This window comes from Ruminococcus sp. AM31-15AC, assembly GCF_003462045.1.
GTDB classification, from domain to species: Bacteria; Bacillota; Clostridia; order Oscillospirales; family Ruminococcaceae; genus Hominimerdicola; species Hominimerdicola aceti.
Window position 1 is genome coordinate 1 of sequence record NZ_QTYG01000002.1, and the last position, 57,671, is coordinate 57,671.

Consider the following 57,671-nt stretch of genomic DNA (forward strand, 5'->3'; position numbering starts at 1 on the left):
TATTACCTACCTCCAGTTACTTATTTTTATATGATTATATCTGTTTATCAAATGATTTTGATAACTTCTTAACTACAACGCCCATATCTAAATCATGCAGTACATTGTACCTTTTACATATAAATTCTGGTGTTATGATTTTTACTATTTTTGAACTTGGTATATTTGTATAGTACTGGTATCTTGCATAAAGTTCACCAAGCCACTCAGCCATTGTTTTACCGTAGTTCATAGTAGCCTTGTCTACAGAGTTCATACTAAGCTTATCAATCATTATATCTGGTGTCATTGTCATCCAGTATGCAGAACCATTGTCCATATGGTTCCTTGCATCTGATAGCATAAACATATTTGCAAATGAACACAGGTCAAAACCTTGCTCAACTGCAATTGAAAATGCTACCCCTTGGCTTTCTGCCAGTTCGTCAATATATAATTTCTGTTTTTTCATTCATAATGATACCTCACCTAATTAGTGTACTAAAAGTATTAGTCAGGATCACCCCCGCATATGCGGGGAAAAGTGATAGTATTTTTTATTTTCATAGTCCACCCAGGGATCACCCCCGCGTATGCGGGGAAAAGAAGGTCTTATTACAACGCACAGAGAGCCATTGTAGGATCACCCCCGCGTATGCAGGGAAAAGCGATAGCCTTTTCAGCTTTATAAAACCGCTCGGGATCACCCCCGCGTATGCGGGGAAAAGAGTGCCGGGTCCCAACAGCAGCACTGTTATGGCTGCCGCAGGGATATACACTGTTCCGTCAAGATCTGTGGCGGTGACTGCACCGTTTTCACGGCTTACCTTGCAATGTTCAAGATAAATAAACGTCATTCTGTCGCTTATTGTGGGCAGTGCATGGGGATCTGGCTTCTCTATCCCATTTTGTTGTGCCATTATCTTACTCCGACGATCGTCAGCATTCCAAGGCCATAAGCCTTTTCACGGCCGATACCATTAGTAAGTGCAACTTTAAGAAGTTTCTCGTCTGTTACTGTAAGCTCGCCCTCATATGTTACAGAAAGTATTCTCACATGGTTTCTACGCTCGCCCTTTTTAAAATCATACCACTTAAACTCTGTTACCAGCCACATTCCGTCCTCTAGAGAAAAGCCGTTTTTCAAAGCCTGCTTTTTCAGCCATTCTTCCTGCTGTTTATTTCCTATAAGTCCGACAGGGCGACCTCTGTGGGAATTAGTATCTTTCTTATGTATAACAGGGTTTGCTTTCAAACGAAACTGCCATTTACCGCCATTTTTAACTCTGTCAAGTAATGTATCATAACATTTGGTTTGAGGTCTTTCTGCTCCGAATTGATCTGAAACATTTGAAAAATCAAGTTCTTTTTCTGATAATATGAGCAAATACTTCTCTCCGCCAAGCTCGTCTATTCTCCAAAGCTTCCTTGTTCTGCCGTCAGACTCAGCACTTTCGATAGCTCCATGAAATCTGCTTGGGCATACCAATGCCTTCATTGTATTTGTTTTTGTCATATCTAATTTTATTCTTGTTAAATACATACTGCACCTCACAATTCAGAAAAGGCGTCATGCTCTGGGTTGCTATCCACAGCAATAAGTTCTTCACGTTTCATTCGCCAGCCGTGCTTTCTGTGGAGCTGTGAGAATGACAGCGGAATATCCTGCACCATTGCGCCGCCTGATGTGACTTCATAGGAAATGCGCACGCTTTTTCGGTGAGCGTTCTTATAAAGATATGGCTCAGTCTTTAGTGCCGTAAGAATATCCTCGTCCTTAACGCCAAGAACGATAGGCAAAGTTGGCGGACAGGACTTTCGTCCAAGATACAGCGGATAAACAGGCTTTTGCAGTGCAGAAGCTATACTCTCCAGCAATGATTTATCATCACTTTCAAGTGCGACAAGAAACGCTGCGTCTGACAGATAATAACGATATGATACTTCAGGATGTTTTTCTCCTGGTACTTGCACAGTATGAAAATCTTTAAGCAAAACGCCCTCCTTATCGGCACGAACGCCAAAACGGAGCGTTGTAAGCGGCACAAGCTTCTGCGGATCGTCATTACGCTGGATACCAAGAGCCGCCGCTATCATGCCAATAACGCCGCTTTTGGTAGGCTCACGTTCTGTTGAACGCACAATGAATTTTGAACTGCTGCCCCACGCTTGTAATGGGGCAGCAAGTCTTAGCAATAATACTGCCATTGCCTTTACGCCTCTGCTGTCTGCTCACGAAGATATGCTTCCAGACGCTCAAGAAGCTCAGGAAATGTCATCTTTTCGGCAATATCTGCCAACTTGTCACCAACGCAGAAAGCAGCCAATGGCTTAGCAGCAAAATCATCATATACCTTTCCAGCATATTCCACAAGTTTATTCTCAGACTCGGCAACATAGCCATCTTCAGAAGCTCTGACAGGTTTCTCAAAAGCTCCACAAAGGTTAACAGGCTGGTCATTACGAACGGTCACATAAATAGCGTCAGGGAAAGTACGGTTTGCAAAAGTGTTCTCCTTACCTGTAGGCATTGAGCGTACGAACGCTTCAACATACTTCTTGACAACATCAACTGCATCATACAAATTGTCAAGTGCCTTTGAAAGCTCTGTCACATTCACGTTGGCATAGCGATAAAGAGTTGAGGAATTGAACTCTACTGTTCCAAGGTGTCCTGCACCAGCGTTGTCATTGTCCTGAAGGTCATCAACTGCAGTGAAATAATCATACTCGTTCTGTATAGTATGTGTAGAAATAGCATGAGCCACCTGTGCAGCGGCATCATAGTTGAGCGTAGGGTCACTTGCTGCCATTCTTCCGAACAATGCGATATCTACTGACGGATTATCTTTCAGAGCTTTTTTATAAGCATTTTTATCTTCTTCGCCGTCGCACACAAGTTTTGCTATCTCTTTTGCCTGCTTGTTGCTCATAAAGAACAATGCGTCCGTCTTTTCTAAATCATCATCTTTGGTGGATTTAGTACCTATTCCTGCAGCTTTAAGAGCTTCAGCTGCCTTCTTGTTTCTTGACTTTTCGCTCATAGTGCTGTCTATTGCGGCTATCTCATCAGCAACAAGTGCTGCCACTTTAAGGGAGCGAACGCCAAGTTCTTCTGTAGCAAATATTTTTCTGAAGTCGCCTCTCATAGCATGCTTCCAAGCCTGTGATGAAACTCTTGCTCTCCTTGTTCCGCCATAAACGGCTGTCTTAGGGCTACCCGTATCATCACGGTTTACACAGCTTGGCGGTACGGTCTGCAAAACGTGTATGTCAACATAAATACTCATGATAAATCTTCTCCTTTTTCACGATAAAAATCCTCGCCCCATTTAAGCTGGACGTTTTTCCTCTTGTTAGTGTCTTGAAACCAATACAGATCCTCTGCAAGTCTGACGTAATCGAGCTTTACGCTCTTTGCCTTAAAAAGCTGTACAAGACCTCTTATATGATGTGAAAGTTCAGGCATATCTTTGGCCGTGACAACAGGTCCAAATCTGCGCATGATACGTTCTCTGTTTTCATCAGTTTTCTCTTCCATAAGATCAGCGGCTGCACTTCCAAGGGATCTTCCCTCACAATGAACTGTTTCCGAACTTCCCTGCTGATGAAGTGCAAACATAGTCAGCGAAATATATATTGCCCACTCCGATCTGCTTGGCTCTCCTGTTCTGCTGAAAAGTTCAGGCGACATTTTATTTAGAAACACCCCCCATAATTCAGGCATTTCACCCGGCTTTTTGCCTATTCCACGGCGGAGATTTGCTAATGCAGCTCTTCCACCGCTAGTGCCTTTTTGTCTGATAAGCTCCTGCACTCTTTTGTACATTTCTTCTCTTACGAGCTTTACTTCTTCCATATTTTCACCTCGCTTTAAAAACCATTAAATTTCCTTGTATATCTTTGAAACATCACGCAGAAAACTGTTGTAAACCTTTGGGGCAGAATAGATAGTCTTATCTATCTTATGTCCCACCATTGCGGTGTCACCTGCTGCCGCAACAAGCTCACTGCCAAGATCAAGGGTTATCCTCTTCGCGATATCCTGCCACTGTTCAAACTTTTCCTGCTTATCATCATTTTCCGGGTCAAGGGAAGAAAGCCAACTGCGGAAAGGAATATCAAGGCGGTAGTATAGCTGTGACTTGGCGTTTGTTTTTGTGCTTCGATATGTTTTATCAGGAGCTGTCTTACTTCCGCTCGTTCCTCCTGAGACAAGATAAAGATTTCCTGCAAGCCTGCTTATTTTATCCGCAAGTTCTTCACATCTGCTTATCTCAAACTTTATTTCTTCACGATAACCCCTGCCTACTTCTGATAGTATTTGTGCGTTCATTTCTAGGGAATCACCGAAAACGTTCTGAACAAAGAAGTCTTTGTCGCCATACTGCACAGACACTATAGCTGTATTCATGATAGGCAACTTGACTTTTGAAGATATAAACTTAAACCATTTGATTATGCCTGCAACATGGTTATTATCTGCATTATCATACAAAACAGAAAACTCACGCCACATTTGCTTTGCTGAATCGTGCCTTTTAGGATTATAAGGATCACTAGCCTTGCTAGGTGTTCTCCAAACTGTCATAGGCTCGACAAAGGCATTTTCCTTTGCGAAAAAATCGCCGCCGATAAGATAATAGCCGATAACATAATTTTCCTCACGCTTCAACAGCATACGCCTTGATTGCAAAGTATAAAGCTCGGCAAGATTTGTAGGATAAGGTATCTCTCTACGCTCAGATGTAGGCGGAACATCACGTTCCCACAGAGGGTGTTCTTCACTTTCAACGTTATCATTATTGATGAGCACAAGATTTAACATAAGCGTTTCAAAAAGATTTTTACCATTGAGATACACTATTCCCAGTTTTCCGAGCCAACCTGCGCCTGGTGACGGCAGTTTGCCGCCTGCTCTTGCCTTACCCTCTTTGGTAGGCTTTGCTGATGTGTCATCAAAAGAGTTGACGTACAAAAGCCACCTAGCCGCCTGAGCATATGTAAGGTGGCTTTTCTGTTCGCCTGAATATGCAGAAAATATCCTAGTTTTGTTGCCACTTTCTGATATCTCGCCATTAAGCTTTGACGCACCATATTCTGTGCCATAAGTCAGCCCGGCCATTTGCCCAAATGGTCTTTCAGGATGAAAGAGCCAAAAGCGTTCATGCCACTTTTCAAAATACTCTCTCACGGGCTTTTCGGGAATCTTTCTGTTGTTCCATAGGCTTTCCCACCTATCCACCGCATCGTCCTCTTCCTCTAGCTCTGCTTCATTGCCGTCGGCATCTACCCTTGAAAAGACAGTATGCACTATGGCAAGCATAAGACGAAGTATAACTATATCCTGCGTAGGCATTTCGCCTTTCAGAGCCTTATACTTATGCGCATTCAAAAGTGCATCTGTTAGTGACACCTCTTTTATTTGACAATTGTCGTCCATTACTCTTATCCACGGCTCATCAAGCAGATTAAACTCTGTTTCGTTCATTCACATTCCTCCTTCTTAGTAAATTCCAGACCTTTTTCAAAGCTGTAATGAAGGTCATATCCGTTCAGCTCACCTTTAAGGTCCTCATCAAGAAACAATACAAGCTGGTTTTTAAGCCACGGGGAATTTTGCCAACCTGCAATATACTTCATACAGTTGTTTTTAAGTTCTCTTATATTTTTATCTATATTCCATGACTGACAAAACATTGTCGGAAGTCGAAGCTTCTGTTCAGCTATTCGGCGACATTCTTCATCATCAGGGCACTCTGATACCTCTGCACCGCCATATTGGTCAGGCAGAAAATGAATTTTCTCATCAGCACTTAGCTGCATCAACAGCACATCAAATGACGAGATTCCGTCACGCACAGCCGCCTGTGCAAGCTGTTCATCACCAGTTTCAACAGGCTTTGAAAGCAGTCCATGGATACTTTTTCCTTTTGGCTTACTTATCCTAAAGCAGTCAGCCCTGCTCTTGCTTTTCTTTTGCTCATTTATATACTTATCATAACACTCATCACTCGTAGCACTATAAACCTCTTGAACAAGTGATGAGATATCGTCAGGAAGAGTGATGCTGTCGGGCAAAGTGTCAGCCGTTTTATTGATAAGCCAATGGCTGTATATTTTTCTTGACGCTGATTCCATATTTGTATACTCATCTGTAATAACATAGCAGACAGGCGTTTTTGCTGTATCAGGCCGCACTCCACGTTCATGTCTGTGAAGTCTGCCCATTCGCTGCAACAATAAGTCCATAGGACACATATCTGTAATGAGCATATCAAAATCAATATCAAGTGATTGTTCAAGCACCTGCGTTCCAACTACCACAAGACTGCTCCTGCTTTCAGGCGTACTGTTTTTGCCGACAAGGTCAACAAGCTGTTTCTCCTTTTTAGCACGGTCAGGAAGCACGAACTGAGCATGATACAAAAGCACTTTTGCATTATCCTGCAAAAGCTCGGCGAACATCTGGCACGTCTTACGGTATTTACTATAACACCTACACAGCCACCATTCTCTGTTACATTTTTCACAAGCTGCACAACATCATCACTAACGCAGGTCTTGACTGACACAGTTTTGTGCGCTCCGTCATAGCTTAATCTTTGCTGGCGGATATCTTTGCCGTCTGTCCATGTGAGCAGAGGGTAGCCCTGCTCTTTTTCAAATCTATCATCAGACTTTTTTATTCCAAGATAGGCACGGACAAGTGACATTCGTCTTGCTGAGGGCAGCGTTGCCGACAGCAGGATAACAGGGGGTGTTGTAGCTTCCAAGCCATTGCAAAGCCATTTCAAGATACTCGCTCATGTATGCGTCATAAGCATGGACCTCATCGATGACAACGACCTTTTCTGACAATCCAAGGTGAAGGAGCATAACGTGTTTTCGTTTCAATGCAAGCATGAGCATTTGGTCTACTGTCGCCGTCACAAAATCTGCAAGGCACGCTTTTTTGCTGTCACAAAACCAGTTGTGGATAATTAATCCGCTGTCGCTTTCCTCCTGCGGTATGCCCCTTTGTATGTTCTGAAACAGCGAATTGAGTGCTGCGCTTCCGTGGTTGAGCTGAACAGAATGATAAAGTTCTGTAGATTGTTTTTCAGCCCAACTGAGTATTCTTGGGAAAATGCCGTTTGCAGTTGCCTGAGTTGGAAGTCCAAAAAACACGCCGTTTTTGCCGCACTTCGATGCCAATATCTCGCTTGCCGCAAGTGATGTTTCTGTTTTGCCACAGCCCATTGGCGCTTCAAATATGTATATTCCCGGATTTTCCGAATTCTCAACTATTTTAAGGACCTCTGACTGCACCGAACGTGGTTCAAAACCAAAAGTTTCTTTAAAGTCCTCATTAGATATTACCGATCTCTCAGTATTCCACATCTGCGGAAAATCAAGCTTTGCCCAAGCGCGTTCAGCCCTCAGCTTGTCGTCAGGTTTGAGGTCCTCCACTGACAAAAGAGGAAAAAGCTCAGTGTTGCTTGCAAGCCAATCCGCCATTATTAACATACCACTCAAAAGCATTTGCGACGAACGGTCTATATCCGGCAACTCACTAACATCTAAAAAGCCTGCATAATCAAGTGCCATATCAAATATCGTCTGCCAAATATCCTGCAAAACTTCAATATTTTCTTTGTCACGTCCATAATAGTTTTCATAGAAAGCTATATCCTCTTGCGGCCATGACAAATCCTGTACGCTCTCAGCAGGTACACCATGATGAGAGCCAACAACAGTGCTTACACATTCAGGGCAACCCAACAAATTAAGAATCTCCTCACCTGCAAATGCATGAGGAGTTTGTTTGGCTTTTTCTTTATCATAAGAAACGTCAAAATTGATTCCTGACGCTTCAAGTGCAGACTTTCTCTCAGGAAGTTTATCACCTATTTTATATTGAAATACCACTATTGCTTTGCCGATATCGTGAACTGCTGCTAGAAAAATAGCTAACTTTTTGAACTCATTCTCCTCTAATCCGCAAGCCTTTGCAAATGATGGTGACAGAAATTCATCACACAGACAGCTCATGATATCTGCCGTATCCTGCAAATGCTGCAAAAGTGGCAGCCATTCAGACGAATTTTTGCCTGTTTTCGCCATTAGTGAATACAGTATCTGTTCTGTAAAGTTCATTATGTCACTTCCCGCCCGCTAAAATCACCTTATTTCTATATTATAACATATTAGTATATAAATTTCAACAAATTGTCAAAAAATATTGGTATATTTTAATTTTTTTATCTACATTTTCCGACATTAAAAATAGCGGTGCAACTCAAAGCACCGCTATTTTTATTTACGCTATTCCGTTTTGTCATCGGTTTTCTCTGCCGTATCCTCCTGAATTATCGGCATTTCTACTATCGCCTTGAACATATCTCCGTCTATTTCGATATTGAAGATACCACCGCAGGCTTCCGTGAAGCTCTTTGATATGGATAATCCCAAACCGCTTCCGCCGTCTGTTCGTGACTTATCCCCTCGCACAAATCTTTCAAGTATCTCTTCCTCTGTGAAGTTTATCGGCGTTGCCGAAATGTTCTTCTCGGCAAATACTATTCTGTCCGCTTTTTTGTACACATCAAGGAATATCCTTGTGCCGTCCATAGAGTAATTCAAAGCGTTGTCAACAATGTTTTGGAATACTCTGTAAAGCTTGTCACCGTCGCCCATTACCATTGCGCTGTCGGCATTTATGTTTATCTTTACTATCTTGCCACTGTCAGCTATCTTGTCCTCTGCGTCTGCGATGCACTGATTTAACAGCATCACAAAATCAAGCTTAGTTAGGTTTACATCAACGCCGCTTGTGGCTTTTGCTATGCTGAAAACGTCAGACACAATGCCTTTGAGCTTCTGCGCCTTTTTATCAAGTATCTTCACATAACTCGAAGCTTCCTCGTCAAGATCCATTTTCTTCAACAGGTCTATATAACTGATAATAGAAGTCAGCGGCGTTTTCAGGTCATGTGAAACGTTAGTCACAAGCTCTATCTTCAATCGCTCAGACTGTATCTGCTGCTCTACCGACTCTCTAACCTTATCCTGTACTGAGTTGAGCTTTTCATATTCTGCGTAAACAGCCGAAGTTTTTCTTATCTTGCACTCATAAGGCTTTTCCTCGCCAAGGCTGTCTATTTGTTTGCTTAGCTTTGAAAGCTGCGAGAAATCACGAAAAACAGATATAATAAGTATCAATAATACCACAAATACAATTAGCCGAATTTCTGCATCATAATAAATAATGAATTCTCCAATTACCAAAACACCTATCGTTAATGTTCTTATTGAAAGCTTCACTCCAAGTGGCAGCCCATGGAAATACTGATACAGTGATGTTTCCTTGTACTTGTGCCATAGGAATTTGCATGCCCTGCAAATAAGGCTTTCTTTGAATATTCTTCTTGTCTTTATCTTGCCAACAAACTCCATAAGCGAGCCGAAGCCTGCAAAATATGCCAAGGCAAACAACGCTACAGCAAGGATATTTCTGAAAACGGAATTAGCCAAAGCATTGTCAAAAATATTTTTTGTGATGCTCACATAATAATTCCAGCAGGCGCCAAATACAAAAGCAAATGTAATAGCCAATGCCATTAGGATAAGGTAAACTTCCGTTGGCACTTTTTTTAGAAAATTGCCTTGCTTCCAGCGTTCAACGCTCTCAGGCTCTGCATTATATGCACAGATCAGGAGCAGATAGCACACAAGTATAAATTCAATAACGCCAAAAACGATCACAAAAAGCTTGGCACGATACATATCATTCAAAGCCTCGGTGTATTCCTTTTCCATTGCCGTAAGCTTTTCAGCTTTCGGTGCAAAGAATACCGTTATACCTGAATCGTCATTGTCTGTCGCTTTGTAATCAGGCAGGTCATAGAGGTTTTCACATTTTGCCCATGTGTTTCCGTAATCGTCCTCATAATAATATATGCCGTTGTCATAGTCATAGTATTCATTGCCGTCATCAGTGTCATAATCGTCACCAATTTCTTCATCTTCAAGCCTGTCGGAATATTTCAGACCGTTTTTCAAATCAAGACCTTTAATAACATTATATCTTGAGTCTACATTATAGAAAGCTATTGGATCATAATTGCCGTAGTTGTAAAAATATCTGCCGTAGTTATCATAATAACTTCCTCCTACGGGCACAAGATTGTCGGCATAAAACTCTTCTGTCACGTTATCCTGATACTCCGCTGTATTGTAATAGTAGTCAACTATCTGTCCTGATGAAGTTCTGTCGCTCATTACCTCGTTATCACGTCGGAGTATATAGTTTTTGTGCGATGATTTAAAAGCTTTTATCTTATCTGTTTCGCTGTCATAATTTTCTATATCTTTTATATTTGACAGATATCTTGTTTCGCCATTTTGAGTAATCCCCACATAGTAATCAAACTGACTGTCTACAAGCCGTATACCGTCTTCTGTCTTTTTGTATTTATAGCGGTTGTAATCAAGATAATTCAGATAGTCATTGAGCAAGTGTCTAGACTGGGTGTAATTCCGATCCTCATCAACATATCTGAGATAAGCCGAAGCTGTAACGCACAGTTCCTCATACATTTCATTGGAAGCCAGCTTATAGCTTTCTGATTTAAGATAAGACTTACTGCTGCTGTCAGCATGGCTGTTAGCATAAAGCACCAAAGACAAGCAAAAGCCGCCTGCAATAACGCAGGCAAGCACAAATGCTATAATTCTCATCTTTTTAGCTGAGAATATCTTAAACCATTCTGCCTTCTCAAATTTTCTCGATTTTATAGCCAATTCCCCACACCACCTTCAAGTATTTCGGCTCTCTAGGGTTTATCTCAATTTTCTCTCTGATGTGACGAATATGTACCATTACCGTGTTTTCAACGGCATAAGCGTCCTCGTTCCACACTTTAGAATAGATCTCCTCGGCAGAAAATATCCTGCCTGCGTTTTTCATAAGAAGCTCAAGAATTTTAAGCTCCGTGGCGGTGAGCTTGACAGGTTCTCCGTCAACCTTTAAGCTTTTTGCCTTAGTGTCAAGCTCCAGACCGCCTATTTCTATAATATCCGTTTTGTTTGCCGTGTCGATAGCGCCAAGCTGCATATATCTTCTCAGGTTGCTTCTTACCCTTGCCACAAGCTCCATAGGGTTGTAAGGCTTTGTTATGTAATCGTCAGCGCCCATTGAAAGTCCAAGCACCTTATCTGTATCCTCAGATTTAGCGGAAAGCACAAGTATAGGGATATTCTCCGTTGCCCTTATTTTCATCATTGTAGAAAGTCCGTCCAGCTTAGGCATCATGACGTCAATGAGTATAAGCTGTATGCTGTTCTCAGTGAGCTTCTCCAAAGCCTCAAGACCGTCATAGGCTTTTATTACCTTATAGCCCTCCATTTCAAGCAGCTTTGCGATAGCTCCCACTATATCTTTATCATCATCTACAACAAGGATTACAGGCTCCTTTATCTCCATATCGGCACGATCCTTTCTTTTACGTTTATTATTATAAGCCACATTCTTTAAAAACAGCTCAACATAATTCTTAATTAAATCTTAATGTACTCTATGATTATATCACATTTTTTCTGACATTACAACAAAAAGACGGGCGAAATAAATTCCGTCCGTCTTTATATGGCAAGTTATATTACTTATTCTTTTCCAAATATGCGTGATACTGCTCGTTGAGAGTTTTAAGTTCTGAATCGACAGTACCCTTATACTGCTCTTTGAGCTGTGTCCATGTATACTGTGAGCCATTCTCATCTGTCTTCATAACTGAAGTATACAGATAAGGAATAACAGCTTCCTTAGTATCATTTGTTGCAGCGTCATTATCTGACAGAGTTGTGGAGATACCATAACCAGGGTCAAATATCTTAGTGAACTTGTCTGTAACAAGGTCAACGTAAGCTACGTTATACATATCTTCTGTCCAGTTAGGATTGTTTACAAAGAACTTCTCCTTCTCGATATCCTTATATGTATCCTGAGTATAAACTATCTTTGCACACTCGAGCCAGCACTTCATAGCGTCATTCTTTGTCGAACCCTTTACCCACATATACGCATTCATGTCGATAGTTGTATAAAGCGTATCAGAGTTAGGATCCTTTGGCATTGGAACTACGCCCCAATTGTCGCCGTCCTTTGGTGAATGTGTACCGGTAGAAGCCCATGGACCCATTGCATAGAAGAGGATATTCTTCTTGAATGCGTCGCCTGCCTGTCCTACCCAATCAGGATAGTACATACCATTCTTTGCGATATCATAAAGCATATCAGATGCTCTTACAAAGTCAGCGTCGTTAAGATTTGAAACATACTCATCCTTATCAGCGTCATATGTGATAAGAGTCTTACCTGTTGACTGGAAGATAAATGGTGCGAACCAACCGTTTATGCCGTATCTCTCCTCGTCAGCAGCAGCGCCCTCAACATATTCTGACATCATGTCATACCATGCGTTCCAATCCCACTCGCCATTCTGATAAAGCTCGTATGGATCATCAAGACCGGCAGCGTCGATCATAGATTTATCATATGTGATAACAGAACCTGGCAGGAAGTTGATAGGTGCAACAAAGTGCTTGCCGTTGAGAGTGAACTGCTCTGCAACATTCTTGACATCGCTCCACATAGCACTGTCGAAATCAACGATATCATCAATAGGCTGGAACATTTCCTTGATACAGTTTGCAGGGAATGTCATAGACTGCTCATACCAGAACATATCCGGTGGATCGTTAGACATAAGTCTTGCTGCGAGCTTATCATACTTGTTCATTGATGATGTCTGAGAATACTTGATCTTACCGCCCTTTTCCTCAAAAAGAGTAAGGTCGGTTCTCTTTTCCGGCTCTTTCTTAGTTGGGTTTATGTCAAAATAAGAAAGCCACTCCAACTCCTTTTCCGAACCATCAGGGATAGTAGCAATATCGTCGGTGCTTGCTACCTTTACCTTATCAACATAAGAGCTGCTTGAATCGCTGCCTGATGAGCTGCCGCATGAAGCTACGCTCACCGCTGACAAGAGAGCCATTGCACCGGCAATAACACGCTTGGAATTTTTCATTATATATAACCTCCGTAACGGATCGTTTTCATTAGAAAACGTTTCCTTGATTCTTACATAGCTATTATATCACCGAATGTAATCGTTGTCAACAAAGTTACAATCACTGTTACATTCTTTTAAATACTTTTGGTGATTTCAACAAATAATCATTCATTTTTTTGGTGATTAAGACTAGACAAAAAAACGGAGATCAAGCCATAAGATCTCCGTTTTATATAAAATGCGATATCTACGCTCTTACCAGCTTGTTAATACGTTTTGCTCTGGAATACTTCGCCACATAACGCCTTGTATCCTTACTGATAACACCGCTAAGTGCAAGCAACGCTATAAGGTTTGGCAGTGCCATAAGTCCATTGAAAATATCAGCGATCGTCCAAACGGCAGAAACCGTCATATATGGTCCGATAAATACAGCGAGGATATAGAGATATCTGTAGACCATGACCACCTTCATGTTGCTGTTAAAAAGATATTCCATACACCTTTCACCGTAATAGTTCCAGCCAAGGATAGTTGTGAAAGCAAAGAACACAAGGCAGACCATAAGAATAAATGCAGGTATCATTGACGGCAGGAACGAGAAGCCGTTCTGGAAAGCGTGATTTGTGACCTCAACGCCCTCAAAAGGCTTGCCTGTTACTGGGTTGATAGCCTCGTAGCTTCCCATCATTACGATAGCAAGACCTGTCATAGTACATACAATGATAGTGTCGATAAATGTGCCGCACATAGAAACAAGACCTTGTCTTACCGGCTCTTTTGTCTGAGCTGCTGCGGCTGCGATAGGTGCCGAACCAAGACCTGACTCATTTGAGAAAATTCCTCTGGCAACACCCTTTTGTATAGCAATGAATATTGTAGGAAGAGATCCGCCTGCGACAGCCTTGAAGCTGAATGCCTGTTCAAAAATAAGAGCGACAGCGTGAGGGAGCCTCTGAATGTTTATAACAATAAGTGAAAGGCAGGCAACTATATAAACGACCGCCATAAAAGGCACAACTACCTGAGAAACACTTGAGATCCTCTTTATGCCTCCGATAATAACAAGTGCGGCAAAAACAGTTATCAAAAGTCCAGAGATTATAACAGCCAATGTATAGTCAGCACCCAAAATATTCACTGTATGTTCCTTTTTAGGATCAAAGAAAGCCTGAACTGCCGATGAGATACCATTCACCTGAGAGAAAGTTCCGATACCAAAAAGTCCAACGCAAGCGCCAAAGAACGCAAATACCTTTGCAAGCCACTTCCACTTCTTACCCATGCCGTATTCTATGTAATAGAATGGTCCGCCGCAAACGTGTCCGTCAGCGTCCATACGTCGGTATTTGATAGCAAGAAAACCCTCGGAATACTTTGTCGCCATACCAAGGAGTGCCGCTATCCACATCCAGAGGAGCGCTCCAGGTCCGCCTGAAAGCACACCGATGGCTGTTGCAACGCCGACGATATTTCCCGTACCTATGGTTGCGGAAAGTGCGGTGCATAGTGCTGCAAAGCTCGATATCTCGCCTTTGCCACCATTTTCGTTCTGAAACATAAATTTCAAAGCCTTTGGCAGGTGGAATATCTGAAGAAGCCTTAGCCTAAAGGTGAGGAATATTCCCACAGCCATAATGAGTACGATAAGCGGTATGCCCCAGACATAGCCATCTATCGTTTCAAGTATTTTTGTAAATTTCTCCATGCCCTAAAAAATCCTTTCTTACAGAAAATAGGCAGTTTTTACGGAAAAACTGCCTTATTTCTCCCCTATCTATTTTTACGAAAGTAATTAGTCGCCTGTTGACTCTCTTAGAATTATCCTGTGGTCAACAGTATAATAATGATTATCCTTAGTAGTCTTATTCATGTTCTCAATAAGCTTTGCCACAACAAGCTCGCCCATTTTTGAGCAAGGCTGTTCAACCGTTGAAAGCGTAGGGATTATCCACTCACACATGGATATATTGTCAAATCCCATTATGGCGACATCTTTGCCCACATCAATGTCCATATCTATTGCCTTGTGCATTGCAGAGATAGCAAGCAAGTCTGACACAGCGAAAATCGCCGTAGGCTTCTCATCAAGTGCATTGAAATATTCAAACGCTCTGCCTCCGCAGTCATAGTCATAGGACTCTTTATAGATATATTCATTCTTTATCTCTATGCCATATTCTTTTAATGCTCTTATATAGCCGTTCTCTCTTGCAGTGGAGGAGATAGCCGCAGAGTTCGTTCCGATAAAGCCTATCCTTTTATGACCCTTTTTGATAAGAGCAGCGACAGCGTCAAACGCAGCCTGTTCATCGTCAACAGCGACAGTAAGCACATTTGCGCCCTCCACGCCCTCACAGCACAGAGCAACGTTATAATTCTCTGCGAGCTTATTAAGCGAAGCTGCGTCATACTGAGTGCCAAGAAGGATAACACCGTCAACAGTTCTGTTAAAAAGCATATTCATCTGCCTTGTTTCAGCGGTCGAGGTTGAATAGGAAACTGCGGTTATGATATCGTATCCGACTTTTCCTGCATATTCCTGCATACCCATGACTATCTTTGAATAAAGGGAATGTTCAGAGGTCGGCATAATTACAAGAATAACATTCGTTTCGCACTTTCTAAGATTTCTTCCCAGAAAATTCGGAGAATAGTTGAGCCTTGCAATAGTTTCATTGACTTTTTTTGTTGACTCATCTGATACGTTACAGCTTCCGTTGAGAACCCTTGACACTGTCGCCACTGAAACACCGGCTTCCTTGGCAACATCTTTTATTGTAATGCTCATAGATCTTATCCTTTCTGCGACAGCATACCGCTGAAATAGTCATACCGTTATCAATTATAACATATTTTGAACAATTCTCCAATATACATTCCTAACAAAATTGTAAACGTTTTTTAGGCTAATTTAATTAAGAAGCAGACTAAATGCTTGAAAAAGGAACAGTGATATGCTATAATATCATAAACGAATGATTTTTGAAAGGAAAATATGCAATGCTCCATGGTTATTTTGATATACCCACATTTCACTATTTTGAAGAAAAAAACACCTGGTCTGGCAGCAATTACACCAATTTCAGCTACCGCATAGACCCTATTCTCGGCGATGAAAAAGAGCTTTATGTCAGAGTATGGTATGGCACAAAGTGCGTCACAGAGGTAACAGACTTTGTGGCAGAATATCACGAAGAATACTCTGAAAAGGGTCTTGAAAACGTTCTGGCAGACCTGACGAAAGAATTTGAGAAATTCAAACTCATCAGAAAAGAGCTTTAACAACAAAAAGGCGAACACGCTTTCTCTGCATTAGCAGAAACGAACTGTGTTCGCTTTTATTTTTTGTTATCAATACCACTCGTTTTCCTGAGTATTATAAATGTCAGCAGAAGAGTCCGTCTGCATCGGCTGTGTCATAGCGTCAACCGCAGAAGAAGAATCCTTATTGTTCACAGGCTTCTCAGGTGAGATAAGCTGCTCAGACATAAGTCTTTTGCCACTTTCATCAACAAGACCAACATCAACAGCTGTCTGAACTATACCGTCAGCAATAGCTTGTCCATACTCGGTAAGGTGTTCGTCAAAAAGCTTATTGTCGATATCCTCGGTTATAAATCCAAGCTCCACAAGACAGCTTGGCATAACAGTGTCAGCATTTATGTAGTAGTTTACACCGGAATTGCCAACGTAGCCATACTGTACTCCTCTATTTTCAGATATACCTACCTTTTCAAGACCATCAAGTATATTCTGTGCAAGCTTTGTATCATATTCAGGCTCAGAATTGTTCACCCAAACCTCAACGCCCGAAATATCACCGTCATAGCTGTTTCGGTGAAGTGAAACATACATATCAGCCTTGGCGTTATTTGCCTTTGCACATCTTTCGTCAAGCTCAAGGAAAGAGTCATCATCTCTTATCATCACCACATTGACGCCGTATTTTTCAAGATATTTCCGCACCTCAAGTGCGACCTTTAAGTTATCGTCTTTTTCATATCTTTTTCCTGAGGCGTCAGTTGTGCCGCCGTCATAATCACCATGACCTGCGTCAACACACACTGTAAAGTCCATATTAGAATACTTCGCAGGCTCGTCTTTTTTATCCTCAGCAGAAGAAGCGTCCTCCTTCACAGCGACAGAAGATGTATTATTCAATACCTTGTTTGTTTTTTGCGTATCGTCTCCTTTGATCTTTGATACTACCAAGACTGTCAGCTTTACCAGACCAGTCACAATGCCGATAAGTATTATCAAAGCAATAATAATTCTGTTCCAGTATATTTTTTTCTTTTTCACCCTTCTGACAGGCTTTCGTCCGTAGATCTGTTCAAACTCCTCATCTGAAAGTGTATTCATTAGATCAAAGCTCCTGTAAAAAATTTATCCATTTTAATTATACCACACGCTCAACGTTATTTCAAGACTGTTTGTTACCATATTGTAAGGATTTCGTTACTTTTAACGATTTTGCATATCACAAGGCTATTAATATACGCTATCTGCACAATAAAAAAGGGCAAGCAAAGACTGACACACAGCCTTTGTTTACCCCATTAAGCTCTTATTTTATTCCACCAATGTTCTCTCGTCACAATATTCGCAAACAAGCGTTGTGCCGTCGCCTTTGAACCAATGTGGCAGATACTTTTCGTGGTGAGTGATACAGTTAGGATTTGAACAATCAATGTGCTTATGCACTCTGCCCTTCATAAGCGGCTGCGAAGCACCATCGCCGTTTATAACTGTAAGTATGAGTGCCATTCTGATATACATACCGTATTTTGCCTGCTTGAAATACATTGCTCTCGGGTCGTCGTCCACCTCGATAGCTATCTCATCAACTCTTGGCAGAGGGTGAAGCACGATAAGGTCAGGCTTTCCCATTGAAAGCTTTCTTGTATCGAGTATGTAATTTCCGCTCTGAGCCAGATACTCCTCCTCAGAAGCAAAACGCTCTTTCTGTATTCTTGTCATATATAGCACGTCAAGCTCACCGATAACCTCTTCAAGGTCGGTAACTTCTTTGTACTCCATGCCTGCCGCTTCAAGGATATCCTTTACATACACAGGCAAAGCAAGCTCAGAAGTTGAAACTAATATGAACTTATTGTTTGGAAAACACACCATTGCTTTAATAAGGGAATGAACTGTTCTGCCGTTTTTAAGGTCACCGCAGAAGCCTATGGTCAGGTTATCAAGTCTGCCCTTTTCTTCTCTGAGTGTAAGCAGGTCTGTAAGTGTCTGTGTCGGGTGGAGGTGTCCGCCGTCGCCTGCGTTGATAACGGGGCAATCAGCAGTGAGTGCCGCAGCCTTTACCGATCCAGCGGTAGGGTGACGCATTACCATGATATCGGCATAGCCGGAAACTATCTTTGTGGTATCCTTGATATTCTCTCCCTTTGCAACGGAAGAAGTGGCAGGATTGTCAAAGCCTATTATCGTTCCCCCAAGACGGAGCATAGCGGTCTGGAAAGACATCTGCGTTCTTGTTGACGGCTCATAGAAAAGAGTACCCATTATCTTGCCCTTGCAAGCCTCGCTGTAGGCGGCAGGATCCTGAACTATCTTATGACCTAGATCAAGAAGTTTCAGCCACCAAGATACGGGATAGTCATTAAGATCAATAAGATCAAGTCTGTTTTTTTGCTCACTCACATCAAACACCCTCTCAAATATTCAGACATACATTATGCCGCACATTCCTTGTACGGCATTTTCTTTATTATATCACACCTGCTCCATTTTTTCAAGTACATAGCCCATATTATTTGAGCAGGTCAAAATTTGTTTCATCTGCAAACTGGTCGCAGTCATACATAAATAATATCTGGTCATATGCACCCGTATCTGCCACGTCAGAAAGGGTCTTGCCCTCCTCTTTGAGCTTGTCAGGGTCTACCAAGGTTATCTCGCTGTAGTGTGGGGTAAGAAACGGCACAAGGGTATTGGCATAGCTTCCTTTGATGATAAGAAGCTTTGGTGCGTCCTCTGCAGTTGTCTTGACCGTTGCCTTAGTAAAGTTGTCACCTTGCAGGAAGATAGCAGTTTTATCTGCTGTTTTCAGTGCAGATCTAAAATAAACAGATTTTGAGGTAAGCACCTGATCTCCTCTGTAAAGCTCCACAGAATCCACAGTAGTCTTATACTTTGAACGGAAGATGTTCACTCTGTCTGCGCCTATGCTGTTATAGCAAAGTTCACTGTAAAGTCCCCCATAATAAGAATTTGAGGTATATTCTTGATCGTAATTGGACAGAGCGACCGGCTCAAAACCCAGCTCTTTTATGCCGTCTGCATAGGCAAAATATGCCCCGAAGGAAGTCCACTTTCTATCTGTACGATAGTAAACGTAATTATTTCTTGCAGATACATAGGAAAAAACGTATCTATAGTGTCTATCCTGCTGTCTAAGTCATAATAGATATTATCTATCATTTCACGCTGGTCTGTGTTTGAAGTATAAGCAGGCAGCTTAGCAGAATAGATACCTGCGGCAGTCGGAGCTAACATAACATATACAGGTGTATCTGTGTTTTCTGAAAAATCATTTATCTGCGAGATATTTTTATCAAGCCTGTCCTTATCAAAATCTGTGATCTCTACAAGACGATCTTTAAGGATATAGATATTATCAAAATTTTTCTTACCAGTCATCACAAACATGGTCGTTCTGAGCGACTTCCAATTTGAGCTTAGAGGAAAATTACTGCTAACATAGGTATGAGCATTATGTCTTATATCTGAACTGTCTGCCTTTTCACTTTCAGATCCATGTCTGCCCATCACGAGAGTATATGCCGCAAACATTATGACTATTACAAAAAATGCGCTTACTGCGATATAATCAGCAGCCTTTTTCATTAATGTTCACTCCTCCCATTTTATCTCACGAATAAATTCATAGACGAATTACCTCCGCCCACAAGAAACGCTGTACTGATAAGCAGAAATCCTATAGTGAGCATTGGCTCGATTATGTAAACTATATTAGTATTGAGCTGCATTATCCTGCGTTTGAGATATCTGCCGATACCTGTTGCAAAAAAGCCGCAGATAAGATACATCACAACTCCTGTTTTTATCACATACGATGCAAGAACATCTCCTGCAAAGCTTCCCCCGCCGAGCATTGCGGCAACATATCCGCAGGCTGAAGGCAGGCTGTCTATCGCAAGAAACGGCAGACCTATAAGAAACAGAACATTCATCACCGCACATCTTACCCCTGTCGGCACAGCCGCAAGAATATTTTTCAAGAGATATTCTATGCCAAGCATAACACAAATAAACGCTGCCCACAGCATTGTGTGTCTGCCGTAGCCATACCAAACCGAACCTGCAAGCACAGACAGTATCAATGCCCAAAGGCAAACGCTGTCTTTATTTCTACATATAGGTCTGTAGAAATAATCTCTCACCCAACTATAAAAGGTGCAGGCAAATCGTTTTATAAGCTCATTGAAGCCTGCTGACATAAACGGCAGATCAAAGTTATCAGGAAGTTCAAAGCCGAGCATTGAACCAATACCCTGTGCAATATGCGAATAAGCTCTAGCTCATAGTAGAACGCAAAGGAGAAAGCTATTATCCCAAGCCATGCACAAGCGGCGGAGAGCGAATCTGTACTTACTCCCCTTATGTGCTGCCACATCTCGTACATAGGATCCGACAGAAAAAGCTTCTCTGCAAAGCCTATAAGCATAAGCTTTATGCCCTCTGCAAGCTTTCCGGAGGTTATGACAGGTTTTCTAAGCTGTTCGCTCATATCTGAAAATCTGAGTATCGGTCCACAGTAAAAGCATGGGAAAAAGCATATATATTGAGATACCAAAAGAAAATTCTTCTCAGGCTCTATTTCTTTCCTATAGATATCCATACAGTAGGAGATGCCATGGAGAGTAAAAACGCCTGCTCCCCACACTGGGAAAAGCTTTAGCATTGCGCCTTTGCCTGTGAATATAGACGTCACGTCATAGCTGCTGTGACCGCTTCTTATGAATACAAGAAGCACTGCCATATTTGCTACCACCGATAATATGAGCCATAGCCTTTTAAGTCCTTTTTTGTCTGCAAAGCGGTGGATAAGCCTGCCGCAAAAGTATGATACAACAGCACACACCGTCATTGGTATTATCCCCCATGTGGACACCCACAGACACAGCACAACTGTTCCAATCAGGAACACGGCTTTTCTGAAACGCACCCCTGACAAAGCGTATACTCCCATAAAAACAGGAAGAAAGAAATATAAAAATTCAAGACTAACCAACGCTATTCTCCTTGTCTTTATTGTTTTCTGAGGTCAATTCCTCTATGAGTGCTTGCAAGCTTTCTTTATCGAGCATTGTGTTCACCACTTCAAGCAGTGCGTTTGCAGTGAGCTTTTTGGGCAGCGACAGCTTTTCGCACACAAGCTGTCTGAGCCTGCTGCTGTCAGGTCTGCCGCTTAGACCTAGCTCATAAAAGTCAAGCTTGGTCATGAGTTCTCTGTCTGCGACCTTTTCGCCTATAATGCCTGCTTTTTCAAAGGCTTCCCTGATAATATCCGCAGGAACGCCCTCTACCCCCAACAAGCCCTCTTTTGACGGCTCTGTTTTGCGCTTTTCTTTGCCGAATATCTCAGGAACATACACGTTCACGATATCGCCTTTGGGGACGATACCCTTTATATGCCCTCTTATGCGAAAGCCTGCTGTATCAGAATCGGTAAGAATGGCTATTCCGCCATGCTGAGCATAGTATCTTATAAGCGCTGCCTTGTCAGGGTCTTTATAGATACGAAAGCCGTTAGTGACAATTATAACGCCGTCAACTATGGACGAAAGCTTTATCTTATCATATTTTCCCTCAACGATTATTGCCCTTGATATTTTAAGTTTTTCCATTTACTAACACCTTAACGCCATTGACCTTGCAAGCCCCTGCTCGAGGGTGAGCATATCTCCGTCTTTTCCCCGTGACCTTGTTTTGAGCATAAGGTCGGTTTCAGAAAGTATCTCAAGCGTTTTTCTTATACGCTCCGCCGAGATATTTCCGCACTCGGAATAGGCGTTTTTTACTGCAAACTCTCTGTTTTTCGCATAGGAAAAATCTTTAGCCACGTCTGCAACGCTCCTGCCAGAGGAACGTGCAAGCTTCGCCCTATAGATATCCGCAAGGGAAAAGCCGATTATTCCTATTATAGCATATGGTTCATAATTCTGCACATCGAGTTCACGCAAACGTGTGAAGACCATTGCCGCATTGCCTCTGAGGATATTTATTGCAAGAGAATATCCGTCCGACTCGATACGCCTGATACAAAGCAGGTCGATATCCTCTCTTGTTACCTCCCTGCCCTCTGCATAAGCCGAAAGCTTTTCAAGCTCCTTGCTGATAAACGCAGTGTCGCACAAACAGAGATTTGCAAGATACTCTGCGTTGCTTTTTGTTATGGTACAGCCGCTTTTTGCAAGATAGGTGGATATAGACTTTCCAAGGTCGGAAGCCCTTTTGTATTCAAAGTTGCAGACAGTGCCGTGCTTTTCGCAGAAATCTGCAAAGCGCTTGTTTTTGTCTGTAAGATACTTTTTGTTCTTGAAAAGGTCAACTCCTGTGGCATAGATTATCACTGTGGTGGTTTCGCCAAGAGAGCCCAGGATCTTTTTCAGATCGTCCAGATCGTCCTTAGTCACGGCATCTATATTAAGGTCGTTTATAGTCACCACCACACGTTCAGCCATAAAAGGCAGAGCTTCGCAAGCGTCCGTAAGCATTGGAAAATCAAGATTTTTGCCGTCAAGCTTATGAAAGTTCATGACCTGAGCGTCAGCAGGGCAAAGCTTGTTCACAAGCCTTTTTGTAAAGCTTTCAAGTGCCGCTGTATCATGTCCGTAAAAATAATAAAGGCTGTCGATATCATTCTCTCTTATCGTTTTACCAAGAGCCGAAGCCGTAAGCAAAGCCATAGTCCGTCCTCCTTATCTGCGAATTTTTCATATCTATCATCAATGGGTATTCTTCATCTGTTGTGTCAAGGTTCCTGCCGTTTATGGTGACAGAACCTTTTTCTATAGTGACCACACAGCCCTCGGTGGTAATTTTATAGCCGTCCTCCAATGCTTCTATCTTAACACCGTTCCAATCAAGCTGTGCGCCTGTCATGAACGGCAGTTCGCTGTCATTATCAGGCTCGCCATTTATATAAAATCTGTCAGGTCGTATAGTCATCTGCTCGTTATATTTCGTTATAGTGTAATACTGTTCGCTTTCTATAAATGCGCCTTTTAGCTCTTTTATGCCATAAAGCTCCAAAAAGCTTTCAATACCGCTGTTGAGCTTGCCCTTACTGCCGATATCGAAAACCATACCTTTTGTTTTATCATACAGCACAGCCTGCACTGCATTTCCTTTTGGCATTACAACTATCTTTACCGAGCCTCCAAAAGCAAGAGAAAAATTATACACCGCTGTCCAACATACAAGCATTAGAGCAGTGCAAAAAGCCCCAAGCTTTACTGATTTTCTCAGAAACATGACCGCCACAGGCACAAGGCAGGTAACGAGCATTACAATGCCAAGTGGTCTTACTCCACGAGGAAGATAGGCAAAGCTGAATTTTGAAAACAGACTCGCAAGAAACAGAACGGCCTTCAGAAGATACTTTACCACCGTCAACACAGGATAGGCTATTATTGTCGCACCGCCTGTTACCGCAGTTATTACCGTCAGACCCAGAGCAAGGGTACAGACAGGCACCAGCAGGATATTTGATAGTGGTGCAACAAGAGATATCTCACTGAAAAACATTAGCTGAACAGGCATTGTACAAAGAAGTATCGTCACCGCTGTGACTATTTCACACTCAATGTTGCCAAGAATATCCCTGCGCTTTACCATTGTCACCGCTTTCGGGCAGACCGTGCCTATCACAAATGTTGCTGTGAATGACAGCAAAAACGAGCAGTCCGCCGCCGCATAGGGCGAAAGAGTGAGTATTACAACAGCGCAAAGGCAGAGAGTATTTGCTGGGTCTGGTCTGCGGTAAAGGAGCGGTGCGGCAGTGACCAAGGTCAGCATAACAGCCGCCCTCACAACGGAGACTGAAAATCCTGCAAAAACCGCAAACGCCCACACTGCAACAGTTTGGACGGCAAATATCACACGCTTATCCTTGCTTAGTTTCTGCATGAGCCAGCCTATCATGGCACTTATTATGACCACATGAGTTCCCGACACGGAAAATATATGACCTATGCCACTACGATAGACCGTGAGCTTCGTTTGCTTTGAAAGCTCAGTTTTATCTCCGCAGAGCATTGCAGCGGCAAAACCGCCCTCATCTCCGCCTATGATATCGTTTATCAACATGAACATCTTGTCACGGTAGTGCATTATACTGCGTAAAATGGTGTTTCCACCGCCTGTGACTTCTATGCTTTCAGCGGTCGAACCTTGGAGAAAAATGCCCTTAGGCCGGTCATACTGCTCTGATTTGAAATTGATGCTGTCTTTTATCCTGCTGACCTTTACTGTCGCCACGATATTGTCATAGTAATCATATTCAATGTCATCTGCATAAAAGGTCAGCCTGCCTTTTACTCCCCCAACAGTACCATTGACACTTAGTCGGCAGGTGTCAGAGCCTATATAGCTTATGTCGGTTATCTCGCCTCTAACTGTGACGGTCTTTCCGTCTAAAGCTGTCAGTTTATCATAGAAAATGTGAGTATAAGCGGTATTGACTCCCACCGCTATCAGGAACGAAACAAAGCAGAGAGCTATATGCTTTCGGTATCTCTTAAAAAGCGCAAAGGCTGTAATGGCTACACACGCTGACGCAAGTGCAAAAACTGCGTTGTTCCTGCCCCAGCCAATGGTACAGAGAAAAAGTCCTGCAAAATACGAAAAGCCGATATAACAGCTTTTTCTCACCATTGCCGCCGTCCCCCTTAAAACTAAGGGCGGATAAGAAATTTACCCGCCCGTTTTATTTCTTTAACCGGCTGGCCAGGCAAGTGGTCTGCCTGCAAGAAGATGAAAATGAATGTGGAAAACACTCTGTCCTGCCTGCTCGCCGCAGTTGGAAACAACTCTGAAACCGTCCTTAAGGTCGAGGTCTTTGGCAAGCTTTGCGATAACTTCATAGATATGTGCGATAACTGCACTGTTCTCAGGGGTTATCTCGTCAAGCTTTGAAATATGCTGCTTAGGGATAACAAGATAATGAATCGGAGCTGTAGGAGCAATGTCCTCAAAAACGTATGTCAGCTCGTCCTCGTATATTTTCTTTGAGGGTATTTCCCCGGAAATAATTTTACAAAAAAGACAATCTTCCATTTATCTCTCCGCCTTTCAAAAAGGGGTAGGCTGCACAGCATTTTGCACAGCCTTTGCCCATATTATTTTACAAATTCGCCAACTATTTCGTTTACCTTGTCAAGTGCCTCGTCAATCTTGAATCTGTCGCCGATACCAGCCATAGCAGAGTCAGGACGTCCGCCGCCCTTGCCGCCTGTGAGTGCTGCTACCTTGCCTGCTATCTTGCCTGCGTGTGCGCCCTTTGCCACGGCATTCTTGCCGCAAACTACAACAAGGTTTGCCTTTTCACCATCAACGCCTGCAACAACTGCAACTGCGTCAGCTTCTCTTGCTTTAAGCTCGTCGCCCATTTTTCTGAGCATATCAGGTCTTGTGTTGGTGAGCATTGCAGTAACTACCTTAACGCCGTTTACCTCATATGGATTATCGAACAGTGACTTTGTTTTGAGATTTGTTATCTCAGCCTGCAAAGCGTCTCTTTCCTTTTCAAGATCCTTGACTTCCTGCATAATAGTGTGGCATCTCTTTACGATGTCCAGTGGATTTGCAAGCTTAAGGCTTTCAGCCGCCTGCTGGATAGTTGCGGCTCTTTCCTCAACAAGCTCCAGAACGCCTCTGCCTGTTACGGCTTCGATACGTCTTACGCCTGATGCTACAGAGCTTTCGGAGATTATCTTGAACAGACCTATTCTTGAAGTATTGTCAAGATGTGTACCGCCACAGAACTCGATAGAAGCTGTTTCGTCACCGTCACCCATTGTTACTACCCTTACAGTTTCACCGTATTTCTCACCGAACAGAGCCATAGCGCCAAGCTTCTGAGCTTCTGCGATAGGCATTTCTTCCATTTTTATATCAAGAGCTTCAAGGATATACTTGTTTACAAGTGCTTCGACCTTGAGCTTCTCCTCTGCTGTCATTGCGTTGAAGTGAGAGAAGTCAAATCTAAGTCTGTGGGCGTCAACGAGCTGACCTGCCTGATGAACGTGTTCACCGAGAACTTTTCTCAGTGCAGCCTGAAGCAGATGTGCGCAGCTATGGTTTCTCATAACAGCATAGCGTGTCTTTCTGTCAACAGTGAAGTGAGCCTTCTGACCTACAGCTATCTCGCCCTCTTCAACAACCGCCTTATGAGCGAACTTGCCTGCAACGACCTTCTGTGTGTCAACGACTCTGCACTTACCGCTTTCTGTAACGATAGTACCGATATCGCCCACCTGTCCGCCGCTCTCTGCATAGAATGGCGTCTGTGAAGATACGATATATACTTCATCGCCAGCCTTTGCGTTTTCAATAAGCTCATCATCAGTTGTGATGAATGATATCTCGCTGTCGCCCTCGAGCTTGTCATAGCCGATGAACTCAGTGTGGAAATTCTTATCTATCTTATGGAAAACAGTTTCGTCTGCACCCATATACTTTGTTGCAGCATGAGCGTTCTTGGCTGTTTCTCTCTGCTTTGCATAGCACTCAGCAAAGCCCTCCTCATCACAGGTCATGCCCTTTTCTTCAAGGATCTCTCTTGTAAGGTCGATAGGGAAACCGTATGTGTCGGAAAGCTTGAAGCAGCTCTCACCGTCAAGCTCCGTCTTGCCGTCTTTCTGCATCTGTGCGATAAGATCGTCAAGTATCTTCATACCTCTGTCGATAGTGGCATTGAAGTTCTGCTCCTCAGTTGTTAGCACCTTTACGATATAGTCATACTTTTCTTCAAGCTCGTTATACTCACACTTGTTGCAGTCAACAACAGTTTTTACAAGGTCTTTGAGGAAAAGTCCGTTTATGCCGAGAAGCTTTCCGTGACGAACGGCTCTTCTGAGCAAACGTCTCATAACGTATCCTCTGCCCTCATTTGACGGCAAAATTCCGTCTGACGCCATGAATGTTACAGAACGGATATGGTCTGTGATAACTCTGATAGAAACGTCCTTTTTGTACTCCTTGCCGTACTCGCAGCCTGCTATCTTACAAACATGATCTCTGATAGCCTTTACTGTATCAACGTCAAAGATAGAGTCAACGTCCTGCATGATAGAAGCAAGTCTTTCAAGACCCATACCTGTGTCGATATTTTTCTGCTTAAGTGGAGTATAAGTGCCGTCCTCATGTCTTTCAAACTGTGTGAACACAAGGTTCCAGAACTCCATGTATCTGTCGCAGTCGCAGCCGACCTTACAATCAGGCTTGCCACAGCCATATTTCTCTCCTCTGTCAAAATATATCTCAGAGCATGGACCGCAAGGACCGTCTGTTCCAGCCTCCCAGAAGTTGTCTTCCTTGCCCATTCTTACGATATGATCCATTGGAACGCCAGCGTCCTCATGCCATATCTTTTCAGCCTCGTCATCGTCCTCGTAAACAGAGATATAAAGTCTGTCCTTTGGCAGTTTGAGCACCTGTGTAACATACTCCCAAGCCCATGCAATGGCTTCCTTCTTGAAGTAATCGCCGAAGGAGAAGTTACCAAGCATTTCAAAATATGTGCCATGTCTTGCCGTCTTACCAACGTTTTCAATATCGCCTGTTCTGATACACTTCTGACAAGTTGTCATTCTTGTTCTCGGAGGTGTTTCCTGACCTGTGAAGTAAGGCTTCAGAGGCGCCATACCTGCAACGATAAGCAGCAGGCTGTTATCGTTCTGAGGTACTAGAGGGTAGCTCTTGTGTCTTAAGCAGCCCTTGCTCTCAAAAAATTTCAGATAAGATTCACGCAGTTCGTTAAGTCCTGTCCATTCCATAAATTCAGATCCTTCCAAATGAAATTATTCGCAAAATAAAAAAACGGCTCGTCCCTAAACATGGGACGAAACCGACAGTTCCGTGTTACCACCCAAATTGCCGAACTCATCGCCCGACCACTCGAAGCCCTTTAACGCAGAGCATACGTTGCTGTTTTCAGCACCGCTCAGGTTAGCCACCGAACTTGCCGCAAAGGCTTTCACCCACCGCCTTTTCTCTTTACCGACACTGTTTCGGATAATTCCGTCACCGCATTTTGCATATATTGATATTATAAAGCATAACCCGACGATTGTCAAGCACTTTTTATTAATAAAATATCCATTGCTAAAAGCAGAGGGAAATGCTATAATGTTCAGGGTGATTTATATGTATGTTTGTCCGATATGCAAAAAACGGCTCAGAAAGCTTGACAACGTGTGGCACTGTCAGAACGGTCACAGCTTTGATATTGCGAGAAAAGGATATGTAAATCTGCTTACCACAAAGGGCAGAAACCCTAAGAACGCAGGGGATAATGCGGAAATGGTAAAGGCGAGAACGGATTTCCTCGACCGTGACTATTATCTGCCGCTTGCGAAGAAAACGGCTGAGGTAATGGGCGGTCTGCTTGAAAATGTGAAACAGCCTTATATTATCGACAGCGGCTGCGGTGAAGGTTTCTACACTGTGAACTATGCCAAGGCACTGCCAAAGGCGAAGTTTTACGGCATTGACATATCAAAGGCGGCAGTTGCCCACTGCATGACGAGGATACATTGCGAAAATATCACAAATTGCGAATTTGCAGTGTCATCGTCATTTCAGCTTCCGTTTATACACAAATTTGCAGACCTTATCGTATGCACATTTGCACCTGTTTCAAATGACGAATACGCAAGGGTGCTGAAAGACGGCGGAAAGCTTGTGGTAGTTTCTCCGTCCCCAAGACATCTGTTCGAGCTTAAAGAAGTGCTTTATGAGAAGCCTTACGAAAACAAACCCAATGTATACGGACTTAATAAATTTGACGAGTCAGAGGAGATGATTTTTGAATACCCTGTGGTGCTTGAAAGTCAGGAGGATATTTTCAATCTTTTTACAATGACTCCGTATTACTACAAAACATCTGCCGAAGCGGTGGAGAAGCTTAAAAAGGTGAACAGGCTTGAGCTTACCTGTGGCTTTTCTATCAGGACATTTACGAAAAAGAGAGGTTTTTGATACATGAATAAAGATATTTTCTGCAAAGGATATACTTGGGGATTTTTCTCCAAGAGAGGTGATTTTCAGACGGAAGCGGCAGAAAAGTCAATGGAAAGGCTTGCTTCAAACGGCTTGAACTGGATATGTATCCCTGCAAACGCATTGCAGGAGAGCTTTGCAAGCACAAGAGTTTTCAGTGATTATGAGAGAACACAATCTGATGAGGACATTGCCTTCGCCGTAAATAAAGCAAAGTCTATAGGTCTTAAAGTCTGCCTTAAGCCTATGGTGGATTGCCTTGACCATTCATGGCGTGCAAGGATAGACTTCCCGCCTGAGAACCCTGAATATTGGGACAAGTGGTTCAAGTCATACACAGCTTTCATGCTTCACTATGCAAAGCTTGCAGAAAAGCTCGGCTGTGAAATGCTCTGCACAGGCTGTGAAATGGCAGGAATGGACAAGCAGTCCGACAGATGCAGAAAGCTTATCGCACAGGTGAGAGAGGTCTACAGCGGTATCGTTATGCACAACATCAATCACGGTGACGAGCAGCGTTTCGATTGGCTCAGCGACGTGGACATAATCGGAATCTCAGGCTACTACCCTGTTACAGACGGCGTGAACAGGGATAAGAAGCATATGCTCAGTCGATGGAACGAAGTTGTCGGCTCACTTGAAAAGGCTCACAAGCATTTCAACAAGCCTATAATGTTCGCTGAAATAGGCGTGCGAAACGAAGAGGGCTGCACGCAGTACCCTTGGGATTTCCATGACAGACTCGACAAACCACTTGACGAGCAGGAGCAGGCAGATTTCTACGACACTGCAATGGAAGCAACTTGGGATCTGGATTGGTTCTGCGGCTATTTCTGGTGGGATTGGAAAGCTATCCTGCCGCCAATAGAGAAAGCCAAAGAAAACCGTGACTTCACAGTTTACGGCAAACTTGGCGAAGAAGTGCTGAAAAAGTGGTACACAAAAGATTGATATGTACAAAAACACGGACTGTTTATCATTGGATAGACAGCCCGTTTGTTTTATATGCGTTGGTGAATGACGGGCGAATGTAAGCGTGTCTCCGTCCCCTATATTTACAATTTTTGCGTAGGGGCGACCTGAGGTCTCCGGTTAATTATATTTTTACATACTGAGCAGTACAAATATTCGTACTCTTATCCAACCGCCGCAGGTATTTTTTCTTTTCCTCGTTTAACAATGACAGGGTATTCCTTGAAAATATGTCTGCGTATAAAATTATCCGCAAGCACACCAATATAGGATAACCCAAACCACAGAAAAGCAAATGGCAGGCATATCTGTCCGTCAAAATTCAGCGGCACTTCCTCATAACTCCATATGCCCATGCCGAGATAGCGGTTGAGATACTCCCCTGCAAGAAATTCTATGGCAGTGATAAATGCTGCCGACACTACAAGCACAGACAGCAGGCTCACTCCTCGCCTGCGCTCGCCATTCATGATATGGATAACCAGCATTGAAGTTCCCCCAAGCACCCCCATTGTGATATGAGAATAACCCCTGTTAAGTATTTCCATGAAACCATAGCATATTGCGCCCACTGAAAAAAGCGTAAGTATCTTATACATCTTTGCCGCCACATTCTCACCGCCCTGTTTTTTTATCGCCCTAATATTAAAATGTACAGAAATCAGTGATTTAAAACCTTGAAGACAAAATAAATTTATGGCAATTTCAAGATACAAAAAAACGGACAACCCAAGCTGTCCGTTTTATTGTACTAATATGATATTTTATACCTGCCAGCTGTTAAGATATTTCTCCTGCTCAGGTGTAAGCTTATCTATCTCAAGCTCCCAGAATTTAAGCTTTCTGTTTGCAACTTCCTTGTCTATCTCATCAGGAACATAAACTATCTTGTCTGTAAGCTTGTCTTTGTTTTTAACAAGATAAGCCGCAGAAAGGGCTTGGATAGCAAAGGACATATCCATTATCTCGGCAGGGTGACCGTCGCCTGCGGCAAGGTTTACAAGTCTGCCCTCGCCGATAACATACAGCCAATTACCGTTCGGAAGCTTATAACCGTCGATATTGTTTCTTGCAAGCTTGCTTTCAACAGACAGTTTTTTTAAGTCCAGCCACGTCTACCTCGCAATCAAAGTGACCTGCGTTACAGAGTATAGCTCCATCTTTCATGTTCATGAAAGCTTTCTCAGTAATAACGTCCTTACAGCCTGTTACAGTAACAAAGAAGTCGCCCACCTTAGCGGCGTCAACCATTTTCATTACCTTGAAGCCGTCCATAACAGCCTCCATAGCCTTTATTGGGTCAACTTCGCAGACGATAACGCTTGCACCAAGACCCTTTGCTCTCATTGCAACGCCCTTGCCACACCAGCCGTAGCCTGCAACGACAACGTTCTTGCCTGCAACGATAAGGTTAGTTGTTCTGTTTATTCCGTCCCATACAGACTGACCTGTGCCGTATCTGTTATCAAAAAGATACTTGCACTTTGCATTGTTTACAAGCATCATAGGGAATTTGAGTTGACCGTCCTTGTTCATTGCAATAAGACGGATAATGCCCGTAGTAGTTTCCTCACAGCCACCGATAACGTTCGGTATCAGCTCAGGGTATTCATTGTGGATAAGGTTTACAAGGTCGCCGCCGTCATCTATAATAATGTTTGGACCTACCTTGACTACCTCGGATATATGTCTGTGATACTCCTCGTCAGTTGCACCATGCCATGCAAAAACGTTCAGACCGTCATGCACAAGACCTGCCGCAACATCGTCCTGAGTAGACAGCGGATTGCTTCCTGTGATGTACATTTCAGCACCGCCTGCTGCAAGGACTTTGCAAAGATAAGCGGTCTTAGCTTCAAGGTGGATAGAAAGTGCAACTTTCAGCCCCTTAAAAGGCTGATCTCTCTTGAAATCTTCCTCGACGCTTCTGAGCAATGACATATTCTGTCTTACCCATTCTATCTTTCTTTTACCGCTTTCCCACAAGCTTTCATCTCTTATTTCGCTCATTTTATCAATTCCTTTCGGTTTATTATTCGATCCATATAATAATTATACCCTATTTCTCCCCATTTGGCAAGAGGTCAAAAGCAATTCATTATACTTCGCAAATTTACAGCACGTTCATAAAATTAAATTAAACAATTTCTTGACAAAAAAACAAGGTAAGCGTATAATAATATTATGTGTACGAATAGTAAAAACGTGCATAAATCATGATTTTTAAGGAGTGTGTACAAATGGACGACGCCAGTCAGAATACGATCGCCCCTCGATTGCAGAGCGGCTCGCCCGTTTGTGGCAGCCTTTTTGTGATCTAAATATCAATTTTAATTGAATAGGACGATCTGTGTTTTGGTAGATCCTTATATTTGTACAGAGTTGGTATAAGTACAATTATTTGTACTATTGTGCTTATTACCGCTGCTGTTAGGGGGAATATAATGTTTAACACAGTATTGGAGTTGCTCAAAAGCAGAAACTACAAGGCTATCCGTGAAATATTTATGGATATGAACGAAGCCGACGTGGCTGCTCTTTTGCAACAGTTTTATGACGATCACGAGGTCGAGAAATACGAGCTTCCGTTGCTGTTCCGTCTTTTGAACAAGGACGTTGCGGCTGACGTTTTCGCTTATATGGACAGCGATACACAAATGATGCTTATCAATGCCTTTACGGATAAGGAGCTTCAGGAGATCGTTGACGACCTTTATCTTGATGATACGGTAGATATTATCGAGGAAATGCCTGCAAATGTTGTTGCAAGGATAATCAAGTCTGCTGACACAGAAACGAGAAAGCAGATAAATCAGATACTCAAATATCCTAAAGACAGCGCAGGCTCTATTATGACCACCGAGTATGTTTATCTTCACAGAAGCTACACTGCCAAGGAAGCTTTGGATTGGATAAGACACGTTGGTATGGTCAAGGAAACTGTAAATACACTTTATGTCACTGAGAACAGAAAGCTCGTGGGCGTGCTTTCACTGCTTGATATCGTAACTGCTGATGATAACGATAAAATAGAGGACATAATGGAGGACAATGTTATTTCCGTTGATACCCTTGAGGATAAAGAGTATGTTGCTTCCATGTTCTCAAAATATGACTTTCTTTCTCTGCCTGTTGTTGACAGAGAAAACCGCATGGTCGGTATCGTTACATTCGACGACGCTATGGACGTTATCGAGGAGGAGACCACTGAGGACTTCTCGAAAATGGCTGCCGTTGCGCCAAGTGACGATTCTTATTTCAAGACATCTGTTTTCACTCATGCGAAAAACAGAATAGCATGGCTTTTGATACTTATGCTGTCGGCTACCCTTACGGGCGCTATAGTAAACAAATATCAGTCTGCTTTTGCGGCTGTGCCTGTTTTGGTATCGTTCCTGTCAATGCTTAGTGGCACAGGCGGAAACTGCGGTTCTCAGACCTCGACCCTTGTTATAAGAGGCATGGCGCTTGGTGAGATAAGAATGAAAGACTTTTTCAAGGTCATGTGGAAAGAGTTCAGAGTCGCGCTTCTTTGCAGCGTTATCCTCGCTATAGTCAATGCTATAAGAATAGTTCTGGTGTATCATGGTGACACATCTGTGGATTGCTACAAGCTTGCGTTCACAGTAAGTATGGCTATCATGGCAACTGTTGTGCTTTCAAAGCTCATCGCCTGTATGCTCCCAATGGCTGCCAAGAAGCTGCATCTTGACCCTGCTATCATGGCTGCCCCGCTTATCACCACTATCGTTGACACTTGCTCAACACTGATATTCTTCACATTGGCTACTATCGTATTTGATATAAAATAGAAAAAAATATGGCGGTTATCTCCTTTCAGGCTATCTTCTGCAAAGGTGCGGCCGCCCGTTTTATGGATAAAAATAAATTGGATTTTGATTTGAAAGGAAATAGTTATGGCTCAGAATTATGACGTAGTTGTTGTCGGTGCAGGTGCAGCCGGCGTATTCATGGCATACGAATTTGTCAAGCTTGACAAAAACATAAAAGTTTGCATTATTGATCAGGGCGGACCCGTCAGCAAGCGTAAGTGTCCTATAGATGGCAAAAAAGTTAAGTCCTGCATTCACTGCAAGGTATGCTCCATTATGCACGGCTTCGGCGGTGCAGGCGGAATGTCGGACGGCAAATATAACATCACAAACAATTTCGGCGGTGACCTTTACACATTTACCGGCAAGGAAAAGGCTATCGAGCTTATGCAGTATGTTGACAAAATAAACCTTGAAATGGGCGGTCAGGACGCTAAGCTTTATTCCACAACTTCTTCCGACATCAAGGCAATGGCTCTGAAATATGACCTCCACCTCCTTGACGCTCAGGTAAGACACCTTGGCACTGACAGAAATATGCAGATACTCCAGAACATCTATGACTTTGTCAAGGACAAGATAGACATAAAATTTTATGAAAGTGTTCAGGGTATAACAGGCAAGGAGAACGACTTCACTGTTATCACAGACAAGGACGAGTATCACTGCTCAAACGCTGTTGTTGCGGCAGGCAGAAGCGGTTCAAAATGGATTTCTGAGATATGCGACAACTTTGGTATCAAAAGGCGTTCAAACAGAGTTGATATCGGCGTTCGTGTTGAGATACCTGCGGCTGTTTTTGAGCATATCACAAGCAAGGTATACGAAAGCAAGATAGTTTACCGCACAAAGAAATACGGCGACCTTGTAAGAACATTCTGCATGAACCCATACGGTGAGGTAGTTACCGAGAATACAAACGGCATCATCACAGTAAACGGACACAGCTATGCTGACCCTGCGCTGAGAACTGAGAACACAAACTTCGCTCTGCTGGTATCCAACACATTCTCTGAGCCTTTCAAGGACTCAAACGCATACGGTGAGTCTATCGCAAGGCTGTCTAATATGCTTGGCGGTGGAGTGCTTGTTCAGCGTTTCGGCGACCTCGTTGCAGGCAGACGTACAAATGAACACCGCTTTGGTCAGACGTTCCTGAACCCTACTCTCAAAGCTACTCCGGGCGACCTGAGCCTTGTTATCCCAAAGCGACAGCTTGACGATATTATCGAAATGATATACGCTCTGGATAAGATAGCACCCGGTATGGCGAATATCGACACGCTTCTTTACGGCGTTGAGGTCAAGTTCTACAATTCAAGAGTTGACGTTGACGAGAACCTTGAAACTGCTGTCAAAGGTCTTTACGTCCTTGGCGACGGCTCAGGCGTTACGCACTCTCTGTCGCAGGCTTCTGCATCAGGAGTATTTGCCGCAAGGACTATTTCGGAAAAATTCAACTGATTTCATATATCACAAAAGCCGCACTGCCAAAAAGCAATGCGGCTTTATTTTTTATGCCTTACTCTTCAAGAAGCTTTATATATCCCTCAATGATATCAACGCACTTGTCATAGCTCATGTCGCTGGTATCAAGACACAGATTGTAGTTTTTCGCATTTGTCCAATCCCTGCCTGTGTAGTAACGATAATAATCGCTTCTCTCCTTGTCTGTCTTTTCGATTATCTTGACAGCCTCTTTTTCAGAAACACCATACAGATCGACGATATTCTTGACCGCAGTTTCCATATCAGAATATATGAAAACCTTAAGCACGTCTTTTCTGTCACGGAGGATATAGTCAGCACATCTGCCAACTATTACCGCAGGCTCTCTGTCTGCAAGCTGCTTTATTATCTTCGCCTGATAATTGAAAAGATTTCTGTCAGAAGTAAAGTCGTGATCATCAGGGTCAAGAAGCTCACCCTTGTAAACTCCGCCCTTTCTCAGAAAAGAACCTTTCAGTTTTTCATCAACAAGCCCAAAAAAGCGTTCATTTATGCCGCTTTCGTCGCTTGCAAGCTTTATAAGCTCCTTATCATAATATTTTATACCCATATCCTCTGACAGCATTTTTCCTACAGTTCTTCCGCCACTGCCGATGCCCCTTGCAATGGTTATGATCCTTGCCATAAAGCTCAACTCCTATTCACCTAAATATGCTTTCTTGACCGACTCATCATTGATAAGATCAGACGCCTTGCCTGACAGAACTATCTTGCCCGTTTCAAGAACATAAGCTCTGTCTGAGATAGCAAGGGCTTTCTTTGCGTTCTGCTCAACAAGCAGTACAGTTGTTCCGCTCTTTCTTATATCCTCGATTATCTTAAATATGGTTGACACAAGGATCGGTGACAGACCCATTGACGGCTCGTCCATTACAACTATCTTAGGTCTTGACATAAGCGCCCTGCCCATTGCCAGCATCTGCTGCTCACCGCCTGAAAGAGTACCTGCTATCTGATTTTTTCTTTCTGCAAGTCTAGGGAAACGCTCGTATATATCCTGAATATCCTTCGGTATATTCTCCTTGTCTTTTCTTGTAAATGCTCCAAGCTTAAGGTTATCAAGCACTGTGAGGTTTTGGAATATTCTTCTTCCCTCAGGAACGTGTGCTATACCCATTTCCACGATCTTGTGGGCAGGAGTTTTTGTAAGCTCCACGCCGTTGAATTTGATAGAACCCGATTTTGCAGAGATAAGACCTGTAAGGGTGTGCAGAGTGGTGGTCTTTCCTGCTCCGTTTGCGCCGATAAGGGAAATGACCTCGCCCTCGTTTACCTCAAAGGAGATACCTTTCAAAGCGGCTATCATGCCATAATTGACGTGCAGATCATTGATTTCCAACATTGCCATTTTACTTACCCCCTTATTCGCCCAGATATGCGGTGATAACTTCAGGATTTTTAAGCACTTCCGCTGTCTTGCCCTCGCAGAGGAGCTGACCGAAGTTCAGCACTGACAGCTTTTCGCAGATACCTGAAACAAGGCTCATATCATGCTCGATAAGCAGCACCGTCATATCAAAATTATCTCTTACAAAGCGGATAGTATCCATAAGCTCCGCTGTTTCGTTTGGATTCATGCCGGCAGCAGGCTCGTCAAGAAGCAGCAGCTTTGGCTGTGTTGCAAGGGCTCTTGCGATCTCAAGCTTTCTCTGATCGCCGTATGGAAGTCCCGAAGCAAGCAGGCTCGCCTTATCATCAAGCTCGAAAACCTTCAGAAGCTCCATCGCCTTTGCGTCCATTGCCTTTTCAAGCTTGAAATATCTTGGAAGTCTGAACACGCCTTCAAGGGTGCTGTATTTATAATGATTATGAAGAGCGACCTTTACGTTATCAAGCACTGACATCTCTTTGAAAAGCCTGATATTTTGGAAGGTACGGGCAATGCCTTCACGGTTTATCTCGATAGTGCTTTTGCCTGTGATGTTCTTTCCGTCAAGAACGATTGTGCCGTCTGTTGGCTTATAAACGCCTGTGAGCATATTGAAGATAGTGGTCTTTCCTGCTCCGTTCGGCCCAATAAGACCATAGAGCTGACCTTTTTCTATTGTTATGCTGAACTCGTCAACTGCACGGAGTCCGCCGAATGAGATGCCGAGATTTTTTACTTCAAGAAGTGCCATATCACTCAGCCTCCTTTACTTTTTCACGCTTGAACAAAGCCTTGAACTTAGCAGTATTTGCACTGATAAAAGTCTTTGTTTTTTCATTTGAAGTTATTATCATCATTACGATAAGGACGATAGAATAGATAAGCATTCTGTAGCTGTTTATGCTTCTTAGCATTTCTGGAAGCAGAACAAGCACGATAGCTGCGATAACACTTCCTCTGATACTGCCTATACCGCCCAGAACGACGAATACCAAGATAAGGATAGACAGGTTATAGTCGAACTTAGAAGCCTGGAGCGTATAGAAGTTATGAGAATAAAGCGCACCTGCACAGCCTGCAAGGAATGCAGTCAATGCAAAAGTAACAAGCTTATACTTTGTGATGTTAAGACCTACAGACTCGGCTGCGATAACATTATCTCTGATAGCCATTACCGCTCTGCCCGTTCTTGAATATACAAAGTTATAGGCAATGATAAGAGTGATAAGCAACATAACAGCGCCGATAATGAATGTAGAATCGTTAGGCGTGCCGCTGATACCCTGAGGACCGTTCAGTATAAGCTTTCCGTCAGGCTCAAGGTTAAGGTTTGACAGACTTTTGAGAGAAACGTGAACGCCCTTTGAATCATAGCCAAGGTAAAGTGCTGCGAAAACGTTCTTTATGATCTCACCGAAAGCAAGTGTAACGATGGCGAGATAGTCGCCTTTAAGTCTGAGAACAGGTATTCCTATAAGTATGCCGAACACTGCGGCAATTATTCCGCCTATAAGTATAGCCAAAGGAAATCTGATCCACACATTTTCAATAGTTTCAGAAGTAACGATAGAGAATATCGCACTTGTATATGCGCCAACGCACATAAAGCCTGCCTGACCCAAGCTAAGCTCGCCAAGTATACCAACTGTCAGGTTAAGGGATACTGCAAGTATAGAGTATACACACAGAGGAACAAGAAGTCCTGTGAGCATACTTGAGATATATCCGCCGCTGCTGAGTATCTGCATTACCACAAAGGCAACTATTACCATTGCATATGTGATAAAGCTTTTTCTGGTCTGCGGCTTAAAAAACTTTGTTTTTGCGCTAGCCCCTTCTTTTTTCACAAAAAACCAATCCTTTCAGATAAAACAGAACTGCAAAGCAAGTCTGCTCGAAAATTTTAAGTTGACTTTTATACCTTTTCGCTTATCTTCTTGCCGAGTATACCTGTAGGCTTGATGATAAGCACAAGTATAAGAACAGCAAAAACGATAGCGTCGGCAAGCTGCGGTGAGATATAGGCACGTCCAAGTATCTCGATAACACCGATAAGGATACCGCCGATCATAGCGCCCGGTATTGAGCCGATACCGCCAAATACCGCCGCAACGAACGCTTTGATACCAGGCATTGCGCCTGTGGTGTTCTGAAGCGTAGGATAAGCTGAGCAAAGCAGTGCGCCTGCAATTGCAGCAAGACCTGAGCCGATAGCGAATGTAAGAGAGATAGTGCGGTTGATGTTTACGCCCATGAGCTGAGCTGCGCCTCTGTCCTCAGATACTGCAAGCATTGCACGTCCGCTCTTGGTTTTGTTGATGAACAATGAAAGACCAACTACAATGAGTATAGATACGATTATTGCAACTGATGTTTCTCCGGAAATAACTATCTGTCCGTCAAAAAGCTTGATGCTCGGCACGTTTACAACTGATGTAAAGTTTACAGGCTTTTCACCGAATATAAGCAGTGCAATGTTCTGCAAAAAGTAGCTGACGCCTATGGCAGTGATAAGCACCGCAAGCGAAGTAGCTTGTCTGAGCGGCTTATATGCCACCTTTTCGATGACTATACCGAGAAGTGTGCAGGCAATAACTGCAAGAACTATGGAAAGCCAAGAGTTTAGTCCCCATGTGGTCATGCAGGTGAATATAACATATCCGCCCACCATAATAACATCGCCGTGTGCGAAGTTAAGCATTTTGGCAATACCGTATACAAGCGTATAGCCCAAAGCTATAACTGCGTATATACTGCCGAGGCTTATTCCGTTGATGAGGTTATTAAGAAAACCCATATACAAACATTCCTTCCTTTTGGAATAGACAAAACACAAGATGTAATCACATATATTACATCTGTCCTTGTCATAAACACAATATACAATAAATTATAACATAACCCCGTAGTTTTTGCAACACATTTTAATGAAATAAATCAAAAAAACCGACAATTTTTCGCAATTGCCGGTTTTTTCATATTAAGCGTACTTTTTGTACGCACTTCATTTCAGCTATTACTGAGCAGTAGAAGCGGCAATGTCATCAGCTGTCAGTGCTGAATAAGCACCATTCTTGATGATAACAGCCTTAGGGTCCTTAGATACGGCACCGTCTTCGCCCCACTTCATGCCTGTACCTGTAAGTCCGTCATATGAGAAGTCCTTATCAGTGATAGCCTTTTTGAGCTTATCGCAGATATCAGAAGCAGACATATCGGCTGTAATGCCTTCCTTCTTCATGAGTTCTGCAAGTACCATTACGCCGTCATAAGCGTCTGCTGCGAACTGGTTAGGAGTTTCGCCCTTGTAAGCGTCCTTATACTTCTTAACGAAATCCTGAGTAGCCTGATCCTGAGCGTCGGCAGCAAATGGTGTAAGGAGCATTACGCCCTCGCAAAGTGAAGTATCAAAGTTCTTGATAGAAAGAAGTCCGTCAAGACCGTCGCAACCGAAGAATGTTGGGTTGTAGTTAGCTGACTTGCACTGTGTAAGGATAAGTGAAGCCTGCTGATAGTAGATAGGCAGGAACACGAGGTCTGCGCCTGCGTTCTTAGCTGCACTGATCTGAGCTGAGAAGTCAGTCTTGCTGTCCTTTGTGAATGACTGCTCTGTAACGATATCAAGACCCTTAGCCTCAGCCTCGGATTTGAATGTGTTGAAGATACCTGATGAATAAGCGTCAGAGCTGTCATAAATTACTGCTATCTTTGTAGCAAGCTTATTTTCTGCGATATAGTCGGCAGAACCTTTACCCTGGTTAGGGTCAGTAAAGCAAACCTGGAAACAGTTATCGTTCTTGATAACGTCCTGAGCAGATGCAGAAGGTGTGAGCTGGAAGATGTTATCCTGCTTTGTCTTTTCAATAACTGCGAGGCAAGAACCTGTTGTTACTGTTCCGACCATTACCTGCATACCATTGTCTTTCAGTGCGTTATAAGCATTTACAGCCTTATCGCCTGAGTCAGCCTCATCGTCCTCGAAAACGTATGAGAGCTTTGTTCCGTTTATTCCGCCTGCGTCATTTACGTCCTTGACAGCAAGCTCGATAGCATTCTTAACAGCAACGCCGTACTGTGCAGCGTCACCTGTGAGCGGACCGCTGCAGCCGATAACGATAGTATCGCTGTTCTTCTTTGCACCGTTTCCGCAACCTGCAAAGCAAGAAACTGCAAGGGCAGCCGAAACTGTTAATGCAAGAATTCTCTTGACATTTTTCATAATAATCTCTCCTCTGATCACATATGTCACTGCATATGCTTTTTTTAATAGTATTAATATAACACGCAGAAGCCCGATTTGTCAATATTAAATCTTACAAATTTAGCGTTATTTACAGTATGTTTATTGTTACAAAAAATATTAGCGTTCACAGAAAATTAATTTTGTGTATTTTCAATGAACGATTTGCAAGTTTTTTGATAATATCCTGCATACATACACCACTGACTTATAAGCTGCATATGATAAAACAGCCACACGAAACCTGTGGTATATGAGATTCAGACAACATAAGGAGTGAACTTATTTGGATATGTTTGACAATCTGTCGTTAGGCAGGATACTTGCTGACGACACAGAGGATAACACACCTGCCTGCCCTTTTCCGAAAGGAAGATTTCCTGAGGACACGCCGCTGGCAATGGCATATGTGCCTTTTCAGATGTGGGAGAAGCCTTATGAGGCAGATGTAGGACTTTCAAGAGGAACTATCTTCCCGTCCATAGACAAACCTTTTATAGGAGAGGAGGCTGTAAAGAATGCCCATACTAAGTGAAAAGGAGAGGCTTCTTAGAAAGATACAGGCTTGCAGCTTTGCTCTTGTAGAGGCTAATCTTTACCTCGACAGCCACCCTACCTGCAGAGATGGTCTGGCATATTTTGCTCGCCACAAGGCAGAAAAAGAGAAGCTTATTGCGCAATACAATGAGAAATACGGACCATTGACGATCACGCAGAACAATTCGTCCAAGAAATGGGAATGGGTAACATCACCTTTTCCGTGGGAAAGGAGTGTTGACTAATGTGGCAATATGAAAAAAAGCTGCAATACCCCGTTAAGATCGCTAATCCTAATCCTGCTTTGGCTAAGGTCATTATCTCGCAGCTTGGTGGCCCTGACGGCGAGCTTGGTGCAGCGCTTCGCTATCTCAATCAGCGTTACTCAGCCCCCTGTCGTGAAGTGCAGGCAATACTCAACGATATCGGCACAGAAGAGCTTGCCCACATCGAAATGATCGGCACTATTATCTATCAGCTGACCCGTGACCTCTCCCTCAAGGAGATAAAAGACAGTGGCTTTGACACCTATTTTGTTGACCACACTACAGGCGTTTACCCTATAGCCGCCTCTGGTGTACCATTTTCTGCGGATACGTTCCAAAGTACCGGTGACGCTATTGCTGATATACACGAAGACCTTGCTGCTGAGCAAAAAGCCCGCCTGACCTACGACAACATTCTCAGGCTTGCTGACGATCCCGATGTCCGTGACCCTATCAAGTTTCTTCGTGAACGTGAGATAGTTCACTATCAGCGCTTCGGCGAAGGACTAAGACTTATTCAGGATATGCTTGACAGCAAAAATTTCTACGCTTTCAATCCTAGCTTTGACAAATAATAAAAAAAGCGGGCTGTTGTTATCAGTCCGCTTTTTTGTACATATATCAAAAATCTTCTTTGTCCATCTGCTTGCCGCTCCTGCTGACCTTTTTATTAAGTATCAGCGAAAAAGCCAGCGTTGCAGCTATGAGTGCTATCATCACAAGCACAGATTTTATTGTCAAATGCTTCAACTGTGCTCCAATATATGTCTGCACAAGCATTTCAGGCATCACTCCCATTATCGAGCCAAGAAGATATGGTCTGTAAGGCATTCGCAGTGCGCCGTGTATCATTGAAACAAGGTCGCCCGGCACAACTACCACTGCCCTTGAAATGTAGGAGGCGAACAGATTATTGTCATGCCCATAATTTACAAGCTTTCGTGCCTTAGGATATTTCATCTCAATAACACGCATGATATCGCCACCCGATATCCGTCCCACAAGATAAGGAACAGTAAAGCAAACCGATAGTCCTATTACGTTCAACAAAATGCCCACCCAGAACGGATATATTGCACCCACGCACACAAAAATAGCCGCAAGCGGGAATACCACCGACAAAGACTTCAATCCATAAAACCCCAGAATAACAAATGCGGCAAGCCACAAATTGTCCGGGCAATAACTGAGTATCTCAGAAAACTCATGGTCCTTCAGAAAAAGAGCACAGCAAATTATTATGATAATAGTTAAAGCAAAGGGTACATATCTTCCATATTTTCGCACAAACCTATCCATAACTCCTCGCTCCTCTCCGATTCTTTAGGGTATTATACCATATTTGAATGTTCAATTAATTATCAATCAATGAAAACTGTGTTACAACTTTCGCTGTCAAAACAAATTTATACTTTATCGTTCGTCAAATTGACCAACCATTCTCATTTTTGCACAATATCCCACTATCACTATAATTTTTATAAGTAGAATTATGTCGTCTTATGTCGTGAAGTGTTCTTAAACAAGTCGATTTCTGTTTTAATTTATGTATATCTGATTAATAGGTTAAATTTGTACAATATTGCTATTGACCAACGTACCAATAATGTTATAATTAATTATAAGAATTATTTGGGAGGTATTTTTATGAGATACACAGTATACAACAAAGCAATGAAACGTCCAGTTTTTCAAACAAATGACCTTGAAGAAGCCATTGACTATACACGCCGCCACCCAAGAAAGTCAAGACGACACTGCATATACGATGACAAACTAAAAACTTTTGATATAAAAAAAATAAGACTAGCCGCAGGAATATAAAACGCACAGGGTGTAGAACTCTGTGCGTTTTTGATGTATTTATGAATAAACAAGTCTTACAGTCACTCTGCTGTAACCGCTCCATGTGCAGGTGAACAAGGTCAGATCCCAGTCGCTGCCACCACCTTTTATGAGCGATGGCGAATCCCAGCCGCTCAGCAGTTCGCTGTTTGTGACAGTATAGTTAAATTCTCTGCCGTAAACATCGGTGAAAATGACCTCGTCACCTGAGCTGAGCTTATCCAGCTTATCAAAAAAGCCTGTGTAATTGTGAGCGCAGATTATAAGATCATTGTCTACACGTCTGCCGCTGTACTGACAAGCTGCGGTATTCATTGCAGCATAGCTCCAGCCACGAGTCACAGGAAACTCCTGCCCCAGTGTCGGGAATGAAATCAAGCCTATATATGAGTTGCCGTCAAGCACGATATCCTTATCCGGGTCATCTATCTCGCTGTCCGTGGATCGACTATCGTCAAAAATGTCAAAGGGTGAACTGCTGTCACTGTCCTCTGCACTGTCTGAGATCTGCGTTTTCAGGTCACTCAGCACAGCCTCCATCCTTTTATTACTTTGCTTTTCATGAAAATAGTTGTAATAATTAAGGGATAATGCCGCCGCTATCAGCATTATCCCCATTATTATCAACAAAAGTCCTAGCTTTTTTTTAGTCACTATTTTTCTCCTGTTGTAAATTGTAAAGGCGAGCCTATGTGGTTTCGCCTTTATTTCTCTTTTCTGCTTACTCTCCAACCTGCCACGATAAGGATAACTCCACCGCCTATAAGTACTGGCACCGGCCAGTTGAGCGAACCAGTCTGTGGTATATTGTCAGGCGTTGAGCTTGATGAATCAGAGCCTGACGAACTGCTGTCAGGTGTGCTTGAACTACTATCTGTATTACTCGAACTGTCTGACTTATATGTGTTCTCTATAAGAAACAGCTTGTCATTGTTTTTGGTAACAACTGTGTAGTTGGCAGGAATATCTATCTCCTTAACTGACCACTCAGCCGCAGTATCGTCTTTCCAGAAATACTCCCAATTGTTGTCAGCGTCAAGAGTAACAGTATCGAAAAGCTTGCCATCACGATATATCTCCACCTTGATATTATCAGGTATGAGCTTTTCCTGACCATCAGGAACAATCCACGACTTCCTTACACCATAATCACTGTCCCTGCCGGGATCTCTTCGTATGTGAACTTGGTGTAAACTGTTATCTGACCCTCAGCCACGATATCCTTATCTATCTCGATAAGTGACGGGGAAGGTGTAAACTTAGCTGTTGTGTTTTCAAAACTCTTGCCTGAAACAAGATACAGACCCTCAGAATCAGCAGAAAGCTTTACTTCACCGTTTGCGTCTGTCTTGCCTGTTGAAACTGGTGTTATGCCATCGGTTTTTGCGTAGTTGTCGAGCGTATCAGCAACAGCCTGCATTTTTGAAGCGTCAGTAAAATCAGACATATCTATAGGATAATCGCTGAACTCGCCGGTAAGGACAAAGTCAGCTTCTTTACGCTCACCGACCTTATATATGCTCCACTCGGCATTACTAACAGTCGTTGTATCATTTTTGCACACTATATCCACATTGATATTATCTGCTGCAGAAGCTGAGATCGTCATACTTCCCAAGGCTGAAACAGCCATTGCCGCCGTACACAAAGCAACCTTTGCAAGCTGAGAAAATTTAAGTTTCATCTTTGCTACTCTCCTTATCAGGTAGATTTTCAACATTATCGTCACTCTCAGAGTTATTGAGCATTGCCACAAGCTCATCATGAGAGATTTTTTTGCGTTTTGAATCCACAAACCACCACACAAGCAGTACCACAAACAACGGTATTGCTACAAAAGGCACGACCACAAGAGAATCGAGCTGAACAGCGTCTGCCGTTATTTTTGAAACACTCTTTGTATCGTCCGCAGTTTCAACTCTCTTTGCACGAACAAGAAGCCTGTGTGAATTGACTCCGTATGGTGTACAGGTAGTCAATGTAACATGATCCTCACCCGGAATAATGTTCAGCTTATCCATTTCATTAGGCAGAACTATATAAACAGCCTCGACCTCATATGTATAGACCTCTTTCAACACTGTTATAGTGAACTCATCGCCCTCTGCAAGCTTATCAAGGTCGCTGAAAAGCTTTGCCGACGGCAGACCTCTATGTGCTGAAATGACCGAATGAGTGTCCGCTCCGCCAACAGGCAGGCTCGAACCCTGCAGATGTCCCACAGCAACATTTAACACGCCGTCACTTGTGCCATGATAAATAGGCAGCTCCACCCTTATAGTCGGAATGGAAATATAGCCCATAACACCCGTCCCCGTGATATCCAGGATATCCTCATAGCCCTTGACCTGATCATAATCCACAAAAGGTCGGGCAAGCTTTGCTATCTCTTCATTATATTTTCTGGCACGGCTGAGTATCTCTTCATTCTCCTTGTCAGAAAGGTCATTTGCCGCTTTCTGATAAGTCGCCACCGCACGGCTTTGCGTTTTTGAATTCCACCAATCGCTTATTGTTGGATATAACATCACGGAGAGCCCCACAAGCAATAACAAGACCAATAAAATTGTAGTTGATTTACCGCTTTTCTTCCTCATGGAGTCCTCCCTGATGCCTGCCGACCGAGATCGGCAGGACAAAGGTAAAAATAAATTCAAAAATTAGTCGTTCTTAGCTCTCTTCTTAGCAATGAGAAGCACACCTGCGCCCAGTACGATAGCTCCGCCTACACCGTAGAAGATCTGAGTACCGATACCGCCAGTTGTTGGAAGTGAGCCGCCCTTCTGGTTTATGATCTTAACTGTTGAACGCTTGTGCCTGAATCAGTGCCGTCGAGCATACGAATGGACTGAAGTGTATTAGCAGGATCATATGTTGTGTCAAACTTGAACTCATATGGATCAGCTCTGTTATACTGAGCAGGAGCTTCTGTCTCAACAAGCTTGTAAGTTGTCTGATCATCAATGCCCTTGATAGTGAACTTACCTGTTGCGTCTGTTATGATAGTGTCGATAGCACCTGCCTCGTTACCAATAGCAAGTCTGTAAACATTCTTGTTTTCCCCGTCACTTATATCAACAAGCTTAAGAACTGCACCATTCTTATCCTGAAGCTGGAACTTAGCATCTGCAAGAGGCTCGCCCTTTTCGTCTACCTTGTTACCAACAAGTGAGAATGTCCAGTCATAAACTGTAACCTTAGGTGTTTCACCTTTCTCCTTACCTGTTGTGTCCTGAGGATTGTTTGAATATGTCAGGTAAGCTGTGTTAGTGTTGTTGTCTTTTGAATTAGGAAGTGTACCTGTTACAACGTTAGCGTTCTCGTTGAGTTTAGCAGAATAGAGAGTTTCAATCTTATCAACATTTGGATATTTTTTCAGAAGCTCCTTGATATCGAAGGTAACATAGAATGTCTCTTTGAAATCAGCAGTGCTTGGATCGTCAACACCTACAGTTGTGTTAGGACCTACTGTAACAGGAGTGATCTCATTGCCGTCAGCGTCATAATACTTGTATGTAAGATTATCATTGAACGTAAAGCCCTCGCTGAGCTGGTCACGAACTGTATATGTATACTTGTCATAAGCTGATACGTCGCTTGGTATAGTTGTTGTGATCTTGAACTCTACATCGTCACCGATTGCATTGTCGCCAACATCGCCCCATGAGTTATTCTCATTATGCTTGATCTGCTTTGTAAGTGTTGGCTTTGTCTTCTTTGGAGTAACGTCTGTTGTGCCTGAAACGTTAAGGATAAGAGCTGAGTTAGCCTTATCAACACCATTATTTTCTGTTGCATCGACAACGAGATAATAGCCAGCACTTGGAACATTGATAGTGTACTCACCGTTAGCTTCATGAGCAGTTACAGACTTACTGTCGATGATGCAGGCAGAAGCGGCTTTTGCAAACTTTGCAGTATCTTCCTTTGTCCAGTGATCTGCGTCTGATATTATCTTTGCAACGTCTACTGCGTTCTCGGCACTGTCAAACTGAGACATATAAGTGCTAAGACCAGGAGTTTTCAGGCTGGTAAGCAGAGCATCGCCATTAATGCCTTTGCCCCACTTGATAGTATTTGTTGCAGATGCCTGGTCAAAGATCTGATAAGCCTTATATACTCTGTTTGTATCAGAATCCTTGATAACAATGTTATTAACGCCAGCATCAGTAGTAGCAAATACTCCGAATGCTGATGTTGCAGCAATAGCTGAAACTGACATAACTGTTGCAGCAGCAAGAGCTGCGAATTTCTTCATCTTCATAATTAATTATCCTTTCATATTTGTGTATTTACAGCGTTTTTTTGCGACGCTTTGTAACTAAAAGTAATGTTGCAGCAACAGTGACTGTTCCGCCTGCCGCCACGAATGGGATAACACCCATGCCGCCTGTTTCAGGCAGCTCTCCCAAGGTTTCCTCAGAGTTGTTATAGACCTGAACATACTGATCGCCGTTCTTTGTCATATCAATACAATTCTCATTTTCTGAGCCATTGTATCTGTAGTAAGCCTTGTATGATGACGTGCTTATCGGCTGACCGTTCACGTCTATTTCCTCAAACCAATAGTAATACTTGTTTCCTTTGACATTATTTTCTTCAAGAGAAACGGCAGTTGACCAGTTGTTATCCGCCGTGAGCGTTATCTGCTTCCACAAGAATACTTCACCGCTAGGTATCGCATCTTTATTAGGAACAGGTGTAACGTTCGTCTTTCCAGGTGAGCCAAGATCATTAGCTGTCACTTCATAAGAGCAGCTGCTATCATCATCGACCTTTGCTGTAAGCTCAACAGTAACATCAGAAGAAATACTGCTCAGATCCAAAGTAAATTTAGTCTTATCCCATGATGAGTTATCAATACCAGACAAACTTATATACTTACTTGTACCTGTCCATGACGGAACGATCTGCTGCTTGTCAGTATCCCAAACGTCCTGATCTCTGTAGAAATCAGCAAGAACGTCGCCTGACGCATTGATAAGTCTTACTCTTGAATATTTGATATCGCCCTTTTCGAGCCATGCATTATTAAGGGTGAAACTGAACTTAGCCGAGCCATACATGGTATACTCAGAGGCAAAGCTTCCGTTCTGAGCCATTTCTGCGCCGTTGCTTGTAAGGATCTTGAATTTTACATTCTGTCCCTTATCCATTGTGCCTGTAAACTTGTTATATTTTTCAGGCACGTCAGCCTTATTTGTTGACCTATAGATATTGAACGTTACCTTATCATTGGTATGAGCATTGCTGTCGCCGTCAGACCATGCCTTTTGCAGGCGAACGTCCATATTTTCTACCTTCTGCGGGGTCTTGGTATTGACGATCGTATCAAAGCCCGTGGCACTGCCGTTATTAGAATAAGTATATGTAACGCCGAAGCCGTCAGGTATATTCTTTTCAAGAACATAGTAATACTTGTCCTTGTCAAGACCGTCAAGAGTTACCGTCCAATTCTTAGACTTTTCCAGAGAAACAGTTTTTATAAGTTTGCAATCTGTTGGTATTCCGTTATCTCCATTCACTCTTGATGTTGAATTTGGTGCAACAGAGGACTCATAAACATCTGCCTCGATCTTGTCGATACCGGCAGGAAGCTCGCTGTCAGCAAGCTTGTTTCCAAGCTCATCACGCCATTCCTTCGTAATGTTAAGTCCCTTGACGTTCGTAACTGTAACATCAGTGTTTTTGCTCATTGCCGTTGCACTGTATACAGCCTCATATCCTGTTGCCATATCGATCTCTTTAATATAGTAGTAAAGCTGCTTGTAATCATTGCCGACCTTTGTATATCCAGGAAGCTTTGACCACTCATGTTTCCAATTATTAGCTTCGTTAAGAGTTACCTCATCACTGCCCCACTGAATATCATCTGGAACACCGCTTAAAACCTTAGTTGTAGACGAGCCAAGAAGGAACTTTACGCTCTCTGCCGAATGATTGCCGTTTCCATCGCTCCAAACCTTGCTTGCAGTTATCTTAAACTCTTTCAGCAGATTTGTTACTCTGAACATATCTCCGTTCTTCACGAACTGATATCCGTCCTCACCGACTTCACTTGGAACTACAGCCGGACGCACTTTAAAGGCAAAATAAATAGGAGTTTCGTCAAGAAGATAACCCTCCGGACTTTGCTTTTCTATAAGCTTATAAAGATGACCCTCAGTATCTCCGGTGCCTGCGGCAGGTTCAAGGTCAAGGTTGTATGAACCGTCAGAATTTACATTAAATGTCTGTGCCTTATCCTGTGCCGAATTTCCCCAAATAACTGATCTTCTGTCCTTCGCAGCATTTTCTTTGAAATCTACTGCCGGGAGCCAATCGTATGTGCCATTTTCCAGCTTAGTATATCTGTAGATCTCAAAAGAAGCCTTGAGCATAATACTATAGTCTCCGCTGTCTACCTTCATAAGCTTAAATGGCTCAACAGTTGTTGATGATGCCTTTGACTGATTTATCAGCTCAAACTCAGAATCATTATCTTCACTGTCATTTACAGCTGAACCGTTTGTGTCAAATGAGATATTATTGAACACATGAACTTTATAGCCATCGTTCTCAGCGTCCTCATCATTTGCAGGACTGCCTGTATAAACGTAAACTAATTTCAGGTGACGCTGATCCGGAACGTTTATTTCAAGTTTCTTTACAAAATCTCGTGTCTTCGCTGTCAGTGCGGAACACTTTACAGCCGAAAGCATTTTTTCATTGCTGACTTCAGTGTTTGAAAAGCCGCTGCTATCCCTGTATTCATATTCGACTCTGAAAACACCGCCCGCCTTCTCAGAAGAAACCTCTTCCACAGGAACGGATATGCTTTTGCCAAAATCTGACCACTCGCCGCTCTTATCGGCAAATGCCTTTACTTCCTTGAAGCTGTTGCCGTCCATATAGCCATAAGCCACATAGTAACTCTTTATATTTCCGTTTTCGTAGCCCTCAGGCAAAGTCAGATCAATAGTACCCTTAGCGCCAACAATACTTTCACTTGGAATAAAGTTAGCGATAAACTTGGCCTTTTCGTTGGTAATAACATCTGCACTGCAGGAAACTGTGCTGTCAACTACCTCCGGATCTGATATCACATAACTGTAATCACTCACAGCAAGCTCTGCACCCGTATCTGCGTCAAATACCTTGATAGACTTCAGATCCATATCAACAGCGGAATTGCCATTTATGCTTACCGTTTTTGTCTGAATGTTACCCTGAGCGTCCTTTGTCTTAACTACAGCCGTGCCTCCGCACTTGATAACATCGTTGAGAGTTATCATTCCGCTTGTAGAACATTTGAGCTTTTTAGGGTTAACATCAATGGTATAAGTTATCTCACAGCCGGTGGACTTCGGAGAAGAAGTTTTCTTCAAGTTCTTTTCCTTAACTGTCTGCGTCTGACTTCTCTCCGGATATTTTCCAGTTTTATCCTGAACTTTGTTTTTGAACGCTGCAGTACCATTCTTGTAAACACCATTCTTAACATCATCGACCTTTACAAGTGTACTGTAGTAAGCTGTCCAAGCGTCCTGCTGATTCCATGCAGTCTTGAAAGTTACTGTATTGGCTGTCTTATCATAGAAATATTCAAACTGAGTTGTTTGTGCAAAATCATACTTATCAGAACTATTTCCAAATGAATACTTGAGATAATCCTTGTTCTCGTAGAATATCATTCCCGCCGGAAGCGTGTCCACGATCTCGACATTATCGTTACGCTTATAAGTGCCGTCCTTATTGATATCAAGCCGCCAATCAAACCTGTAATACTCAACACCATTTACAGTAACAACAGGCAGGCTGCTAAGATCATGCACTGTGTCGCCTGCTACACTGCTTGCAGCGTCATACTTTTCATAAGGCGCTTTGGAGCTGTCGCCTATAGTAAACTTAGTCTTATCTGCACTAGGCTCGAATGTTTCACCTTTATAAGTAGCCTTGTTATTTACATTTATAATAGTACCTTCGTCAAAACCTGTTACATCTACGGTACTGCTATACTGTATCTGCACAAGGTTTATATTGTCAAATTCTTCACTATCATTGAACTTTATCTCAAACGAAGTGTTGTCGGCATTAGATACTACAGTGTAATTTGAACTGTCAAGCGGTTCATAGCTTCCTGTTCCATTTCTCTGAACATACATGATAATGGAATCAGTGTCAAGAACGCTCTTTATTGACTTACCATCATTTGACGTAGCGTTCATTATATCGCTTATAGTCTTGCCCCTAAAGGAACCGTTTGTCTGCTTGACCTCTACCTGCCACTTATATGTAACACTGCTTCCGTCCTGAGAAATGTCAAGAACTGTTTTTGACTTCTCGTTTACAGGCTTATAATAAACTGTCTTGTCAGAATGGAATCCGTCAATACCTGCAGTATTTTTCACTGCATAATTTCCATTGCTGTCAGGGTCGCCAAGATCATAGTCGGCAACCTTTGTTTCATAGGAAATAACTACCTCGTTATTGTCACCTATTCTGTCAGGCAAAACAAGCCCACCGTCACTTGCAACTGTTGCATCAAAGGTATCATTTCCAACCTTTATGCTGACAATCTGTCCTGCTTTAAGCATATTATCAGTTATTGTCTTGCCTTTAAGGGTAGAATTTTTGTCATTACATTTAACAGTTACTTCCCATTTGAGTATACCTAACGTGTTATTATCTATCCAACCACTTTTTGATATCTGATACCTATTATAAACAGTTTCACTTGATGTGATATCAGACCATGGTTGGCTTTTATCAGGTCTTTGCATTTTAACTGTATTTGTAGTTTCCGCCTTGTCAGGATCGATAGCTGTCACATACTCGATAGTAATTTTCGACGCTGTTGTTTTATCGTCAAACGTAAGCGTGTTTCCGTCAAGTGTGTATTTTACATCTGAACCATCATCAACTTTAAGTGCAAAGCTTCCTGGCTTTGCACCAGGGAATGCTTCATCATAAAGGTGATAGCCCTTTAGGTCTGCACCGCTAGGGTTGCTTACAACAATTTCCCATGTGACTTCGTTATTGTCGTAGTCAACATTCTTGCCTGTTTTTGAGATCTTATCCTTCTTTGACTCCGAATAAATAGTTTTATCTGCTTTTACTCCATTTCCGTCCTTATCATATGTGGTGGATTTGTTTTCCACCTTACCTGACATAACGAAATTCGGGTCGCTTGTAGGATATGGGGTCGTGTAGCTTATGGTAACATTTTCTTTGCTGAATCCATCGCTGAAAACAAACTTTCCGCTTGACGCGTCATAGCTTCCTGCACCCTCAGGTGAAACAGTGAAGCTTCCGTCAACAGCATCCTTAAAAAGCTTGTCCTCGATCCTGTCAAGAGGCTTCTTTGCAGGATTGTCCACTGTGATAGTCCACCTAACTCCGTCAGCAGTTTCGCTTGCGTCCTTTATGGCAGACATAGTGAGCGGAGTAAAACCGTCTATTTCAACCGTCTGACCGCCTATCTCAACAGTGGTCTTATCACCTGTATCTGTATCCTTACGCTTTACATTACCCTCAAAGCTTGCCTTACCGCTTATAGCGTCCTTCTCATTTTTCTGTTGATATCGCTCGTCAAACTCAATAAAAAGATACTTCTTTCCATCTATCTCGTCGACTCTGTACTTACCTGAAATTTGATTACCTTCAAGGAAGTTAGTATCCTCGACATTGCCCCAGTTTCCGCCTGACGGTATACCGCCCTCAGGCAGGCTAACATTATCGTCGATAGGGAAATAAATATACCTATTGGTCATTTCGCCCTTGTCAAAATTAAATTCCACATTGAATTCGATCTTTTTAGATTGGTCTTTTCCTGAACCGACCGCATCATAGGATTTTATCGTGACGCTATTCGCATCCTTGTAAGAATAGCTTCCGCCGTTATAGGAAACATCTCCACCTGCCACGGAAGTACCCTCAGTGGCACTTATTGCAGGCATAACAAGACTTGCCAGCACTGACACTGTCATAACTACAGACAGCACCACACCGAACAAGCGACTGCGTTTTTTCCTTTCATTTTCTTTTAGATATTGCCGAACTTTACCGTTAAAATTCTGCAAAACGGATCACTCCCTCCGAAATTATACACTATTTATAATAAACGCTAGTCCACTGTGCCTATCCTTTTAAAAGATATATCCTCAGTGAGACCTTTCCAAGCACTGCTTCCTCAGCAATACAGCCTATCCTCTTTGTACGGCTGTCAACAGACGTAGATCTGTGGTCGCCCATAACGAATATTCTCTCGTCAGGCACCTGATAAGGCAACTCAATATCACATTCTCCCAGAGCTTTGCCGTCAACATACGGCTCATTCAAGGTTTTTCCGTTGACGATAACAGTACCGTCCTCCTTGATATCCACCACATCTCCTGCTGTAGCGATAACACGTTTCAACAGTATCTTATTATTATAATAAAACGCAACTATATCGCCCTTCTGAAAGCTTCCACGCTTTCTGCACACCACCAGCTCGTCGTCATGCAAAGTCGGCGTCATACTTGTACCCGTTACTCTTAAAACAGGCAAAAATAACATTGATATGATCACTGCTGCTGCTGCCACAACAAGAAGCGACGCCACGGTGCTGCGGAGTATCCTAAGATATTCCCGCCTTTCATGATGCTTTTTTACCACCCGCTCGAGTGTCTGGACATCAGGAAGCTCAGGTTTTTTTAACACCTCGTTCTTGCTATCTGCCGCCATGATCTTCCTCCACTACCGGCTGCTCAACAACCAGCTTGTGACCTGTCAGTGCAGCTACCTGCCGCTCCAGCCTGTCAAGTCGGTCAGTGATACTTTTTTTATCTTCGAGCTTTTGAAGAAGCTTTTCATTCTCTGTGTTAAGCTTATCATATTCTTTTCGCAGATAAAGCATTAACTCGAGCAGCTCATTTTTCGACAATTTTTCAAGCGTCTTATCCTTCAAAAGCTTCACCTCCGACGCAGTATGTCTATATATTTACAAGTATTATATCACTTGATTTTCCATTTGTCAATCCCACAATATATCATATTTGTATTTTATTGCATATAAATATACTGATAGTTCGCACAATATTGATTTATCATTTTCACAGTGCCGGCAGATGATAAAACGGCATATTTATTAGCCTTGAACATGAAACAATACGAAACCTGCGTTTTTACGCTAATTGCAACTTTCCCCCAAAAAATCTTTCCTATTTTGATTATAGCAGCCTGCATAGTCAATATTTTAACATTGTATACTAATACTGTATTTATTAATATTTTGTAAACTTTGATAAATAACTTTCTATCATTAGCCAAATATTAATCCTACCCCAGATCGGTCCTTATTTAACGACAAATGTTCACTGCAAAGCAAGCAAACTTTACATAACTACATCGACAAGCTTTCGAACTTTACACGTTCAACAAAGCAAGAAAAAATCGGCAAATTTCATGTATTCACCGATCTATCATCAATTTTGCTTTCTCACAACAGCATATTCATCATCAAGCCTGTAATAAGGACAGCTATATTCGCTGTCGCTCATTGATCTGTATGCTTCGTCCTCATCAAGATCGACCATGCAGCAGTAACATTCACAATCCTCATCAAAAACGTAATTCACACAGCTTTCGCAACGGCTGACTATTTTCTTCGCCTTTGTCATAACAGCCTCCTATTTAAGCACCTTTTTAAGTATACTATTTATAAATACAAGTGCGTCCTCATTTTTTTCATATCACTATCTGAAACACTGGAAAATTTACCAAGTATATCATCAAGTATCTCGTTTTTCATCTTTTCCATAAAGCGCATAGCTTCGTCAGTGAGCCTGATGTTGATAACTCTGCGATTATCGGGGTTTTGCATTCTGATAACAAAACCCTTGTCAACAAGCTGTGCCACAGCCCTTGTTGCCTGCTCATTAGAAGTGTTTATCTTGCTTGCAAGCTGTGACATTGTGAGCGTTCCCTCAATACATAGTGACAGCATTATTATCTGCTGAGTTCTTGTTATATCATACTTTTTCTTATCAAACGTATCAAATACCAATTTTCTGCTGAGAGGGTATATCTCATACATTGACATGATACATTCACGACGTACATTGTCTACCATTTTTACTTCCTCCACATAAAGCTAATTACAACGTATTTTCATTGATTTTTCCACACACAGTAATTATAACATACGCTTCTCATTTGTCAATAGCAGAATTATATCAATATTTGATTTTGTTAAGTTATTCTTTTAGGGGTTTTGTTTATGAAGATAGATTATATGCGCATGACAAGTTTTAGAATTTTACCAATTTACAAAAAGTTCAGTCGAAATTTCTGTAAATTATAGCTGCCAGCTTAACACAAGACGGTAAGAATGTGGTATAATAGTTAATGAAGTAAAAATAGATTATGGAGGTTTAAAGTATATGTTGTGTACTGAGTGTAAAAAAGAGCAAGAAAAACGTATTCCTAACGAGGAAAAAGAAAATGCACAGCCCGCCGAAAAAGTGTGCAGCGACGTACATACAACACTGAAATCAAAGCGTTCAGCCGCTTTGATACTTGTGACTGGTGCTACGCTTATGCTTATAATTGTGTTCATTCTTTTTTGGCTTATCATGTTGCCAAATCTGCCACAAGACAACAGCGTCCTTGCGAATAACTGTGCAAATATATGCCAGACCGCTAAGGAATATATCGGGATCTGATCTTCAAGACGATCTGCTCCTGCCTTCGGGCGGGAGTTTTTTTTGTTTTATGGCGATTTTACAAGCTTTTTACGGCACCTGCATTGACATCATATTCGTTTGGCGGTATAATAATACAGTATGATATAAGATGCCTTTCTTACGATAGGAGTTAGGAGAAATAAGAATATGAATAACAAGGTCTACGATAACAGAGAGTTATCATGGCTTAAATTTAACGAGAGAGTTCTTGAAGAAGCTCAGGTCAGTGCTACACCGCTTCTTGAAAGATTGCTTTTTCAGTCGATATTTGCAAGCAATCTTGACGAGTTTTTTAGAGTGCGTGTGGGTTCACTTTATGATTCCTCGCTTGTGGACGACGATCATAAAGACAACAAGTCCAAAATGCGTCCATCTGAACAGCTTTCTGCAATATTTGAGCGTGTTCATGAGCTTATACCAATAAAAGATAAGACATACAAAGCTATCTGCGAGGAACTGGAGCTTAAAAATATAGTACATAAAAACATAAAGGCTCTTACTGAACAGGATAAGAAATTTCTTGAAGCTTATTATGCCTATGAGGTCAAGCCGTTTCTTAACGCCTTTATTATCGATAAAAGACACCCTTTCCCGTTTCTTGCAAATCAAAGTATTTATGCGGTTGCAAAACTCGCTTCAAAGTCTGCCGTCACAGTGGGTATAGTTAGCTGTAACGAGAAATTCCAGCGTGTGATCTTTCTTCCTGATGACGAGGGGTGCATAAGCTATATCCTTGTAGAAGAGCTTATTCTCCATTATGCCGACAAGGCATTTGAGGGCTATAAAATAGAAGAAAAGGCTCTTATGAGAGTGACACGAAACGCCGATATCGACGTTGACGAGGGCTTTGACTCGGAACTTGATTTCAGACAAAATATGTCTGAGCTTATCAACAAGCGTAAACGCCTTTGTCCCGTGAGATTGCAGCTTTCAAAGCAAATATCCGACACTGTGCTGAACGAACTGCTTTCAAGGTTGGAGCTTTCGGAAAAGCAAGTCTTTGTAGAGAAAACTCCCCTTGATATGTCCTATGTGTTCGCTGTGTTTGACAAGGCGGCAGACAGAAAAGAGCTTTTCTTCCCGAAGCAGG

55 protein-coding genes, 2 pseudogenes and 1 CRISPR repeat array (1 of these 58 running past the window's edge) are annotated in these 57,671 nt (G+C 42.6%); of the genes and pseudogenes, 11 read left to right on the plus strand and 46 right to left on the minus strand.

The window, feature by feature from the left end; genetic code table 11:
• Positions 1-34: 34 nt before the first annotated feature.
• From DW793_RS00830 to DW793_RS00890, 14 genes are all read right to left on the minus strand, one after another.
• On the minus strand, positions 35-451 hold the full coding sequence (locus DW793_RS00830; protein WP_118156792.1) for a hypothetical protein: 417 nt from the start codon (positions 449-451) through the stop codon (positions 35-37).
• Positions 452-496: 45 nt separating this feature from the next.
• Positions 497-707: a CRISPR direct-repeat array (repeat unit 28 nt; unit sequence GGATCACCCCCGCGTATGCGGGGAAAAG).
• Positions 708-898: 191 nt separating this feature from the next.
• Positions 899-1,522, minus strand: a complete 624-nt coding sequence (gene cas6e / locus DW793_RS00835; RefSeq protein ID WP_118156793.1) for a type I-E CRISPR-associated protein Cas6/Cse3/CasE — start codon at positions 1,520-1,522, stop codon at positions 899-901.
• 8 nt (positions 1,523-1,530) lie between these two features.
• Positions 1,531-2,187 (minus strand): type I-E CRISPR-associated protein Cas5/CasD, encoded by a 657-nt coding sequence (cas5e, locus tag DW793_RS00840; RefSeq protein WP_118156794.1) that lies wholly within the window; start codon positions 2,185-2,187, stop codon positions 1,531-1,533.
• 5 nt (positions 2,188-2,192) lie between these two features.
• Positions 2,193-3,269, minus strand: coding sequence for a type I-E CRISPR-associated protein Cas7/Cse4/CasC (gene cas7e / locus DW793_RS00845; protein WP_118156795.1), 1,077 nt, complete (start codon positions 3,267-3,269; stop codon positions 2,193-2,195).
• Positions 3,266-3,838: a type I-E CRISPR-associated protein Cse2/CasB gene (gene casB, locus DW793_RS00850; RefSeq protein WP_117927104.1), complete on the minus strand. Its 573-nt coding sequence runs from the start codon at positions 3,836-3,838 to the stop codon at positions 3,266-3,268. Before casB ends, cas7e begins: the two co-directional genes overlap by 4 nt.
• A 24-nt stretch (positions 3,839-3,862) precedes the next feature.
• A complete protein-coding gene (casA, locus tag DW793_RS00855; RefSeq protein ID WP_118156796.1) occupies positions 3,863-5,470 on the minus strand; it encodes a type I-E CRISPR-associated protein Cse1/CasA in 1,608 nt (535 codons plus the stop codon).
• On the minus strand, positions 5,467-6,414 hold the full coding sequence (locus DW793_RS00860) for a J domain-containing protein (protein WP_181988256.1): 948 nt from the start codon (positions 6,412-6,414) through the stop codon (positions 5,467-5,469). Before DW793_RS00860 ends, casA begins: the two co-directional genes overlap by 4 nt.
• Positions 6,300-6,695 carry a hypothetical protein gene (locus DW793_RS14505; RefSeq protein WP_181988257.1) on the minus strand — a complete coding sequence of 132 codons (396 nt, stop codon included), beginning with the start codon at positions 6,693-6,695 and terminating at the stop codon, positions 6,300-6,302. Before DW793_RS14505 ends, DW793_RS00860 begins: the two co-directional genes overlap by 115 nt.
• A complete protein-coding gene (locus DW793_RS00865; RefSeq protein ID WP_118156798.1) occupies positions 6,655-8,118 on the minus strand; it encodes a CRISPR-associated endonuclease Cas3'' in 1,464 nt (487 codons plus the stop codon). The genes DW793_RS14505 and DW793_RS00865 overlap by 41 nt, the downstream gene beginning before the upstream one ends.
• A gap of 168 nt (positions 8,119-8,286) precedes the next feature.
• Positions 8,287-10,764, minus strand: coding sequence for a sensor histidine kinase (locus DW793_RS00870; RefSeq protein ID WP_118156799.1), 2,478 nt, complete (start codon positions 10,762-10,764; stop codon positions 8,287-8,289).
• Positions 10,739-11,446 (minus strand): response regulator transcription factor, encoded by a 708-nt coding sequence (locus DW793_RS00875; protein WP_117876516.1) that lies wholly within the window; start codon positions 11,444-11,446, stop codon positions 10,739-10,741. Before DW793_RS00875 ends, DW793_RS00870 begins: the two co-directional genes overlap by 26 nt.
• A 175-nt stretch (positions 11,447-11,621) precedes the next feature.
• Entirely contained in the window at positions 11,622-13,049 is a 1,428-nt protein-coding gene (locus tag DW793_RS00880; RefSeq protein WP_118156800.1) for an ABC transporter substrate-binding protein, read from the minus strand.
• Positions 13,050-13,281: 232 nt separating this feature from the next.
• Positions 13,282-14,742, minus strand: a complete 1,461-nt coding sequence (locus DW793_RS00885) for an alanine/glycine:cation symporter family protein (protein WP_118156801.1) — start codon at positions 14,740-14,742, stop codon at positions 13,282-13,284.
• A gap of 87 nt (positions 14,743-14,829) precedes the next feature.
• Complete coding sequence (locus tag DW793_RS00890) at positions 14,830-15,825, minus strand: LacI family DNA-binding transcriptional regulator (protein WP_117923106.1); 996 nt, start codon at positions 15,823-15,825, stop codon at positions 14,830-14,832.
• Positions 15,826-16,019: 194 nt separating this feature from the next.
• Between DW793_RS00890 and DW793_RS00895 the strand changes: the two genes are divergently transcribed.
• Positions 16,020-16,319 (plus strand): hypothetical protein, encoded by a 300-nt coding sequence (locus tag DW793_RS00895; RefSeq protein ID WP_242988917.1) that lies wholly within the window; start codon positions 16,020-16,022, stop codon positions 16,317-16,319.
• Positions 16,320-16,388: 69 nt separating this feature from the next.
• Here DW793_RS00895 and DW793_RS00900 read toward each other — a convergent pair whose 3' ends face one another.
• The 12 genes and pseudogenes from DW793_RS00900 to DW793_RS14510 form a co-directional block, all read right to left on the minus strand.
• A complete protein-coding gene (locus DW793_RS00900) occupies positions 16,389-17,399 on the minus strand; it encodes an N-acetylmuramoyl-L-alanine amidase family protein (RefSeq protein WP_118156802.1) in 1,011 nt (336 codons plus the stop codon).
• A 210-nt stretch (positions 17,400-17,609) separates the two neighbouring features.
• Complete coding sequence (gene pyrB / locus DW793_RS00905; RefSeq protein WP_242989571.1) at positions 17,610-18,698, minus strand: aspartate carbamoyltransferase; 1,089 nt, start codon at positions 18,696-18,698, stop codon at positions 17,610-17,612.
• Between the two features lie 109 nt (positions 18,699-18,807).
• Positions 18,808-19,353: pseudogene (locus tag DW793_RS00910) on the minus strand (DHHW family protein); the annotation flags it as partial.
• Positions 19,326-19,904 (minus strand): hypothetical protein, encoded by a 579-nt coding sequence (locus tag DW793_RS00915; protein WP_118156804.1) that lies wholly within the window; start codon positions 19,902-19,904, stop codon positions 19,326-19,328. The pseudogene DW793_RS00910 and the gene DW793_RS00915, both read right to left, overlap by 28 nt.
• Positions 19,905-19,924: 20 nt before the next feature.
• Positions 19,925-20,560, minus strand: a complete 636-nt coding sequence (locus DW793_RS00920; RefSeq protein WP_118156805.1) for a hypothetical protein — start codon at positions 20,558-20,560, stop codon at positions 19,925-19,927.
• The gene (locus DW793_RS00925) at positions 20,491-21,255 is read right to left on the minus strand and encodes a hypothetical protein (RefSeq protein ID WP_390624592.1); all 765 of its coding nucleotides are present in this window, start codon (positions 21,253-21,255) and stop codon (positions 20,491-20,493) included. Before DW793_RS00925 ends, DW793_RS00920 begins: the two co-directional genes overlap by 70 nt.
• Before the next feature lie 49 nt (positions 21,256-21,304).
• Positions 21,305-21,928: a toprim domain-containing protein gene (locus DW793_RS00930; protein ID WP_117891662.1), complete on the minus strand. Its 624-nt coding sequence runs from the start codon at positions 21,926-21,928 to the stop codon at positions 21,305-21,307.
• A gap of 3 nt (positions 21,929-21,931) precedes the next feature.
• Positions 21,932-22,990, minus strand: a complete 1,059-nt coding sequence (gene holA / locus DW793_RS00935; RefSeq protein WP_041337271.1) for a DNA polymerase III subunit delta — start codon at positions 22,988-22,990, stop codon at positions 21,932-21,934.
• Positions 22,959-24,959: a ComEC/Rec2 family competence protein gene (locus DW793_RS00940; RefSeq protein WP_118156807.1), complete on the minus strand. Its 2,001-nt coding sequence runs from the start codon at positions 24,957-24,959 to the stop codon at positions 22,959-22,961. The genes holA and DW793_RS00940 overlap by 32 nt, the downstream gene beginning before the upstream one ends.
• Positions 24,960-25,019: 60 nt before the next feature.
• Positions 25,020-25,361, minus strand: a complete 342-nt coding sequence (locus DW793_RS00945; RefSeq protein WP_022286776.1) for a histidine triad nucleotide-binding protein — start codon at positions 25,359-25,361, stop codon at positions 25,020-25,022.
• A 62-nt stretch (positions 25,362-25,423) separates the two neighbouring features.
• Positions 25,424-28,081: an alanine--tRNA ligase gene (gene alaS / locus DW793_RS00950; RefSeq protein ID WP_118156808.1), complete on the minus strand. Its 2,658-nt coding sequence runs from the start codon at positions 28,079-28,081 to the stop codon at positions 25,424-25,426.
• Positions 28,082-28,135: 54 nt separating this feature from the next.
• Positions 28,136-28,285 (minus strand): hypothetical protein, encoded by a 150-nt coding sequence (locus DW793_RS14510; RefSeq protein ID WP_181979654.1) that lies wholly within the window; start codon positions 28,283-28,285, stop codon positions 28,136-28,138.
• 148 nt (positions 28,286-28,433) lie between these two features.
• On the opposite strand from DW793_RS14510, the gene DW793_RS00955 reads away from it, so the two are divergent.
• Together DW793_RS00955 and DW793_RS00960 are read left to right on the plus strand one after the other, a co-directional pair.
• Complete coding sequence (locus DW793_RS00955; protein ID WP_252969594.1) at positions 28,434-29,285, plus strand: putative RNA methyltransferase; 852 nt, start codon at positions 28,434-28,436, stop codon at positions 29,283-29,285.
• Positions 29,286-29,288: 3 nt separating this feature from the next.
• Complete coding sequence (locus DW793_RS00960; protein ID WP_118156809.1) at positions 29,289-30,257, plus strand: glycoside hydrolase family 113; 969 nt, start codon at positions 29,289-29,291, stop codon at positions 30,255-30,257.
• 185 nt (positions 30,258-30,442) lie between these two features.
• Here DW793_RS00960 and DW793_RS00965 read toward each other — a convergent pair whose 3' ends face one another.
• Positions 30,443-30,889, minus strand: a complete 447-nt coding sequence (locus tag DW793_RS00965) for a putative ABC transporter permease (RefSeq protein ID WP_252967619.1) — start codon at positions 30,887-30,889, stop codon at positions 30,443-30,445.
• Positions 30,890-31,042: 153 nt separating this feature from the next.
• Positions 31,043-32,288 (minus strand): annotated as a pseudogene (locus DW793_RS00970) (adenosylhomocysteinase).
• A 434-nt stretch (positions 32,289-32,722) separates the two neighbouring features.
• On the opposite strand from DW793_RS00970, the gene mgtE reads away from it, so the two are divergent.
• Both mgtE and DW793_RS00980 read left to right on the plus strand, forming a co-directional pair.
• Complete coding sequence (gene mgtE / locus DW793_RS00975) at positions 32,723-34,090, plus strand: magnesium transporter (RefSeq protein WP_022286770.1); 1,368 nt, start codon at positions 32,723-32,725, stop codon at positions 34,088-34,090.
• Positions 34,091-34,195: 105 nt separating this feature from the next.
• On the plus strand, positions 34,196-35,575 hold the full coding sequence (locus DW793_RS00980; protein WP_022286769.1) for an NAD(P)/FAD-dependent oxidoreductase: 1,380 nt from the start codon (positions 34,196-34,198) through the stop codon (positions 35,573-35,575).
• 58 nt (positions 35,576-35,633) lie between these two features.
• Here the strand turns inward: DW793_RS00980 and DW793_RS00985 are convergent, their stop codons facing one another.
• The 6 genes from DW793_RS00985 to DW793_RS01010 all read right to left on the minus strand — a co-directional run bounded on the left by DW793_RS00985 (position 35,634) and on the right by DW793_RS01010 (position 41,208).
• Positions 35,634-36,245, minus strand: a complete 612-nt coding sequence (locus DW793_RS00985) for a cytidylate kinase-like family protein (protein WP_118123653.1) — start codon at positions 36,243-36,245, stop codon at positions 35,634-35,636.
• Positions 36,246-36,257: 12 nt separating this feature from the next.
• The gene (locus DW793_RS00990) at positions 36,258-36,968 is read right to left on the minus strand and encodes an ABC transporter ATP-binding protein (protein ID WP_022286767.1); all 711 of its coding nucleotides are present in this window, start codon (positions 36,966-36,968) and stop codon (positions 36,258-36,260) included.
• A 13-nt stretch (positions 36,969-36,981) separates the two neighbouring features.
• On the minus strand, positions 36,982-37,740 hold the full coding sequence (locus DW793_RS00995) for an ABC transporter ATP-binding protein (protein ID WP_118123652.1): 759 nt from the start codon (positions 37,738-37,740) through the stop codon (positions 36,982-36,984).
• A gap of 1 nt (position 37,741) precedes the next feature.
• The gene (locus tag DW793_RS01000; protein WP_081856082.1) at positions 37,742-38,761 is read right to left on the minus strand and encodes a branched-chain amino acid ABC transporter permease; all 1,020 of its coding nucleotides are present in this window, start codon (positions 38,759-38,761) and stop codon (positions 37,742-37,744) included.
• Positions 38,762-38,904: 143 nt separating this feature from the next.
• Positions 38,905-39,786 carry a branched-chain amino acid ABC transporter permease gene (locus DW793_RS01005; protein WP_041337265.1) on the minus strand — a complete coding sequence of 294 codons (882 nt, stop codon included), beginning with the start codon at positions 39,784-39,786 and terminating at the stop codon, positions 38,905-38,907.
• Between the two features lie 219 nt (positions 39,787-40,005).
• Entirely contained in the window at positions 40,006-41,208 is a 1,203-nt protein-coding gene (locus DW793_RS01010; RefSeq protein WP_117897046.1) for an ABC transporter substrate-binding protein, read from the minus strand.
• A gap of 307 nt (positions 41,209-41,515) precedes the next feature.
• Between DW793_RS01010 and DW793_RS01015 the strand changes: the two genes are divergently transcribed.
• The 3 genes from DW793_RS01015 to DW793_RS01025 are packed head-to-tail and all read left to right on the plus strand — an operon-like array spanning position 41,516 to position 42,607.
• Positions 41,516-41,764 (plus strand): spore coat associated protein CotJA, encoded by a 249-nt coding sequence (locus DW793_RS01015; protein ID WP_046440720.1) that lies wholly within the window; start codon positions 41,516-41,518, stop codon positions 41,762-41,764.
• The gene (locus DW793_RS01020) at positions 41,748-42,011 is read left to right on the plus strand and encodes a spore coat protein CotJB (RefSeq protein WP_041337262.1); all 264 of its coding nucleotides are present in this window, start codon (positions 41,748-41,750) and stop codon (positions 42,009-42,011) included. Before DW793_RS01015 ends, DW793_RS01020 begins: the two co-directional genes overlap by 17 nt.
• On the plus strand, positions 42,011-42,607 hold the full coding sequence (locus DW793_RS01025; protein ID WP_117856471.1) for a manganese catalase family protein: 597 nt from the start codon (positions 42,011-42,013) through the stop codon (positions 42,605-42,607). The genes DW793_RS01020 and DW793_RS01025 overlap by 1 nt, the downstream gene beginning before the upstream one ends.
• A 46-nt stretch (positions 42,608-42,653) precedes the next feature.
• Here DW793_RS01025 and DW793_RS01030 read toward each other — a convergent pair whose 3' ends face one another.
• Entirely contained in the window at positions 42,654-43,331 is a 678-nt protein-coding gene (locus DW793_RS01030; protein ID WP_117876498.1) for a TVP38/TMEM64 family protein, read from the minus strand.
• 348 nt (positions 43,332-43,679) lie between these two features.
• On the opposite strand from DW793_RS01030, the gene DW793_RS14515 reads away from it, so the two are divergent.
• The gene (locus DW793_RS14515; RefSeq protein ID WP_171028869.1) at positions 43,680-43,856 is read left to right on the plus strand and encodes a hypothetical protein; all 177 of its coding nucleotides are present in this window, start codon (positions 43,680-43,682) and stop codon (positions 43,854-43,856) included.
• Positions 43,857-43,895: 39 nt separating this feature from the next.
• On the opposite strand, the gene DW793_RS01035 is transcribed toward DW793_RS14515, so the two are convergent.
• The 11 genes from DW793_RS01035 to DW793_RS01090 form a co-directional block, all read right to left on the minus strand.
• Positions 43,896-44,531 carry a sortase gene (locus DW793_RS01035; protein ID WP_117891671.1) on the minus strand — a complete coding sequence of 212 codons (636 nt, stop codon included), beginning with the start codon at positions 44,529-44,531 and terminating at the stop codon, positions 43,896-43,898.
• A 50-nt stretch (positions 44,532-44,581) separates the two neighbouring features.
• Positions 44,582-44,959, minus strand: coding sequence for a Cna B-type domain-containing protein (locus DW793_RS14970; RefSeq protein ID WP_252969595.1), 378 nt, complete (start codon positions 44,957-44,959; stop codon positions 44,582-44,584).
• 56 nt (positions 44,960-45,015) lie between these two features.
• The gene (locus DW793_RS01045; RefSeq protein ID WP_118156811.1) at positions 45,016-45,561 is read right to left on the minus strand and encodes a hypothetical protein; all 546 of its coding nucleotides are present in this window, start codon (positions 45,559-45,561) and stop codon (positions 45,016-45,018) included.
• Positions 45,551-46,474 (minus strand): class C sortase, encoded by a 924-nt coding sequence (locus DW793_RS01050; protein ID WP_118156812.1) that lies wholly within the window; start codon positions 46,472-46,474, stop codon positions 45,551-45,553. Before DW793_RS01050 ends, DW793_RS01045 begins: the two co-directional genes overlap by 11 nt.
• A gap of 63 nt (positions 46,475-46,537) precedes the next feature.
• Entirely contained in the window at positions 46,538-46,672 is a 135-nt protein-coding gene (locus DW793_RS15770; RefSeq protein ID WP_118156848.1) for an LPXTG cell wall anchor domain-containing protein, read from the minus strand.
• A complete protein-coding gene (locus tag DW793_RS01060) occupies positions 46,666-48,141 on the minus strand; it encodes an isopeptide-forming domain-containing fimbrial protein (RefSeq protein WP_118156813.1) in 1,476 nt (491 codons plus the stop codon). Before DW793_RS01060 ends, DW793_RS15770 begins: the two co-directional genes overlap by 7 nt.
• A gap of 28 nt (positions 48,142-48,169) precedes the next feature.
• The gene (locus DW793_RS01065; RefSeq protein WP_147342138.1) at positions 48,170-53,935 is read right to left on the minus strand and encodes a Cna B-type domain-containing protein; all 5,766 of its coding nucleotides are present in this window, start codon (positions 53,933-53,935) and stop codon (positions 48,170-48,172) included.
• Positions 53,936-53,993: 58 nt separating this feature from the next.
• Complete coding sequence (lepB, locus tag DW793_RS01070) at positions 53,994-54,581, minus strand: signal peptidase I (protein WP_118156815.1); 588 nt, start codon at positions 54,579-54,581, stop codon at positions 53,994-53,996.
• A complete protein-coding gene (locus tag DW793_RS01075) occupies positions 54,568-54,804 on the minus strand; it encodes a hypothetical protein (RefSeq protein ID WP_117927043.1) in 237 nt (78 codons plus the stop codon). The genes lepB and DW793_RS01075 overlap by 14 nt, the downstream gene beginning before the upstream one ends.
• A 517-nt stretch (positions 54,805-55,321) precedes the next feature.
• A complete protein-coding gene (locus DW793_RS01085) occupies positions 55,322-55,516 on the minus strand; it encodes a DUF6472 family protein (protein WP_022288298.1) in 195 nt (64 codons plus the stop codon).
• A 38-nt stretch (positions 55,517-55,554) separates the two neighbouring features.
• The gene (locus DW793_RS01090) at positions 55,555-55,968 is read right to left on the minus strand and encodes a MarR family transcriptional regulator (protein ID WP_252969597.1); all 414 of its coding nucleotides are present in this window, start codon (positions 55,966-55,968) and stop codon (positions 55,555-55,557) included.
• 310 nt (positions 55,969-56,278) lie between these two features.
• Between DW793_RS01090 and DW793_RS01095 the strand changes: the two genes are divergently transcribed.
• Positions 56,279-56,560 (plus strand): hypothetical protein, encoded by a 282-nt coding sequence (locus DW793_RS01095; protein ID WP_118156816.1) that lies wholly within the window; start codon positions 56,279-56,281, stop codon positions 56,558-56,560.
• 168 nt (positions 56,561-56,728) lie between these two features.
• A protein-coding gene (gene ppk1, locus DW793_RS01100) for a polyphosphate kinase 1 (RefSeq protein ID WP_118156817.1) crosses the window boundary here: on the plus strand, positions 56,729-57,671 show its beginning. It continues 1,202 nt past the right edge of the window; only the first 943 of its 2,145 coding nucleotides appear in the window; the start codon lies at positions 56,729-56,731; its stop codon lies off the right edge, out of view.

Excerpts from the sequence above, each read along its gene's own strand:
- DW793_RS00890 (WP_117923106.1), bottom strand. The coding sequence starts at position 15,825 with ATGAGCATTACAATAAAAGATGTTGCCAAGGAAGCCGGTGTTTCAGTG.
- DW793_RS00875 (WP_117876516.1), bottom strand. The coding sequence starts at position 11,446 with ATGGAGATAAAGGAGCCTGTAATCCTTGTTGTAGATGATGATAAAGAT.
- DW793_RS00880 (WP_118156800.1), bottom strand. The coding sequence starts at position 13,049 with ATGAAAAATTCCAAGCGTGTTATTGCCGGTGCAATGGCTCTCTTGTCA.
- DW793_RS01005 (WP_041337265.1), bottom strand. The coding sequence starts at position 39,786 with ATGGGTTTTCTTAATAACCTCATCAACGGAATAAGCCTCGGCAGTATA.
- cas5e (WP_118156794.1), bottom strand. The coding sequence starts at position 2,187 with ATGGCAGTATTATTGCTAAGACTTGCTGCCCCATTACAAGCGTGGGGC.
- DW793_RS00990 (WP_022286767.1), bottom strand. The coding sequence starts at position 36,968 with ATGGCAATGTTGGAAATCAATGATCTGCACGTCAATTATGGCATGATA.
- DW793_RS01045 (WP_118156811.1), bottom strand. The coding sequence starts at position 45,561 with ATGAAACTTAAATTTTCTCAGCTTGCAAAGGTTGCTTTGTGTACGGCG.
- DW793_RS00980 (WP_022286769.1), top strand. The coding sequence starts at position 34,196 with ATGGCTCAGAATTATGACGTAGTTGTTGTCGGTGCAGGTGCAGCCGGC.
- DW793_RS00930 (WP_117891662.1), bottom strand. The coding sequence starts at position 21,928 with ATGGAAAAACTTAAAATATCAAGGGCAATAATCGTTGAGGGAAAATAT.
- DW793_RS14505 (WP_181988257.1), bottom strand. The coding sequence starts at position 6,695 with ATGTCACTTGTCCGTGCCTATCTTGGAATAAAAAAGTCTGATGATAGA.
- DW793_RS01060 (WP_118156813.1), bottom strand. The coding sequence starts at position 48,141 with ATGAAGATGAAGAAATTCGCAGCTCTTGCTGCTGCAACAGTTATGTCA.
- DW793_RS01090 (WP_252969597.1), bottom strand. The coding sequence starts at position 55,968 with ATGGTAGACAATGTACGTCGTGAATGTATCATGTCAATGTATGAGATA.
- DW793_RS00985 (WP_118123653.1), bottom strand. The coding sequence starts at position 36,245 with ATGGCAAGGATCATAACCATTGCAAGGGGCATCGGCAGTGGCGGAAGA.
- DW793_RS01030 (WP_117876498.1), bottom strand. The coding sequence starts at position 43,331 with ATGGATAGGTTTGTGCGAAAATATGGAAGATATGTACCCTTTGCTTTA.
- DW793_RS00865 (WP_118156798.1), bottom strand. The coding sequence starts at position 8,118 with ATGAACTTTACAGAACAGATACTGTATTCACTAATGGCGAAAACAGGC.
- alaS (WP_118156808.1), bottom strand. The coding sequence starts at position 28,081 with ATGGAATGGACAGGACTTAACGAACTGCGTGAATCTTATCTGAAATTT.
- DW793_RS01095 (WP_118156816.1), top strand. The coding sequence starts at position 56,279 with ATGTTGTGTACTGAGTGTAAAAAAGAGCAAGAAAAACGTATTCCTAAC.
- DW793_RS01050 (WP_118156812.1), bottom strand. The coding sequence starts at position 46,474 with ATGAGGAAGAAAAGCGGTAAATCAACTACAATTTTATTGGTCTTGTTA.
- DW793_RS00945 (WP_022286776.1), bottom strand. The coding sequence starts at position 25,361 with ATGGAAGATTGTCTTTTTTGTAAAATTATTTCCGGGGAAATACCCTCA.
- DW793_RS01010 (WP_117897046.1), bottom strand. The coding sequence starts at position 41,208 with ATGAAAAATGTCAAGAGAATTCTTGCATTAACAGTTTCGGCTGCCCTT.
- DW793_RS00885 (WP_118156801.1), bottom strand. The coding sequence starts at position 14,742 with ATGGAGAAATTTACAAAAATACTTGAAACGATAGATGGCTATGTCTGG.
- cas6e (WP_118156793.1), bottom strand. The coding sequence starts at position 1,522 with ATGTATTTAACAAGAATAAAATTAGATATGACAAAAACAAATACAATG.
- DW793_RS01025 (WP_117856471.1), top strand. The coding sequence starts at position 42,011 with ATGTGGCAATATGAAAAAAAGCTGCAATACCCCGTTAAGATCGCTAAT.
- DW793_RS01020 (WP_041337262.1), top strand. The coding sequence starts at position 41,748 with ATGCCCATACTAAGTGAAAAGGAGAGGCTTCTTAGAAAGATACAGGCT.
- mgtE (WP_022286770.1), top strand. The coding sequence starts at position 32,723 with ATGTTTAACACAGTATTGGAGTTGCTCAAAAGCAGAAACTACAAGGCT.
- DW793_RS01085 (WP_022288298.1), bottom strand. The coding sequence starts at position 55,516 with ATGACAAAGGCGAAGAAAATAGTCAGCCGTTGCGAAAGCTGTGTGAAT.
- DW793_RS01000 (WP_081856082.1), bottom strand. The coding sequence starts at position 38,761 with ATGGTAATAGTTGCCTTTGTGGTAATGCAGATACTCAGCAGCGGCGGA.
- DW793_RS00960 (WP_118156809.1), top strand. The coding sequence starts at position 29,289 with ATGAATAAAGATATTTTCTGCAAAGGATATACTTGGGGATTTTTCTCC.
- DW793_RS00940 (WP_118156807.1), bottom strand. The coding sequence starts at position 24,959 with ATGGTGAGAAAAAGCTGTTATATCGGCTTTTCGTATTTTGCAGGACTT.
- DW793_RS00900 (WP_118156802.1), bottom strand. The coding sequence starts at position 17,399 with ATGAATACACTTTCAGATGAGGAGTTTGAACAGATCTACGGACGAAAG.
- lepB (WP_118156815.1), bottom strand. The coding sequence starts at position 54,581 with ATGGCGGCAGATAGCAAGAACGAGGTGTTAAAAAAACCTGAGCTTCCT.
- DW793_RS00920 (WP_118156805.1), bottom strand. The coding sequence starts at position 20,560 with ATGCTCGGCTTTGAACTTCCTGATAACTTTGATCTGCCGTTTATGTCA.
- casA (WP_118156796.1), bottom strand. The coding sequence starts at position 5,470 with ATGAACGAAACAGAGTTTAATCTGCTTGATGAGCCGTGGATAAGAGTA.
- DW793_RS14515 (WP_171028869.1), top strand. The coding sequence starts at position 43,680 with ATGAGATACACAGTATACAACAAAGCAATGAAACGTCCAGTTTTTCAA.
- holA (WP_041337271.1), bottom strand. The coding sequence starts at position 22,990 with ATGGCTTTGCTTACGGCTTCGGCTCTTGGTAAAACGATAAGAGAGAAT.
- cas7e (WP_118156795.1), bottom strand. The coding sequence starts at position 3,269 with ATGAGTATTTATGTTGACATACACGTTTTGCAGACCGTACCGCCAAGC.
- casB (WP_117927104.1), bottom strand. The coding sequence starts at position 3,838 with ATGGAAGAAGTAAAGCTCGTAAGAGAAGAAATGTACAAAAGAGTGCAG.
- DW793_RS00955 (WP_252969594.1), top strand. The coding sequence starts at position 28,434 with ATGTTCAGGGTGATTTATATGTATGTTTGTCCGATATGCAAAAAACGG.
- DW793_RS00995 (WP_118123652.1), bottom strand. The coding sequence starts at position 37,740 with ATGGCACTTCTTGAAGTAAAAAATCTCGGCATCTCATTCGGCGGACTC.
- DW793_RS00915 (WP_118156804.1), bottom strand. The coding sequence starts at position 19,904 with ATGAAAAAGGCTGCTGATTATATCGCAGTAAGCGCATTTTTTGTAATA.
- DW793_RS00830 (WP_118156792.1), bottom strand. The coding sequence starts at position 451 with ATGAAAAAACAGAAATTATATATTGACGAACTGGCAGAAAGCCAAGGG.